The organism is Defluviimonas salinarum (genome assembly GCF_026013545.1).
GTDB lineage: Bacteria > Pseudomonadota > Alphaproteobacteria > Rhodobacterales > Rhodobacteraceae > Albidovulum > Albidovulum salinarum.
This window is the reverse complement of record NZ_JAPDOG010000002.1, coordinates 218777-276447: the sequence shown is the minus strand read 5'-3', so window position 1 is coordinate 276447 and position 57671 is coordinate 218777. Positions and strand designations below refer to the sequence as shown.

Here is a 57671-nt window from a genome sequence, read left to right as displayed (position 1 = left end):
TCGCCGTACCAGTCGATGATCTTCTTCACTTCGGCCATGACTTCGGGGCCGATCCCGTCGCCGGGCAGGATGAGGAGGGAGGGATTGGCCACGTCGGCACTCCTGAGGCTGGAAAGGGTTTCCGCTCGCCTAGCCAAAGCCCGACGCGGGGTCAAGCGCGGGGGCGTCGGAACGAGCGCCCGGATCACGCCGTGAGGCTCGGATTCGGGTTGGTTCTTCGTAGTCCGCACCTGTGCTAGGATGCCGTGTGGGCGAAACGGCCAGCGACGGCCCTAACCGGCCCAAAGATCCGGGACAACGGAGTTCGAGGCGTGCGTCCGCACCCAAGTGCCACCTGTCGAGCAGTACAGGCGAATTTGGGAGGACATGATGATCTCGATAAAAGCTGCCTTGTCTGGCGCCGCTCTGTTTTCGCTAGGGGTACTTGCCGGCAATTTGGACATTGCCGCAGGGAAGGCACAGGAGGCCGGTCCGACCGAGAATATCGGGATCGGTATCACGAAGTTGGGCGTCGTGCCGGAAGAGTCCATGATCAGGCAGATCGGTATCGACGGCTACTTTCTGCAATTGCGCATCGCCACGCTGGAACCCGGCGGCCAAGTTGCGCGGCATCAGCATGACACTCGTCCAGGCCTCGTCTATACATTGGAAGGTTCATGGATCGAAGGACGGCCGGATGGCGAACGCGAGTATCCGGCCGGAGAGGGGATCGCTCTGGTTGAGGACGCAGACGCCGATCACTGGTTTTTCAACCGCGGCGACGAGCCCGTGAAAGTCTTGATCTGCGACCTTGGGCTGGCCGGCTAGTCACTCGTGCGTCGCGCGGTGAAGGAAGAACCTCTCCGGAGGCGGGCGTCCGGACGTCTGTCGGATTGCGCGAGACCTTCCACCTGGAGCCTGCCGTGAAGGATTGGACGGAAATCCTGAGAGCTACGTCGTGGCCCGGCTTCAGGGAAGTTCGACATCGACCCAGACGAGACGGTGGCGCGAGGCGGCCTCGGCCTCGGCGGAACCGAGTTCCTCCGGCGCCGGCCACCAGACGCCGGAGCCAGCGACCGCGAGGTCGGCGGACGGCAGCACATAGTCGACGCGCAGGTTCCCCGGCCCCGGCGTGTCGCGCCAGTCGGCTGTGTCGAGCTTGGGATCGCCTCGTTGAGCGGCATTTGCGCCCCCCTGCTCTGCTCCCGCACGGACCGCACCGGCGCTCGACGGCACCGGATCCTGAAGCCGCGGATCCGTCAGCAGTGCCTCGAGTGCGCCTGCCCGACCGTCGCCGTCCACCGGGTCGAGGTTGGCGTCGCCGAGGATCACGAATGGCGCGGCCGGCGGCGCGAACGGCAACTCGCCGTCGATGAACCGCAGCCAGAACGCCGCCTCGTCATGGTTCCGGCGCCCGTTCCGGTCCTCCGGCCCGTCAAAGACCGGCGGCGTCGCGTGAAACGCAAGGAGCGTCAGCGACCGCCCATCGGCGAGCGTCACCGGCACCGCCCAATGCCCGGTGGTCGAGAGACGCTGGATCGCGGCCGCGTCAGAGGAAAGCGCCGCGCCACTGATCAGGGATTCGGGCAGGTCGCGCCAGAGGAAGGCGGAGAAATCCTGCGCGGTGGACGCTTCGATCGGCAGGCGCGACAGCACCGCCATTCCGCCCTCGCCCGCGAACCGGCCGAAACCCTGTGCGTCGCCCGGCCCGCCGAGTTTGCCGTCACCGTCGAGGTCGATGCCGCTCGCCCGCCCGGTATTCGGCCTGAGGGCGAAATGATGCGGATAAGCCATCCCATGCGCCGCGATCCGCTGCGCGAAGGCCTCAAGCGCGACCCCGTCGAGGTCATAGTCGAACCCGGCCAGCAGGATCACGTCCGGCGCCGCCGTCGCGATCACCTCGGAGGCGGCCTCGACCTGGCGGTCCGCGCCGGTCAGGATATCGCGCAGGAGAAGCCCCGGCCCCTCGCGCGTCAACTCGGCATTGAAGGTCGCGATCCGCAGCGTCTCGGACTTCGCCGGCATCGTGGTGAACGTGGCCGCGACGGCAGCGGCGATCAGACGGGAAGCAGCTCGGCCTCGGCAGCCATGTGGTTCTGCTTTCGCTTCTCGGCGATCATCCCGGCGATACGGCTCATCGCGATGCCGCGCATGAGGAGGGAAGCAGGAAGGAAAGCCCATGCGCTCATCGTCCAAATCAGGGTCTGCGGGCTTTGGAGCGTCACCGGTGAGAAGGCCAGCGACGCGAGCTTCACCGCCGCGGGAACGAGGAACGGTAGAAGGATGCCGAGCAGGATGTTGAAACGTGCGTCGCGCTGAAGCCGGCTGACGACATCGCCGCCGCGGGTCGGATCAAATGTCGGCAGGTTGATCCAGACATTGAAGGTGCCGATCCGCGCTGGCCAGCCAATCACCCGCATCGACGCGACGAAGGCGATCAGCGTCAGGAGCGAGATCATGTAGCTGATCCCCGACGCCGTGCGCACTAACTGCAGATGTTCGAGGCTTATGTCCTCGGGCAGCATCAGCACCACGAGACGCACCGGGCTGTAGGGCACATCGATCGCCTCGCCGAGGCGGCTGCCGAGCACCTCGATGAACGTCGTCAGGGTCGTCGGCTGGCTCTGGCCGCGCACGAGGGTCGAGAGGAGGAGAACCGTCGCGAAGAGCGACAGGAACCGCAGCCGGTTGAACGGCGGCGCATCGCGGAATTCCACTACTCCGGGATAGGTCGAGGCATATTCGAAGAAGGTCAGAGCCGCAGCGAAAAGGGCAACCAGGGCAACGATTTGCGTGGTGTCGCTACTCACATGGGGCAGCATGAGCGAGGGCGTCGCCACTAGCACCATTATCAACACTGCGCGCACCAGCGCACCTGTGAGCTGCGAAATCACTGCCCTACGTCCCCTGTCCGGCTGAAGCCGGTTCTTTGCCTCGCCTTGCGATCGGCGTCACTCCGCCAATCGTGGCGCTTGGCCTCAATTGTGACCGATTCTTGCCCAAATCGACCTCCACAACAACCAATGATGAGGTAGACCAAGGCTTTCGGACCTTTTCGTGGTGCAAGTGGTGCGACATTGCATCATTTCATGAGCAAGAATCCGCCGAGAATGGTTCAAAAATAAGGCCGCCCAAGAGGGCGGCCGAAATTTCATCGTGTTGACAATGGGTTCACACCCAGGGGCGAGCCTGCGCCGCACTGCTTTCGAACGCGTCGATCGCCGCAGCTTTTTCAAGCGTCAGGCCGATATCGTCGAGTCCATTCAGCAGGCAATGCTTGCGGAACGCATCCACTTCGAAGCCGAAGCTCTGCCCGTCGGAGCTCGTCACGGTCTGTACCTCAAGGTCCACGGTCATGCGCGCGTTGGCGCCCTTGCGGGCATCCCCCATGAGCACATCGACGGCGTCCTGGGGCAGCACGATCGGCAAGATGCCGTTCTTGAAGCAGTTGTTGAAGAAGATGTCGGCGAAGCTCGTGGAGATCACGCAGCGGATGCCGAAGTCGAGCAGCGCCCAGGGGGCGTGCTCGCGCGAGGAGCCGCAGCCGAAGTTGTCGCCCGCGACGAGGATCTGCGCGTCGCGGTAGGCCGGCTGGTTGAGCACGAAGCTCTCGATCTCCGACCCGTCTGCGTTGTAGCGCATCTCGTCGAAGAGGTTCTTGCCGAGCCCTGACCGCTTGATCGTCTTCAGGAACTGCTTGGGGATGATCATGTCGGTGTCGATGTTCACGAGTGGCATCGGCGCAGCGATCCCGGTCAGGGTTGTGAATTTGTCCATGCTTGTCTCCGTCGGAACCGGGCCCCGCCCGCGTTCCGGTTCAGTGTTTTACTTGAGCCTTCCGCCCATCGCGCGGAGGAAGAACGCCATCACGACGAACCCCGCCCCGTTGAAGAGCAGTTCGATACCGAGAAGGATCCCGAGGATGTTGACCGAAGCGGTGGCGAAATTCGCGAGGATGTAGCCGCCGAGCAGCACCGAAAGGGCGCCTGAAATCAGCATTGGCCAGAAGAACCGCGTGTCCCGCATACGCCAAGAAAAGGCGATCCGCACGATCCCGCTGCTGATCAGCAGGATCACGATCAGAAACGCCAGCGAGATCAAGCCTTCCAGCGGGTTGAAGAGGAAGGACACCCCCAGGAAGGCCATCAGCGCTCCGAGAAGGACGCTGAAGAACTTGCTGGCAGTGCCCTCTGCCGAGAATCCGCCGACAATCTGGAAAGCGCCGCTGACGAGGAACACGACACCTGTGAGTGTAGTGACCGCCAGGGACGCCGCGAAGGTATTGCCCAGGACGATCACGCCGAACACGACCGACAGAACACCCAGCAGCAGATATTTCAGCCATTCCTTCATCGAAAACCGCTCCTCGTACGTTGCACTTCAGGCATGGGTTAGCATGAAGTCCCGTACATCTGTCAGGTGCCCCGTAACCGCCGCCGCCGCGGCCATCGCGGGGCTCATCAGATGGGTGCGCCCACCCCGGCCCTGACGGCCCTCGAAGTTGCGGTTCGAGGTCGCCGCGCAGCGTTCACCCGGCGAAAGCTGGTCGGGGTTCATCGCAAGGCACATCGAGCAGCCCGCGAGCCGCCATTCGAACCCGGCGTCGATGAAAATCTGCGCCAGACCTTCCTCTTCCGCCTGCGCGCGCACGAGACCGGAGCCCGGCACGACCATCGCCCGGATCCCGGCGGCGATCTTCTTGCCCTTGAGGATCTCGGCGGCCGCCCTGAGATCCTCGATCCTGCCGTTGGTGCAGGAGCCGATGAAGACCGTGTCGATCTTGATGTCAGTCAGCTTCTGGCCCGGCGTCAGGCCCATGTACTCGATCGACCGCGCCGCGGCCTCGACCTTGCCCCCCTTGAAGTCTTCGGGCGAGGGCACGGCGCCGGTGATCGGCAGCACGTCCTCGGGGCTCGTGCCCCAGGTCACGACCGGGGCGATGTCCTCGCCCTTCAGCGTCACGACCTTGTCGAAATGCGCGCCCTCGTCGGTCTTGAGCGTCTTCCACCAGGTCAGTGCGGCTTCCCACTGCGCGCCCTTCGGCGCGTGGGGCCGGCCCTTCACATACTCGAAGGTCTTCTCGTCCGGCGCGATCAGGCCGGCCCGCGCGCCGCCCTCGATCGCCATGTTGCAGACAGTCATGCGGCCTTCCATCGACAGGTCGCGGATCGCCTCGCCGCAGTATTCGATGACATAACCGGTGCCGCCGGCGGTGCCGGTCGCGCCGATCACCGACAGGGTGATGTCCTTGGCGGTGACGCCCGGCCTGAGCTTGCCGGTGATCTCCACCTTCATGTTCTTCGACTTCTTCTGGATCAGCGTCTGGGTGGCGAGCACATGCTCCACTTCCGACGTGCCGATGCCATGCGCCAGCGCTCCGAAGGCGCCGTGCGTCGCGGTGTGGCTATCCCCGCAGACCACGGTCATGCCCGGCAGGGTCCAGCCCTGTTCGGGACCGACGATATGGACGATGCCCTGGCGGATGTCGGAGACGGGGTAGTAGTTGATGCCGAAATCCCTGGCGTTCTTGTCGAGCGCCTCGACCTGGATCCGGCTTTCCTCGTTCTCGATCCCCTTCTCGCGGTCGAGCGTCGTCGGCACGTTGTGGTCCGGCACCGCGATGGTCTTTTCCGGCGCCCGCACCTTGCGGCCGGTCATGCGCAGGCCCTCAAAGGCCTGCGGCGAGGTCACCTCGTGGACGAGGTGGCGGTCGATATAGAGAAGGCAGGTGCCATCGTCCTGAGTGTCGACGACATGTGCATCCCAGATCTTGTCATAGAGGGTCTTGGGGGACATCGGTCCGCTCCCGTTGAACTGTTGAGAGAAGGGCAGTGACTGTTTGCGCCGCGCGCGCGATCAGGCGCGGGCAAGCACGCTGAGCGTCGCTCCGAAGAAGCGCCAGGGCAGGCGCGCACGGTCATCCATGTCGAAAATGCGCTTCATGCGCGCAGGAGATACACTTTGGCCCCGAGTCCCGCAAGCGAAAGCGCGAGCCTTGCCACCGCCGCCGCGATGCTGGCACAAGAAGGCAGGACCAGGGAAAGGGCCAGATGGAAGGCGAATACGAAACGATCCTGTCCGGCCTCGAAGAGCTGTGGTCGATGCTCTGGCTCAACCTGCGGCTCCTGTGGTTGCCGAACCAGCTCGGCCAGCTGGCCACGATCCTCAGCTGCGTTGCCCTGGCCTGGCTTCTGGACCGCCAGATCGGTCCGAAGTTCGAGGACTGGATCCGGTCGCTGGAGGGCCGGCCGAAGTGGCAACTGCGCTGGCTTATCGTGCTGCGCAACCGGATGGCACTGGCGTATTTCGCGACGCTTTGCTGGCTCGCCTCTGGCGCGTTCTCGCTCATCTACACCTTCCCGTCGCGCCGCTACCTGCTCACGCTGGCCGCGACGATCGCCACGGCGTGGCTCTTCATCCGCATCGCGGCCCAGGTGGTGCGCAACCGCTCCCTCAGGCGGCTGACGGTCTGGGGCCTGACGATCTACGCCACGATCTACTATCTCGGCCTCGTCGACGAGGCGGCGATCCTGCTCGACGACATCTCGATCGAGTTCGGCGACTTCAAGCTCAGCGTCCTGGCGATCCTCAAGGCGGCCATCGTCACCGCATTGCTGGTGATCGCCGCGCGCACGGCGTCGCACACGGCCGCGAGACGGATCGGCGCGAACGAGGACATCAGCCCCTCGATGCGCGTGCTGACAGTGAAGTTCCTGCAGATCACGCTCTACTCGGCAGCCTTCTTCATCGGCCTGAAGGCGGTGGGGTTCGATCTGACCGGGCTCGCGGTCCTGTCGGGCGCCATCGGCCTCGGCCTTGGCTTCGGCCTGCAGAAGGTGGTGTCGAACCTCGTCTCGGGCGTGATCATCCTGCTCGACAAGTCGATCAAGCCCGGCGACGTCATCTCGCTCGGTGACACTTTCGGCTGGATCGAGGAACTCGGCGCGCGCTACGTCTCGGTCGTCACCCGCGACGGCAAGGAATACCTGATCCCGAACGAGGACCTGATCACGGGCCAGGTGGTGAACTGGTCCCATACGAACCAGTTCGTCCGGATCGACCTCTTCTTCGGCACCGCCTACGGCGATGATCCCCATCTCGTGCGCAAGATCGCGATCGAGGCGGCCCATTCGGTGAAACGCGTGCTGAGTTCCCGGCCCGCCGTCTGCCACATCACCGGCTTCGGCGACAGTTCGGTCGACTACATCCTGCGCTTCTGGATCTCCGATCCGGTCGAGGGGCTGACCAATGTGCGCGGCAATGTCTATCTGGCGCTCTGGGACGCGTTCAAGAAACACGGGATCTCGATCCCGTTCCCCCAGCGCGAGGTCACGGTGCTGAAGGGCTCGGAACTGCGGACCGAGACCATCCGGCCACGCCCCGACACCGGAAGCTGACCCCTGGGCCGGCCGTCATTGAGCTTTCCCCCCCGCGATGCTACCGTGGGATCATGACCAGCGCCGGGGTCGGGTCGGCGCACATCCCAGGAGGACGATGTCCTGTTTCATACTGCAAAGGCGGCCGCGTCTCAGGCCGCAGGGCCGGTGCCAATGACGGCAGAGCCCACCGAGATCCAGAGCGACGTTCTGCTCGCCCGGATTCTCTCCTCCCTCGATGACGACAAGGCCGAAGACGTGGTGACGATCGATCTCCGCGGGCGGTCCTCCGTCGCCGATTACATGGTGATCTGCTCGGGGCGCTCCTCGCGCCAGGTCGCGGCGATCGCCGAGAAGCTGGTAGAACGGCTGAAGCACGAGTTCGGCCGCAACTGCAAGATCGAAGGCAAGGATGCCGGCGACTGGGTGCTGATCGACAGCCAGGACGTCGTGGTTCACGTCTTCCGTCCGGAAGTGCGCGAGTTCTACCAGCTCGAGAAGATGTGGATGCCCGCCGGCGCGGGACTGGCCTCGCGCCAGAACTGATGCGCCTGCACATCTGCGCCGTGGGCCGGCTCCGGGCCGGACCGGAGCGTGCGCTGGTCGATGACTACCTGACACGGTTCGACAGGACGGGCCGGGCCTTGGGCCTCGGCCCGGTTTCCGTTCACGAGGTCGAGGACAGGAAGGGCGGCGGCATGGAGGCCGAGGCGCCGCTCCTGCGCCGCGCGGTTCCCGCGGGCGCCCTTCTCGCCATCATGGACGAACGCGGCCGCACCATGTCCTCTCCCGATTTCGCCGAGATGCTGGCGCGCTGGCGCGACGCCGGCCGGCAGGACGTCGCCTTCCTGATCGGCGGCGCCGACGGGCTCGCGCCGGGCCTTCGCGCCGAGGCGGACCAGGCGATCTCGTTCGGGGCGATGGTCTGGCCGCACATGCTGGTCCGGGTGATGCTGGCCGAACAGATCTACCGCGCCGCCTCGATCCTCGCCGGCGCGCCCTATCACCGGGTCTGAGCAGCGGTTTCTTCCCTTTCCGCCCGCGTGGTAGGCTGCGGGAAAGGAAGGAACGCGACAATGACCCCAGATCTTCGCTTGCGCCGGATCCTGCCGGCCCTCTGCCTCCTCGCCGCCTTCGCCGCACCTTTCGAGCCCGCCGCGGCACAAGACGCGAAGGAAGCCGCGCGGATGCTCGGTGCCGACGAGCGCCGGATGGACACCATCTACACGCTCGACTACGCGATGCGCGAACTGATGTGGCACCAGAGCATGTCGATCCTCGCGGCCTATGGCGGCTACAACTCCTATGAGCGCACTGATGGCAGCGCGAATTCCGGCGACCTCCGGCGGCTTACGAACCGCATCGGCCTGAATCGCGAAAGCCTGGCCGATTTCCGCCGCACCTTTGCCCGGGACCGGGACCTGCCGGAGGAGGATGCCGGGCTGGTCACCGGCGTGGCGGAGGATTACGAGGACCTCCTCGCTGCAGCCGAAACTGTCGCGGAACTTCTTGACGCGAGCGATGCAGAGGCCGCGAACATCGCCTATCGCGATGGCTCCGTGCCGGTCGCCAAGTCGATCGGCGCCGATCTCTACACGCTGCGCCGCGCCGCCCGTGACCGATTTCAGAGGACGGCACGGGCGCAGCGCTGATCACGGCCCCAATCAGAACGGGACCACCCGACCCGCCGGGAGGCGGCGGCCTTGCCCGCGCCCTGTTGCGGAGGCGCCCACGCCGTCCTAGAAGGTGCGGCACAAGAGGAAGGAGCCGTCAATGCCGAACCCCCGCCCCGTCGTCCTCTGCATCCTCGACGGCTGGGGCCTGCGCGCCGAGACCGAGGGCAACGCGGTCGCGCTCGGCCAGACCCCGGCCTTCGACCGGATCATGGCCTCCTGCCCGAACGCGCGACTGGTGACGCACGGTCCGGATGTCGGGCTGCCCTCGGGCCAGATGGGCAATTCCGAGGTCGGCCACACGAATATCGGCGCAGGCCGGGTGGTGGCGATGGATCTCGGCCAGATCGACCTCGCGATCGAGGACCGCTCGTTCTTCTCCAATGCCGCGATCGCGGCCTTCATCCAGACGCTGAAGGCCGATGGCGGCACCGCGCACCTGATGGGCGTGGTCTCGGACGGCGGCGTCCATGGCCATATCGACCATGTCCTCGCCGCCTGCGAGATGATCGCGGGCGCCGGTGTGCCCGTGGTGCTCCACGCTGTCACCGATGGCCGCGACGTCGCGCCGAAATCGGCCGACAGCTTCGTCGCCGACCTAGTCGCGCGCCTGCCCGAAGGCGCGAAGGTCGGCACCGTGACCGGGCGCTATTTCGCGATGGACCGCGACAACCGCTGGGACCGGGTGGAGCGCGCCTATGCCGCGATGATGAAGGCCGAAGGTCTAACCGCCGCCTCCGCGCCCGAGGCCGTCACCGCCGCCTATGCGCGCGGCGAGACCGACGAATTCATCCAGGCCACGGTGATCGACGGCTACCAGGGCGCGAAGGACGGCGACGGCTTCTTCTGCCTCAACTTCCGCGCCGACCGGGCCCGCGAGATCCTGCTCGCCGTGGGCGAGGACGACTTTGCAGGCTTCGCGCGCGGCATCCGCCCGCACTGGAGCGCGATCCTCGGCATGGTCGACTATTCCAAGACCCACGACGCCTTCATGGCCGCGGCCTACCCGAAGCGCCCGGTCGCGAACACGCTCGGCGCTTGGGTGGCGGTGCACGGGCTGAAACAGTTCCGCATCGCCGAGACCGAGAAGTACCCCCACGTCACCTTCTTCCTCAACGGAGGCAAGGAAGTGCCGGAGGAGGGCGAGGACCGCCACATGGCCCCCTCGCCCAAGGTCGCGACCTACGACCTTCAGCCCGAGATGTCGGCCCCCGAGGTTTCCGACACGCTCGTCGCCGCGTTCGGCAGGGGCTACGACCTCATCGTGGTGAACTACGCCAATCCCGACATGGTCGGCCACACCGGCGATCTCTCCGCCGCGATCGCCGCCGTCGAGGAGGTCGACCGCGGCCTCGCCCGCGCGATGATCGCGCTCGAGGCGGCCGGCGGGGCGATGATCGTCACCGCCGACCACGGCAATTGCGAGATGATGATCGACCCCGAGACCGGCGGGCCGCACACCGCGCACACGACGAACCCGGTGCCGGTCGTGCTGGTCGGCGGACCGGAGGGCGTGACGCTCCGTAACGGCCGCCTCGCCGACCTCGCGCCGACGCTGCTCGACCTGATGGGCCTCGACCTGCCGCCCGAGATGACCGGCCGGACACTCATCGAACGCGCATGAGGCTGCCCGCCCTCCTCCTCGCGCTTGCGTTTGCGCCCGGCCTGCCCCCCGCCGCCTCTGCGGAGGATCCCGCGGTCCCGGCAGCCGAACAGGCCGCGGAGAACCTGCGCGGCGCGATTGAGGCATTGAACTCTGCTCATGGGTCGCGCGACCGGGTGGCCGCGCTCACCCGGACGATCCAGGCCTACGAGGACGGGCTTGCCTCGTTGCGCGACACGCTCCGCCGTGCCTCGCTGCGGGAGGCGGAGATCGCCGCCGATTTCGACGCCAAGCGCGACCGGATCGGCCAGCTTCTCGGCGTGATGTCGGCGATGGAGCGCGATTCGGCACCGCTCCTGCTGCTGCATCCCGACGGTCCGGTCGGCGCCGCGCGATCCGGCATGATCCTCTCCGCCGTCGCCCCCGCGCTGGAGACCGAGGCCGACGCGCTTGCCGCCCAGCTCGCCGAACTTGCGCACCTCCGGCAGCTCCAGTCGGAGACGGCAGAGATGCTGGCCAAGGGCCTCGCGGGTGCGCAGGGCGCGCGGACCGCGCTCAGCAAGGCGATCCAGGACCGCACCGACCTTCCCCAGCGGTTCCTTGACGATCCCGAGGAGGTGACCGCGCTGGTGGCGAGCGCCGACAGCCTCGACGCCTTCGCGAACGGGCTCGCCGCGATGGAGACCGATATCGGCGCGCCGATGGACGATTTCGCCGGCGCGAAGGGCGCGCTGCCGCTGCCGGTGCGCGGCACACTCCTGCGCGGCGCCGGCGCGGCCGACGCCGCCGGCATCCGCCGCCCCGGCATCCTTGTCGAGACCAGCCCCGGCGCTCTGGTCACAGCGCCCTGGCCGGCGACGATCCGCTACCGCGGCCCGCTGCTCGACTACGGAAATGTGATGATCGTTGAGCCGGCATCGGGTTATCTTCTGGTACTTGCCGGGCTGGGCACCGTTTACGGGGATACCGGAGACGTGCTCGAAGCCGGCGCGCCGATCGGCCTCATGGGCGGCGCGGCGCCCGGTGAAGGGCTCACCGACGCCGAGTCCAAGGAAACCGGTGGCGAAGTGCGCACGGAAACGCTTTATATAGAGTTGAGACAGGGCAAGGAGCCCGTGGACCCCGGCCCTTGGTTCATTGAGACAAGGAAAGACTGAGCGATGAGGAAATTCGTGATGGCCGCGCTCGGCGGCACGCTTGCCGGCGTAGTGCTGACGACGCAGGTGGCGGGCCCCCTGGTCGCGCAGGAATCCGGCAGCGGCGGCTCGGTCTATGAACAGCTCGACCTCTTCGGCGACATCTTCGAGCGGATCCGCGCCCAATATGTCGAGCAGGTTGACGAGGGCAAGCTGATCGAGGCCGCGATCAACGGCATGCTGACCTCGCTCGACCCGCATTCGAGCTACCTCGCGCCGGACGCCTTCGACGACATGCGGGTCCAGACCCGCGGCGAGTTCGGCGGCCTCGGCATCGAGGTCACGCAGGAGGAGGGCTTCGTCAAGGTCGTCTCGCCGATCGACGGCACCCCGGCCTTCGACGCCGGAATCCAGGCCGGCGACTTCATCACCCATGTCGACGGCGAGAGTGTGCTTGGCCTCACGCTCGACCAGGCGGTCGACAAGATGCGCGGGCCGGTCGGCTCGGAAATCGTCATCACCGTCGCCCGCGAAGGCACCGACGAGCCGTTCGACGTCTCGATCATCCGCGACACGATCAAGCTCACCGCGGCACGCGGCCGGCTCGAGGGCACGACCGTCGTGCTGCGCGTGACGACGTTCAACGACCAGACCTACGACAACATGGCCGAGGGGTTGAAGACCGCGGTCGAGGAAGCCGGCGGCATCGACAAGGTCAACGGCATCGTCCTCGACCTGCGCAACAACCCGGGCGGCCTGCTGACCCAGGCGATCGAGGTCTCCGACGCCTTTCTCGACAAGGGTGAGATCGTCTCCACCCGCGGCCGCAACCCGCAGGACAGCGAACGCTTCAACGCCGAGCCCGGTGACCTGGCAGATGGTAAGCCGATGGTCGTGCTGATCAACGGCGGCTCGGCCTCAGCCTCCGAGATCGTCACCGGCGCACTGCAGGACCACCGCCGCGCCATCGTCGTCGGCACCAAGTCATTCGGCAAGGGCTCGGTCCAGACGGTGATCCCGCTCCGCGGCGAGGGCGCGATGCGGCTGACCACCGCGCGCTACTACACGCCGTCGGGCCGCTCGATCCAGGCGCTCGGCATCTCGCCCGACATCGTCGTCGAACAGCCGCAGGCGAAGCCGGAAGAAAGCGCGGAAGCCGAGAGCTCGGCCGCGAGCCGCAGCCGCTCCGAGGCCGACCTGCGCGGCGCGATCTCCAACGATTCGATGACCGAGGACGAGCGCCGGATGCTCGAGGAGGAGCAGAAGAAGGCCGAGGCCGCCGCCAAGCTGCGCGGGGAGGATTATCAGCTCGCCTATGCGATCGACATCCTCAAGGGGCTCTCGGCCATCGCGGCGGCTGAATGACGCCGGAGGCGATTGCGCGCCTGCCCTACCGGCCCTGCGTCGGCGTCGTCCTGATCGACGCGCGGGGCCGGATCTTCGCCGGCCAGCGCAAGGACAGCGAGATCCCGGCCTGGCAGATGCCGCAGGGCGGGATCGACGATGGCGAAAAGCCGCGCAAGGCGGCTTTGCGGGAGCTGCGGGAGGAAACCGGGATCCCCGAGGATCTCGTCGAGTTCGTCGCCAAGTCGCCGGACTGGGTGACCTACGACCTTCCCGGTCACCTGGTCGGGAAGGTCTGGGGCGGCAGGTTCCGTGGCCAGAAACAGCGCTGGTTCCTGTTCCGCTTCAAGGGTACCGACGACCAGATCGACATTGCGACCGAGCATCCGGAATTCTCCGAATGGCGCTGGGTGACGGCGAACGAGATGCTCGCTGCGATCGTGCCCTTCAAACGCGCGGTCTACGAGGAAGTTGTCACTGCGTTCCGGCCGCATCTCGCCTGAGTGTAGCGTCACGATTGCGTTGGGGAGAGAAAATCTTTGAAGATTTTTTCCAAGAAAATTGAATTTTCTTGGACCGGCGGGACCGACGGGACCTGGCATCACACTCTTACATACCCGCCGAACCGCTGGATGCGCGCCTCGAAGTCGCGCACGTTCTGCGCCGCCTGACCCGATCGTGCCGCCATGGCCGCGAGCAGCATCTCGACCACGATGAAGGCGGAGTTGAGAGAGGGCATGAACTGCGGCCCCGCCATCGGCAGCGGGATCACCTGCCAGGCTCCGCGAGCGATCGGGGACCGATGGCTGTCGGTCAGCGCGAGGATCCGCCCGCCGCAGTCGCGGGCGATCTGGCAGGCGCGCACCACCTCGGTTGAATAGTGCTCGAAGCTGATCGCGACGACGATGTCGTCGGGGCCGACCTGCGAGAGCTGGTCCATGATCGCGCCCGGCTGAGCGGGCACGGTGGCGAAGTTGCCGAAAGCCATGCCGCCGACGTAGGAAAAGTAGTGCGCGATCGAATAGCAGCTCCGGACCCCGATCGAATGCACCCGCCGCGCCGCCAGCATCGGCTCGATCACCCCCTCGAGAAGGCTCTGCATCTCGGCCGAGAACACGACCTCGGCATTGGCGCGGTTGGCAGCGATGAGATCGCTGAAAACGTCGGTCCCGGTGCGGTTATGGAGCGCCGCGGCCCGCGCCGAATAGTCGATCGTACGGCTCCTCAGGGCGGTCTGAATCTCCGAGCGGAACGCGTCGTAGCCGTCGAAGCCGAGCTCCTTGGCGAGCCGGATCACGGTATTGGAATTGACCCCGGCTTGTTCCGCAAGCCCCCGAATCGAGTTGAAGGCGACCTCCGCATAGTGGTCGAGCACCCAGGAGGCGAAGCTCGCCAGCGCGGGCGTCCCCTCGCTGGCGATCCGGGTCAGGTCGGCATTCAGTTTTTCGAGCGATTTCATTGCCATGGCCGACCTTACGCATTCCGCGCGGCGGCAACACCCCCGGCGTGGCATCCGTCGCGATAACTCATTTGCGTTACTTTATTGACAGACATAACACAAATGCATCATTTCTAGGAAAAGCAAATTACAATGGGAGAGGAGATTTCGTATGAAACGTGCAACATTCGCGGCCCTGGTCGCGTTGGGCCTGGCCGCCGCTCCGGGCGTCGCCCAGGAAAGCTTCATTTCGATCGGCACCGGCGGCGTGACCGGCGTGTACTACCCGACCGGCGGCGCGATCTGCCGGATGATGTCCAAGACCCGCGCCGAGCACGGCATCCGCTGCGGCGTCGAATCGACCGGCGGCTCGGTCTACAACGTCAACGCGGTCCGCGCGGGCGAGTTGCAGTTCGGCGTCGCGCAGTCCGACGTTCAGTTCAAGGCGATGAACGGCGAAGGCACCTTCGCCGAGAACGGTGCCAACCCCGACCTGCGCTCGGTCTTCTCGATCCATCCGGAGCCCTTCACGGTCGTCGCGCGCGCCGATGCAGGCGTGGCGAATTTCGAGGATCTCAAGGGCAAGCGGGTGAACGTCGGCAATCCCGGCTCCGGTCAGCGCGATACGATGGAAGTGGTGATGGCCGAGATGGGCTGGACCATGTCCGACTTCTCGCTCGTGTCCGAGCTCCAGGGCGCCGAGCAGAGCCAGGCGCTCTGCGACAACAACATCGATGCGATGGTCTATACGGTCGGCCATCCGTCAGGCTCGATCCAGGAGGCGGCCACCGCCTGCGACTCGGTACTCGTGAACGTCGCCGGCCCGGCCGTCGACGCGCTGGTCGAGAAGCACCCCTATTACCGCAAGGCCACGATTCCCGGCGGCATGTACCGCGGCACCGACGCCGACGTCCAAACCTTCGGCGTCGGCGCGACTCTCGTGACCTCGGCCTCGGTTCCCGAGGAGACGGTCTATGCGCTCGTCAAGGCGGTGTTCTCCGACATCGACCAGTTCCGCGGCCTGCATCCGGCCTTCGCAAATCTCGACCCGAAGGAAATGACGAAAGAAGGTCTCTCGGCGCCGCTTCATCCCGGTGCGGAGAAGTACTTCCGCGAGGCCGGGCTCATCGAGTGACCCACGCGATCTGAAAGCAGCCGAATACCGAGGCTGCCTCTCGCGGGGCGCCGCACCTGACCCGGCGCCCCGTCTGACTTCCCGCCACCACCGTCCTGCATGCGCGAAGGGGAACGACGATGAGCGAGAATACCGAAGCCAAGGCCACCCAGCTCAGCGATGACGAGCTTCAGGATCTGGTCGCCTCGACCGACACCGGGGGACGGGTCCCTGAAAGCCGCGCGGTGGCGCTTCTGATCTCGGGCCTCGCGCTCGGCTGGTCGCTGTTCCAGCTCTGGATCGCCCAGCCGCAGCTCTGGTTCGGCCAGTACCTGCCGGTGATGAACTCGACCCAGACCCGGCCGATGCACCTCGCCTTCGCGATCACGCTAGCGTTTCTCGCCTATCCCGCGCTGAAGACCTCGCCGCGCAACCGGGTGCCCGTTTTCGACTGGATCCTCGCGGCCGTGGGCTTCTTCTGCGCCTTCTACATCTTCGCCTTCTCGAACCACCTCGCCATGACCGCGCGCTCCGGCCTGCCGACGCAGGCCCAGATCATCATCGGCGCCGTGGGCATCGTCGTCCTCCTCGAAGCCTCGCGCCGCGCGCTCGGCCCTGCGCTCACCATCGTCGGCTCGCTCTTCCTGCTTTACGCCTACATGGGCCAGGGCTGGCTCATCCCCGACATCATCGAGCACAACGGGCTCTCGTTCACCTCGATCGTGAACGCCCAGTGGCTCGACACCGGCGGCGTCTTCGGCATTCCGCTCGGCGTCTCGACCGCCTTCGTCTTCCTCTTCGTGCTCTTCGGCGCGATCCTCGACAAGGCCGGGGCGGGCAACTACTTCATCCAGCTCGCCTTTGCCGGCCTCGGGCATCTGCGCGGCGGACCAGCCAAGGCCGCCGTCGTGGGTTCCGCCATGACCGGGCTCATCTCGGGTTCCTCGATCGCCAACGTCGTCACCACCGGCACCTTCACCATTCCGCTGATGAAACGCGTCGGCTTTTCGTCGGAAAAGGCCGGCGCGGTCGAGGTGGCCAGTTCGGTCAACGGCCAGATCATGCCGCCCGTGATGGGCGCTGCCGCCTTCCTGATGGTCGAGTTCGTCGGCATCTCTTACGTCGAGGTGATCAAGCACGCCTTCATCCCGGCGGTGATCTCCTACATCGCGCTGGTCTACATCGTGCATCTGGAGGCCTTGAAGAAGGACATGCCGGCGCTCGGCGAGGCGAAGTCGCTGGCCCAGATGTTCCTCAAGATCTTCATCGGCTTCGTCGTCGCCGGCGCGGCCTTCACCGGTCTCATCTACGGCATCCAGGGCCTGCGTACCGCCGCACCCGGCATCGCCGACTGGGTCGTGCTCGCCGCGATCGCCGTCGTCTACGTTTTGGCGATCCGCACTGCCGCCGGGCGCGAGGATCTGGCGCTGGACGACCCGAACGCGAAGGAATTCCACCTGCCGACCGTGGCGCAGGTCTTCCCGACCGGGCTTCACTTCATCCTGCCGATCCTCGTCCTCGTCTGGTTCCTCATGGTCGAGATGCAGTCACCCGCGAAATCCGCCTTCTACGCGGTGGCGGCGATGCTCGTGATCATCGTCACCCAGCGACCACTCAAGGCGATGTTCCGTGGCGAGAACGTCAGAGAGGCCACGCGCGCCGGCTTCGACGACCTGATCGAGGGCATGATCGCCGGCGCCCGCAACATGATCGGCATCGGCGTCGCCACCGCGGCGGCAGGCATCATCGTCGCCACCGTCACCAAGACGCCGATCGGCACCGAGCTCGCCGGGCTCGTCGAGGTCCTGTCGGGCGGCAACCTGATGCTGATGCTCCTCTTGATCGGGGTCTTCTCGCTGATCCTCGGCATGGGCCTGCCGACGACCGCGAACTACATCGTCGTCTCCTCGCTCATGGCCTCGGTCGTGGTGACGCTCGGCGCGCAGGAAGGGCTGATCGTGCCCCTGATCGCGGCGCATCTCTTCGTCTTCTACTTCGGCATCATGGCCGACGTGACGCCGCCGGTGGGGCTTGCATCCTTCGCCGCCGCCGCGGTCTCGGGGGGCGATCCGATCCGCACCGGCTTCACCGCCTTCTTCTACTCGATGCGGACCGTCGCGCTGCCGTTCCTGTTCATCTACAACCCGACGCTGATCCTCTATGGCATCGACCTCGGGACCTGGACCGGGATCCTCCAGGCGACCTTCGTCTTCATCGTCGCGACCTTCGCGATGCTTCTCTTCGCCGCCGCGACGCAGGGCTATTTCCTCGCCCGTTCGCGGATCTGGGAAAGTGCCGCACTCCTCCTGGTGGCGTTCACGCTCTTCGTACCGGGGTTCTGGCTCAACCGGGTCTCCGACCCGTTCCACGAAAGCCCGCCGACCGAGCTTGCCGCCGCCCTCGACGCGGCCGTTCCCGGCGAGCGCATCCGCTTCATCGTCTCGGGCCCCTCCTTCACCACCGGCGGCTCGACCCAGACGACGCTGGTCCATACCGTGGCCGAGGACGAGCCGGCGACCGGCCGCGCCGAGGCGGCGGGCCTCTTCCTCCTGCCCGAGGGCGACAAGCTCTACATGGACGAGCCGATGTTCGGCACGCCCTACCAGGAAAAGCTCTCCGGCTTCGACTTCTACACCGAGGAGCGAGTGGAGGTGGTGAGCGTCCTTTCACCGGCCAACCGGATGCCGAAGCAGGTGTTCTACATCCCGGCGCTCGCGCTTCTGGGGCTGGTGATCCTGCTCCAGCGCCGCCGGCAGACCAAACCAGCCTTCTGAGGCCCACAAACCGAGGAGTGACAGCCATGGCCAAGACGATCCTTCTCGCCGTCGACATCAACAACGAGGAGACGAGCAAGGCGCCTCTCGCCGCCGCGCTCGACCTCGCCCATGACGGCGGCGTGATCCATGTCGTCTGCGTCGTGCCCGATTTCGGCCTGCCGCAGGTCTCGGGCTTCTTTCCCGAGGGCTACGAGCAGAAGATGCTGCACAAGTTCGGCGAGGCACTCGCCGCCTGGATCCAGACCCATGTGCCAAAGGGGATCGAGACCCATCCCCATGTCGCCCACGGCACGATCTACGACGAGGTGGTCAAGGCCGCCGACAAGCTGAATGTCGACGTCATCGTCATCGGCTCGCACCGGCCGGTGCTGAAGGACTACCTCCTTGGCCCCAACGCCGCGCGCGTCGTTCGTCACGCCCGCCAATCCGTCTATGTCGCTAGGAGCTGACTCTTGCCCAACCACATCTTCGGCCGGTCCACGAAGGGGACCCTGCCAACAGCCGTCAAGGGCGACGGCTGCTACCTGATCGACTCCTCGGGGAAACGCTATCTCGATGGCTCCGGCGGCGCCGCGGTGTCCTGCCTCGGCCATTCCGACGCAAAGGTGCGCACCGCATTGCATGACCAACTCGACCGCGTGGCCTTCGCCCATACAGGCTTCTTCACCTCCGACCCGGCCGAGGCCCTGGCCGACCGGCTGATCGCCGAGGCGCCCGAGGGCATCGACCGCGTTTACCTCGTCTCCGGCGGCTCCGAGGCGGTGGAGGCGGCGTTGAAGCTCGCCCGCCAGTATTTCCTCGAGACCGGCCAGCCCTCCCGCCACCGCGTCATTGCAAGGCGGCAAAGCTATCACGGCAACACGCTCGGCGCGCTGGCGACGGGCGGCAACGAATGGCGCCGCGCCCAGTTCCGGCCGCTGCTGGTCGAGACCACCCATATCGCGCCCTGCTACGAATACCGCGACCGCGCCGAGGGCGAGACCCAGGAGGCTTACGGCCAGCGCGCCGCCGAGGAGCTGGAGGCGGAAATCCGGCGCCTCGGCCCCGAGACGGTGATGGCCTTCGTCGCCGAGCCCGTGGTCGGCGCCACCGCCGGCGCGGTTCCGGCCGTGCCAGGCTATCTCAGGCGCATCCGCGAGATCTGCGACCGCCACGGTATCCTCCTGATCCTCGACGAGGTGATGTGCGGGATGGGCCGGACCGGCCACCTCTTCGCCTGCCTCGAGGACGGAGTCGCGCCCGACATGATCACCATCGCCAAGGGGCTCGGCGCCGGCTACCAGCCGATCGGCGCCCTCCTTTGCACCGGGGCGATCTACGAGGCGATCAAGGCCGGCTCCGGCTTCTTCCAGCACGGCCATACCTACATGGGCCACGCGATGGCCGCGGCGGCGGCGAACGCCGTCCTCAGCCGCATTCTCGACGACGGGCTCCTGCCGCGCGTCCGCGAACAGGGCGCGAAGCTCGACGCCGCGCTCCGCGACCGGTTTGGCCAGCACCCCCATGTCGGCGACATCCGCGGCCGCGGCCTCTTTCGCGGGGTGGAACTGGTGGCGGATCGCGAAACCAAGACGCCGTTCGATCCCGCGCGGAAGCTCAACGCGAAGATCAAGGCCGAAGCCTTCGCCGAGGGGCTGATCTGCTACCCGATGGGGGGCACGATCGACGGCCAGCGTGGTGACCATGTCCTGCTCGCGCCGCCCTTCATCATCGAGGATGCGCAGATCGGCGAACTGACGACCAAGCTCGCGACCGCAATCGACCGGGCGCTGGCTGCATGACCCTGCCGCGGATCATGGTCGCCCCGAACGGCGCCCGCCTGACCAAGACGGACCACCCCGCGCTGCCGATGACCATCCCCGAGATCACCGCCACCGCCCGCGCCTGCCAGGCGGCCGGCGCGGGCGGCCTCCATGCCCATGTCCGCGATGCCGAGGGCGCTCATGTGCTCGACGCGGGCCTCTATGCCGAGCTTCTCGCCGAACTCGCGCGCGAAGCCCCCGGCCTCTATGTCCAGATCACCACCGAGGCGGTCGGCCGCTACAGCCCCGCCGAACAGCGGGCCCTCGTGGAAACACTCCGCCCTGCTGCCGTCTCGATCGCGCTCCGCGAGATCACCGCCGAAGAGGACGGCCGGATCACCGCGCGCTTCTTCGCCGCCTGCGCCGAGGCGGGGACCGAGGTCCAGCATATCCTTTACGATGCGGCCGACACCGAGCATCTCGCCCGGCTGGTCGCCAAAGGCACGATCCCGGCCGCGAACCTCGCTGTCCTGCATGTCCTCGGCCGCTACACGGCGGGCCAGGTTTCGAGCCCCGCCGATCTCGATCCGCCCCTTGCCGCGCAAGAGGCGGCGGGCCTCGCCCCCGACTGGGCGGTCTGCGCCTTCGGCGCGGCCGAGACCGACTGCCTCCTCGCCGCGCTCAGGAAGGGCGGCAAGGCCCGGATCGGCTTCGAGAACAACCGGCTGAACCGCGACCGCAGCATCGCCGCCGACAACGCCGAGCGCGTCCGCGACCTCGTGGCGGCCGCCCGTGCCGAGGGACTTTCGCTATAGCCGCGAGATCCCCTGCGCCTCGCGCAGGAGCGCGGCGAGAACCGGGGTGTGCGGCTCGCGATGCGGCGCGATCAATCCGATTGCATGGCGTGCCGCGACATCCTTCAGGGGAATGATCCGCACCGGCTTTCCGGCGCCGAGGAACTCGGCCATCTCCACCGGCAGGATCGTCGCCCAGCGCCCCGCCGCGACATGCGATATCAGAACCACCGTGGAGTTCGATTCCACCGCACCGGTGACCGTTCGCCCGGCCTCCTGGAAATTCTGGTTGATGATCCGCCGGTTCTGCATGTCGGGGGTGAGAAGGCAAAGCGGCTCATCCGCGATCTCGTCCCAGCCGACCTCGACCCGGTCGGCGAGCGGGGAATCCTCGGCGCAGACGAAGGTGTAGCTCTCGCGGTAGAGCGGCACGGTGACGACCCGACCGAGGGGCTCGTTGTCGAGATAGGAGATGCCCGCATCGACCTCGAGGTTCTCGATCATCGACAGGATCTCGATCGAGGTCCGGGACAGGATCGTGAAGCGCACGTTGGGATGGGCGCGCCCGAACCGCCCGGTGAGATCGGCGACGGTCGTGAGCGCGGTCGGGATCACCGCGAGCCGCAGATTGCCCGCGAGCCCCTGCCTGACCGCCCGCATCTCCTCGCGCATGGTGCGGGTGTCGGCGACGATCTGGCGCGCCCAGACCAGCACCCGGCTGCCCTCGGGCGTCAGCCCGCCATAGCGCGAGCCGCGCCAGACAAGCTGCACGCCAAGCTGCGCCTCAAGCGCCTTGATCCCCGCCGAGAGCGTCGGCTGTGTCACCCCCAGACTCTCCGCCGCGCGACCGAAATGCCCCTCGCGGGAAAGCGCGATGAACATCTCCAGCTTGTCGATCATGTGCGACCGAGCCCCTCATCTTGCCGCAAACATCCCCGCCGGAGGCATCCGACCGCGCCGGCAATGTCCGTCAATCCTCGTTGATGTCCCGGTCCCAGAGCTTCACCTGCCCCTTGCGCACGCCCACGACGCGTCTGAGCACCAGCCAGGCCACGAGAGAGGCGACCGCGAAGACCAGCACCAGCACCGCGAGCGAGCCGCCGAGCAGGCCGAGCCAGAGGCCCAGCCCGGTCACCACCGCGCCGCAGGCGAAGCCGAGGAGGATGAAGCCCGGGATCACCACCTCGAGAATCGCGAGCACCGCGCCCGCTATCATCCAGACCCACCACGCCTGCCAGAGCATCACGCGCGCCCCTTCAGCATCCGGAACGCATCCCCGAACGCTTCGAGCGCCTGCGCGGGGACGATCACCACCTGCTTGCCCTGCCCCTGGCCGACCGAGGTCAGCGCCTCGACCTGTTTCAGCGCCACCTGATACTGCGCCGCCTCGATTCCGTTGTCCTTGATCGCGCGCGCCACAACCTCGGTCGCATAGGCTTCGGCCTCGGCCGAGATGCGCCGCGCCTTGGCCTCCTGCTCGGCGGCGTATAGCTCGGCATCGGCGGCAAGCTCAACCGCGCGCTTCTTGCCCTCGGCCTCGGTCACTTGGGCCCGCCGCGCGCGTTCGGCGTTGAGCTGCTGCAGCATCGCCGCCCGCGTCGCCTCGTCGAGGTTCACGTCCAGCACCTCGGCCCGCGTCACCTCGATTCCCCAGTCATCTACCATAGCCGCGACCTGCTCGCGCACCTTCGCGATCAGGTCCGAGCGGTTCGACTGCACCTGGTCAAGTTCCATCTTGCCGATCTCGGAGCGCACGATGCCCGCGACGGTCGTGGCGATCGCCGCATCGACATCGCGGATCCGGTAGACGGTCTTCTCCGGCTCGGTGATGCGGTAGAAGACCGAGGTTTCCACCTTCACCAGCACGTTGTCGGCGGTGATCGCATCCTGCAGCGCGTTCGGAAGCTGCCGCTCGAGGATCGAGATCTTGTGCGCGACCCGGTCGAGGAACGGCACGATGAAGTTGATCCCCGGCCCGAGCACCGCGCGCAGGCGCCCGAACCTTTCAACAACGTGCTTTTCCGACTGCGGCACGATCCTGACGCCTAGGAATACGCAAAGAATGATGAAGATCGCAAAGGCCAGCAACACGCCGTTGCCGCCGATCACCTCGCCGATCACCTGTCCCAGATCCATGCGTGCCTCCTGCCGGTTTTGGAGCCGAACTATGCCCGCGGGCGGTGGCGGAGGAAACCCCCTTCGGTTGCGTCAGCCGGCGCGGTCGAGCCGCGCAGCCCCCGCGCGCAGGAGCATGCCGTAAAGATCGCGCGGCTCGTCCGGATCGGCGAGCATGTCGAGCGGCTGGAAGAGGCCGGTCGCGGCGACGCGCTCGCGCAGGTAGCGAAGCGCGCTGAAATCCTCGATCGCGAACCCGACAGAGTCGAAGATGGTGATCTGCCGGTCCGAGACCCGCCCCGCCGCGCGGCCGGTCAGCACCTGCCAGAATTCGGTCACGGCATGGTCCTCGGCAAGCTGCTGGATCTCGCCCTCGATGCGGGTCTGCGGCGGGTATTCGACGAAGATCTCCGAGCGCAGCAGGATCTCGCGCGCGAGTTCGGTCTTGCCCGGACAGTCGCCGCCCACCGCGTTGATGTGGACGCCCTCGGCGATCATGTTGTCCGAGAGGATCGTGGCGTAGCGCTTGTCGGCGGTGACCGTGGTGATGATCTGCGCCCCGAGGACGGCGTCCTCCGCCGAGGGGCAGGCGCGGCAGTCGAGCCCGTGGCCCGTGAGATTGGCGATGCAGCGCCGCGTCGCGGAGGGATCAACGTCGTAGAGCCGGAACTTGCGGATCCCCATCAACGCGTGGAACGCGAGCGCCTGGAACTCCGACTGCGCGCCGTTGCCGATGATCGCCACCGTATCGGCCCCGCGCGGCGCCAGCACCTTTGCCGTGAGCGCTGAGGTCGCGGCCGTGCGCAAGGCCGTCAGGATCGTCATCTCCGACATCAGGAGCGGGTAGCCGGTCGCCACGTCGGCGAGAACGCCGAAGGCGGTCACGGTCTGGCGCCCGTCACGGGCATTGCCGGGATGGCCGTTGACGTATTTGAAGCTGTAGGTCTCGCCATCCGAGGTCGGCATGAGCTCGATCACCCCCTCGGCCGAATGGGCGGCGACGCGTGGGGTCTTGTCGAACCGCTCCCAGCGGCGGAAATCCACCTCGATGAAGGCCGCAAGCTCGCGCAGGAAGGTCTCCACCCCGGTCTGCAGGACGATCTGCATCATGTGGTCGACACTGACGAAGGGAACGATGTTCAGGCTCATTTCAGTATTCCGTCAACGGGTTGCAGCCGGGCGCAGATGCGCCAGCCATTTGCGGCCGCCGAGCCCGAAGGCCGCGGCGATCAGGAAGGTCAGGGCGAGATAGAGGAGGGCCGCGGTCACCAGCCCCTCGTAGGCGAGGTAGTACTTGCCGTTCAGCGTCCGCCCGGCGCCGAGAATGTCCTGGATGGTGATGACGCTCGCCACGGTGGAGCCGTGCAGCATCAGGATCACCTCGTTGCCATATTGCGGCAGAGCGCGGCGGAAGGCGCCGGGAATGGTGATCCGGCGCAGCACCTGCAAGGGCGAGAGCCCGATCGCCTCGGCCGCCTCGATCTCGCCCTTCGGCGTCGCTTCGAGCGCGCCGCGCAGGATCTCGGCCGTGTAGGCCGCGGTGTTCAGCGAGAACGCGATCAGCGCGCAGTTGAAGGGGCTTTTCAGCACCGCCCAGAAGACGCTGTCGCGGACGAACTCGAACTGCGCGAGCCCGTAGTAGATCAGATAGGTCTGCACCAGCATCGGCGTGCCGCGGAAGGCGAAGATGTAGCCGCGCAGCACCTTGTCGACCACCGGCAGCCGCATCCCGCGCAGGACCGCAACCGGCAACGCGATCGCCATGCCGATGGCGAGCGACATCACCGTGAGCTTCAGCGTCATAGAGATGCCGGTCACGAAGAGGTCGGCGTTTTCCGCGATCAGGTCGATCCGCATCGGTCACACTCCCACGCGGTGGCGCCGTTCGAGCCGGTGCAGGGCATGGCCCGACACCGCCGTCAGCGCGAGAAAGAAAAGGATCACGGCCAGCATGAAGACGAAGGGCTCGCGGGTGGCCTTGCCGGCCTTGTCGGCGAGCCCGACCATGTCCTGCAGCCCGACGATCGAGACGATGGCCGTGGATTTCAAGAGCACCAGCCAGGTGTTGGTGAAGCCCGGCAGGGCGAGCCCGAGCATCTGCGGAAAGATGATCCTCGACAGGATGCGGTGGGACGGCAGGCCGATCGCCTGCGCCGCCTCGACCTGGCCCCTCGGCACCGAGAGATAAGCGCCGCGGAAGGTCTCGGCGAGGAAAGCGCCGAAGATGAAGCCGAGCGTGAGCACGCCGATGACGAAGGGGCTGACCGAGATGCGCTCCAGCCCGAAGGCGGCGCGCACCGTGTTGATCGCCCGTTCGCCGCCGAAGAAGAACAGGAGCATCAGCACGAGGTCCGGCACGCCGCGCGCGATCGTGGTGTAGCCCGTCGTCACGCTGCGCAGGACCGCGCCGCCCCTGAGCGAGAGCGTCGCGAACACGCCCCCGAGCAGCGTGGCAAGCGCCATGGACAGGAACGCGACCGCGAGGGTGACACCCATGCCGCCGATCAGGATCGGCCCATAACCGACAATCGAGTCCATGACGCCCGCCCCTTAGCCGCCGTACTGGTCGGTCGTGAAGTACTTGTTGTTGATTTCAGCGTACTTGCCGTTGGCGCGGATGGCCTGGATCGCGCCGTTCAGCCGCACGCGCAGATCGTCCTCACCGGGACGCAGGGCGATTCCGGCACCCTTGCCGAAATACTTCTCCTCGATATGCGGCGCGCCGAAATAGGCGAAACCCTCGCCCGCTGGAGTCTTGAGGAAGGCGATCTCGCCGGTTCCGGCATCGACGAAAGCCGCGTCGATCCGCCCGGCCGCGAGGTCGAGGTAGATCTCCTCCTCGGAGCCGTAGAGGCCAAGCTCAACATCCGGGAACTCGCCGGCCATGAAGTCGTTGGCGACAGTACCGCGCTGCACGCCGACGCGCTTGCCGGCAAGGCCCTCGGCGGTGTCGGTCATCCCGGCATCGGCGCGGCCGATGAACATGTTGGGCGATTGCAGGTATTTCTCGGTGAAGGCGACGATCTGGGCGCGCTCCGGCGTGATCGACATCGAGGCGATGATCGCGTCGCACTTGCCTTCCATCAGCGAGGGGATCATCGCGTCCCAGTCGGTCTTGACCAGCGCGCAGCTGGCACCGATCTCGGCGCAGAGCGCGTTCGTGAGGTCGATGTCCATGCCGACGATCTCGCCCTTCTCGTTCATCATCGACATCGGCGGGTAGGCGCCTTCGACGCAGACCTTCAGTTCCTCGGCGCCCGCAATCGCGGTCGAGCAGAGCAGCATCGCTGCCGGAAGGAATTTCCTCATCGCTTTCTCCTTGTCTGAGGTGGTTCGTCGCGCGGTCGGCGCCCTATTGGCCGAGACGCACATGGGTCAGGAATTGCTTCAGCCGCTCCGATTGCGGAGCGGAAAAGATCTGCGCGGGCGCGCCGCGCTCCTCGACGAGGCCCTTGTGCAGGAACACGACCTCGGTCGATACGTCGCGCGCGAAGGCCATCTCGTGGGTGACGAGGAGCATCGTCCGCCCCTCGGTCGCGAGGTCGCGGATCACCGCCAGCACCTCGGCCACGAGCTCGGGATCGAGCGCGCTCGTAGGTTCGTCGAAGAGCATCACCTCGGGTTCCATCGCCAGCGTGCGGGCGATCGCAACGCGCTGTTGCTGGCCGCCCGAGAGATGGCCGGGATAGCTCGACTCGCGCCCCTTCAGGCCGACCCGGTCGAGCAACCTTTGCGCCAGCGCCACCGCCTCGTCCCGGCGCAGGCCGCGCACCTGCACCGGCCCCTCGATCAGGTTCTCGAGAACGGTCATGTGGGACCAGAGGTTGAAGGACTGGAACACGAAGCCGAGCTTCGCCCGGATCCGGCGCAGCTGCCGCGCATCGCGCGCCACCCGGCGCCCCCGGCGCATCACCAGATCAAGATGCTCACCCGCGACGGAAATCTCGCCCGCGTCGCTGCTTTCGAGCTGGTTGATGCAGCGCAGGAAGGTGGACTTGCCCGACCCCGAGGCGCCGATCAGCGAGATCACGTCGCCCTGCCGCGCCTCGATCGAGACGCCGCGCAGCACCTCGACCGAGCCGAACTTCTTGTGCAGATCGCGCACCGAAAGGCGCAGATCGACGATCGGTTCCATGCTGGTCATGCCGGCGCTCCTCCATTCGGGCCCGAGGGCCTTCCCGAAGAATGGCTAACACCGCAGCGCCCGGATGCAGCATGAGAATTTAGGCCGTCACATGAGTGGCGCTCATGGTATTCCGGCGCACCACATCCTTGATCCACGCGACGAGGCGCTGGATGTCTGGTTCCTTGCGGCGTTCGTATTTGATCTGAAGGTCATAGGTCTGGCCCGTGGGCAGCGCCGCGCCCGGCAGCCGCCGCAATTCACTTCGCGCAAGCGCAGGGAAGGCCATGAAATCCGGCACCAGCGCCGCCCCCATCCCGGCCCGCGCCATCTCCAGCGCGAGCAGGTAATGCGTGCAGCAATGCCAGGCACCGTCGCGAATCGTTGGCAGATCGAGGTCGTTCAGCGCCGCGAAGGCTTCCCAATCCGCCCCCACCATCACGGGATCGGTTTCGGAGGTGATGAGCGGCACCGGCCTGTCGAACCCGTCCCGGCAGGTCGTGGACGCCGCGACCGGCACTAGGTACTCCGGGAACAAGCGCAGCGACCAGTACCCCCGGCGCGTCGGTTCCGAGGTGATGAAGACATCCGCCACCCGGTCGCTGATTTCCGGCGGATCCGAGATCATCACCAGCCGGAGGTCGATATCGGGATGCCGGGCGGTGAACTCCGGCAGGACCGGGATCATCCAGCCCGCCGCGAAGGACGAATAGAGCGCGACCCGGATCATCCGTCGGTTCAGCCCGATCGTCGAGGCCGTCGATTGCTCGATCAGGTCGAACGCCCCGTCGAGCGCCTCGGCGAGCCGCGCGCCGGCCCGCGTCAGCGCGATGCTGCGGCCCTGGCGCTCGAACAGTTCCTCGCCGAGATAATCGGTGAGATTGCGCAGCTGGTGGCTCACTGCGCTCTGGGTGATGCCGAGTTCCTCGGCCGCTTGGGTGACCGACAGATGCCGCGCCACGGCCTCGAACACCTGGAAGCCGCGCAGGTTCAGTTGGAGACGACGCTTGGCCATACATGATCCCTGTTCATCCTTCGCGAGGGGAACTCATTACCCGCCCGCGCGTCAAGATCCTAGGTTTCCCCGGCAGAACGGAGGCGCCCATGCAGACCGAACATCTCCCGCTCACCCCCGGCCCGATCAATGGCGAGCGCCGGCTCACGCTCTACCGGTTCGGAACGCCGGGCGCGCGGCCGCAGGTCTATATCCAGGGCGGCCTTCATGCCGACGAGGCGCCGGGGATCGCGGTCGGCTTCGCGCTCCGCGACCAGCTGCGGCAACTGGAGGCCGAAGGCCGCTTGCGCGGCGAGGTCCTGCTCGTGCCGGTGGCGAATCCGATCGGGCTCGACCAGGGCATGATCGGCGGCAGCTTCGGCCGGTTCGAGGTCACCTCCGGGCAGAATTTCAACCGCGCCTTCCCCGATGCGGCGGCGCTGGCGCTCGCCATCGACAACGCCGCGCCCGAAGGCGACCCTGTCGCCGCGCTGCGGGCCCGGATGGCGGCGGCGCTTGACCGGCTGGTGCCGCTCACGCCGCTCCTGGCGCTGCAACGCTGCCTGCTGCGGCTCGCGATCGAGGCCGACATCGTGCTCGACATGCACTGCGATTCCGAGGCGGTGACGCATCTCTACTGCCATTCCGAACAGGCGGATCGCGCGACCCGGCTCGGGCGCGCGATCGGCGCCGGGGCGGTGCTCCATGCGCCGCTGCAGGGGGGCTACTCCTTCGACGAGGCGTGCACCCTGCCCTGGATGCGGTTCCGCGACCGCTGGTCCAACGCCTCCCTGCCAATCGGCTGTTTCGCGGTAACGCTGGAATGGCGCGGCGTGCTCGACACCGATCCCGCGATCGCCGAGCACGATGCCGCCGCGGTCATTGCCTGGCTGGCGGATGAGGGGGTGATTCACGGGGCCGCGGGCAGGCCGCGCGAGGGGGGAGTCGCGTCCACCCCGCTCGCGGGGGTCGAGGTTGTGACTGCCCCGGCCTCGGGTCTCTTTCATGCCGCGGTCGCACCGGGCGAGCCCGTTGCCGCGGGCGCCACGCTCGGCCATCTGCGTCGCCTTCCCGACGGCGACATAATCCCGCTTCGCGCGGGCATCGGCGGGCTCGTCTATGCTCGGGAACAGGCGCGGATCGTGCGGGCCGGCGCCGAGTTGTTCTTCGTCGCCGGCACCCGGCCGATCCGTGAGGGACTGCTGCTGTCCGCATGACCACAAGAAGCCGCCGGCCCTGCGGGCGGCGGCGCTGTCGCTGATCCCTGCCGTACCGCCGCCTTCCGTGGCGCGCGTCGTCGTGATGTTGGTCAGGGGATGGCGCGGGACACCGATTACCCTCGCGATCTTCGAGAGGGAAAACGCCAGTTCCGGCTTTTCGCAATACGCGTCAGGGCCGCAGCCCAGTATCAGTCAGAATGGCAAGGTGCATCGCTCGTGCCAGATCCACATTTGCTCTGCCATTCTGATGTTTGAATCGGTGGTTTGATGGGGCGATCCGTTCTCCCCATTCTCCGGCATAAAAGGGCGCAGGTTAGAATGCCCTCGAAGCACCCGAAACGGCGCCCGCCCAAGCGTGGCGGCGGGCCTGCGCCCGCCGCCCAGGGCAGCCGTGAACTCGGGTCAGGCAACCATCCAGGCCGAAGCCGGATCCTGCGTGTCGCCTAGATCGATCTCGATCAGCCGCCCGTCATCGACGTGGCTCCAGCCGTAATCCGCGACATAGAGGTGCATCTCGCCGGATCCATCGCTCGCCGGCGCGAAAGCGAGGTCCTTTACGCTGACCCGATGGTTGGTTCCTTCGGCGCGGGCATCCGTCAAGGCATCGATCACCTCGAGAATGGTCCCGTTGAAATCGACTTTCCAGATCAGGTCGCTGAAACCGCCGCCCACATAGAAGACCCCCTCATCGGGATCGTAGGCCAGCGCCTCGGGGTCCATGATTGTTGTCGGGACCGTGAACGATCTGAAAAGCTGCGTTCCGGTTTGGTCCACCTCTATGACCGTTCTCGAGAGGCCGTTGAGAATGAAGAGGTGTCCGCTGACCGGGTCGAAGGCCACGTCCTCCGGGTCGATACCGCCAAGGGGAACGGTATCGAACTCCCACAGCACCGATGTCGGATTACTCGCGTCGACGACGAAGACCTTGTACAAATCGTCATCGGTGATGAACAGCCGCCCATTCTGGGCATCAATGGCCAGGCCGGTGGGCTCGTCAGTGAAGGGAAGCGACAGACTCGACACCAACGAACCATCCAGCGACGCTTCGAAGAAGTTGTTGGCGCGGGAGAAGGGCATCTCGTCGACCTCGGAATCGACGATTATCAGCCTGCCCGTCAAGGGATTGTATATGATACCCGACGGGTCCGTCGAACCCAAGGAGACGGTGAAGTGATCGGCCACGACCTCCGGCCGCTCGTCCTCGATTGTGGCGGTGGCGGACCTGATTCCGATCCCCAGCGCCTCGCCCGTCACCGCGTCTTCGACACGGTCGATTTTCAACGAGAACCGCTCCACACCCTCGGCGAAGTCGTCATCCGTAATCGCGACAGCGACATAGGCAAAGGTGGACCCGGCCTTGACCGTCACCGTGTGTCCGCTGAGCGTCCCATAGTCGACTCCGTCGGTAGCCGTACCCTCCCGCGTGCTCAGCCTGAACACGACGTCGTGATCAAGTGCTTGCGACAGCTGAAGAACAAACATCACCTTGCCGGCGTCCTCCTCAGTCCGGCCGGGTGTCGCAAGAGCGATCGACGCCGTCACATTGGCGGGCGCGCCGTAGGAGATGATGTCAGCCGCGGTCAAGGTCACGCCCGTGGTGAACTGCACAAGCGTTGTCGCGGACTGGGAGCCGCTTCCGTCAGGATCCCAGAGCAGCGCAGGCTTGGACCCGGCAGGCTTGAAGATGAACTGCCCGTGACTCGCGGTGGTAGGGGCGTCGATAGCGAAGTAGCTCGGGTCGAGCTGCCCCCCAATCAGACCGGAACCTTCCGAGAGCCCGAACGCGGCGGCATAGATGCCGATCCGGTCCACCGCCTCGTAATCGTAAATCCGGTCTGTCAGATTGTCCCCAGTGCCGAAAACGAACGTATCAGCGCCGACGCCGCCATACAGGTAATCCTTGCCGAGGCCGCCGATCAGGACATCGTTGCCGTCATAACCGTACAGGGTGTCGGTGCCACCGCCACCGAAGAGGATATTGTTCGCTTCATTGCCCTTGATCGTATTCGACAGATCGTTCCCGGCACCGTTCAGATTGCTGGTCCCGGTCAGGTCCAGCTTTTCCACGTAGGCGCCCAAGGCGTAGCTGATGGTGCTGACGACGTAATCCGTGCCGCCGTCGTCCACGCCCGGAACGGTCTCTTCGCTGACCACATCGTTCGGATCGTCCACGCGGTACGTGTCGTTGCCGGCGCCGCCGTACATGGTGTCCGCACCCGTGCCGCCGTCCAGAAGGTCGTTGCCGTCCCCACCGTACAGAAGGTCATCGCCCCCTTCGGCATAAAGCCGGTCCTTGCCAGCATAGCCGAACAGACGCTCGTTGAATCCGGATCCAATCAGATCGTCGTCTCCGACGGTACCAAAAATATCGCGAATTACTTTGTTTGGAATTCCCATATTCTTAACCTTCCGCTGCACAGAGTACTGTCAGGGTGCGGTCAAAGCCCCTTCCCCTCCTTAGAATACGCCTTTGCCAGCCAGAACGCCTCGACCTTTAGGATCTAATCGTTGGTACGACCAACGGCGTATATTGACTTTTCGCATTTGGGTGTCATGCCGTCGGCTCGTCGGCCGCCGGCAATTCGGCCATGGTGTCTTCCCGATCTCGCAGGATGGTATCGTAAAGTTGCGCCATCCGATCGGCCATGACCTCCAGGCTGAATTGCTCCCGTGCGACGGCATCTGCACGCCCCGCCATGGCGCGCGCGGCCTCGGGATCCTCGAGCACCTGGATGATGCCGTCGGCCAGCCGTTCGGGATCGCCCGGCGGCGCCAGGAGGCCGTTCCAACCATCCCGGATCACTTCCCGGCAACCCGGCATCGCCGAGGAAACGATGGGCAAGCCTGCGAGCGACGCCTCCAGCAGCGCGCGCGCGACTCCTTCCCGGTACTCGGTAGGGAAGGCGAACACGTCCGCCATGCGCATCAGCGCCGGCACGTCCCGCCGCGCGCCGGTGGCAATGACGTAGGGCGAATGCGCCTCGATTTCCGCAGCCGAAACCGCGAGTGGACCCTCGCTCTCGCGCGGACCGACGAGGACGAAGCGTACGCCGGGGCGCACGCGGTGGACGATGGCGGCGGCCTTCAAGAGCGTGGGAATGCCTTTCTGGCGGGTCATGCGGGACACTGTAACGACCACCTCGGCATCGCCGAGGCCCAGTTCGTCGCGCATCGCCTCGCGCGAGGGCAGTTCGGCCAGCGCGCGCTCGAATGCCTTCACGTCCACGCCGCTGCCGCCGGCCGGGATCAACACGCCGCGGCGACCGTCAATGCGGTTTCTTCGGAAGAAGTCACGGTCGTCCTCGATCTGGAACACAGTGGCTGCGGTGCGGCGCGCAGCGAGACGATGCAGCGTCTGGAGGACGGGTCGGGTTGCCACCGCCAGGGGCGCGCGCGAGGAGTAAACCCAGGATCGCCCACAGATCGTCCGGACCGCCTTTGTGCCTGTACCTGAAAGGCCGGAAGCGAGAGGCACGAGTAGGCAGGGCTTTGTGTCAAATCCCTGCGCAATATCCGGCTGAAGCTCACGCAATATCGCAACCAAACGGCGCAAAGCGCGCAAGTCCGACCCCGGGCTAATGAAGCGGTCGAACGGGAAGGACACAAAGTCGATCCCGTGGCTCAGGAAAGGCGCGGGATCGCCACTCCCCGCGGCCGTCACACGGTATCCGCGACGGCGCATGGCAAGGATGAAGGGAATGCGAAGATTATTGTCCTCGCCACCGACATAGAGAACGTGGGCAGGCATCTCAGCTACTCCTTTCGCGCTTCTGAGCCGCGTACGGTCGCCAGTGGCAACTCGGACGAGCATCGAGAAAGCGGCCCGCAATAGATCCGTTGACTTTGTTCCATTCACGGTCGTCGCAGACCGCGCCACAAAGCCACGCCAACAGGGACGAGCGCGCAAGATCGCGGGCACAAGCGCATGTGTGGCCCGCTCTTTTCATATCAGCGGGCGCCGGCGATCAGGGAAGCCGCAAGCGCCCTCGGTCTTTGTGAGCTCTCGGCGCCCGATCGCTCCGGTTATGAACGGCAGGTTCCTAATCTTACCCTCCCAGTGAAGCTTTCCGAATGATCCGACCGCGCGGTCCCGCTTCGCGAAGCGAGCCGGCCGCACCTTCTGCAGGCTCGTCAATATCGATTGCGGACGCGCATCTCATGGAACAAAGGTCTTTGACCCAAGGCCATTGCCCCCTTGGAACGCCTTCACAGCGCCGAAGGAGTTCGAAGCATCGCCCCATAGGATAGAGTCCTCAGGCACGCTGAACCGCCGTGGTCATGTTGCGCTCCTCGCCGTACCGATGACGCGCATGACGGCGCATGTCGGCCTGGGCGATCACGACCGAAACCACCGGCATGAAGCCCCCCATCGCGCGCAGGCCGTGCAACGCGGCCTGGGCTGCGCGGGCTTCGGTGGCGCCCCACTTCACCACGAACAGAACGCGATCGACCATCGAAGCAAGGAGACGCGTCTCCGTGGCGCTGGCGGCGGGCGCGCTGTCGATCACGATGTAATCGTAGGTCTTGGCGAGTCGGGTCAGGAGTTCCGGAAACTCGTCGGTGCACAGGACCGTGAGTGGATCGGCGTCACGCCGCAACGGGGAAAGATAGTCGACGCCCAGCGCCTCAACCCTGCGGATCGCATTTTCCGGGGGCTCGTCGAGCAGTTCTTCGGGTTCGGGCTCGCCCAGCGCGGCGGCGACTCCCAGCCGCCGGACATTCAGATCCATCAGCAGGACCCGGCGGTTCAAACGCGCGGCATAAAGTGCGAAGGCGACAGCGGTGGTTGTGGCACCGTCGCCTTCTGCGACCGATGTTACGAGGAAGGTTCGCGGCTCCAGGGCCGATCCGACGCGCTTTCGCGCTGCAACCGATATGGCGCGGACGGCTTCGACGTAGGGCGTGAACGGGTCCTGTGGCAGAATGTCGGACGGATCTTTCGCCAGCGTTCTCGGGCGTTTCGGCACCAACCCAATGCACGGAACCTGCAACGTGTCTTCCACGTCCTGCTCGCTCCGCAGACGCTGGTCGGCGCGCTCCAGCAACAGCGCGACCATGGCGCCGATCGCCGCCGTGCCGACGATTGCAGGGAACAGGAACAAGAGCGGATTGGGGGAACTTGGCACTTCCGGAACCTCCGCCAGCGAGACGATGCGCGCCGGAGGCCGTCCGGGGCCGCGGCTGACGAGATCGGCGCGGCGACGGATCAGGCTTTCATAGGCCTCTTCAGCTGCCGTCACTTCCCGCTCGAGCTCCCGCAACTGGATCTGCTGCTCGCCCGCGGCGGCGCCCGCCGCCCGCAACGCATTGAGGCGCTCATCGATATCGCCGACTCGCGCCACCGCCTCGGCGCGCGCCCGCTCCAGCTCGTCACGGTCCACCCGCAGCGATTGCGCTTTGACGTTGCCTCCGGCCGCATCGCCACGCGCTGGATCTCCGACGACCACCGCACCTCTGGCATCCACATTCGCCACGCGGGTTGCGTTTTCTCCCACGCTGCGCAGTTGTGCCTCGCGAGTCGCCAGTTCGGCACTCGCTATGGAGAGTTGTCGGCTCATCTGACCGATCTGGATGTCAATCTCGTCGGCCCGGCCGGCGTCGATCACACCGTTGGCGACGCGATAAACCCTCAGCTCGTCGATGGTCCGATCAAGATCGTCGCGAGCTGTTTCCAGACGGGCGGCAACGGCATGCAGCGCCTTGTCGTGCTCGACCTCCAGACGATCCGTTACTCCGTCCAGATAGACCTCGATGGTCTTGTTTGCGACCGTGGCCGCCACTTCGGGATTGCTGGAGGAGAACGTAACCGAGATCAGCCGCGATCCGTGCTCCTTAAAGACTCGCAAACGCTCTTCCAACGCCTCGTAACCGGGCAAGCCCATCGCGTCCTCTGCCACCGCATCGGCCTCCTCAAGGTTCGTGGCCAGACGCCGGAGTTGGTCAGGCGACCTCAGAAGCTCAAGGAAAGTGGCCACCGCAGCGTCGTCCATGGTCTCTACGCCGTCGCGGATTTCGGAGACCAGCAGCATCTGCGCCTTGGCCGTGTAGGTCGGTGGCAGCAGAAAGGCAGCAGCGCCGACCACGACGCCGCCAAAAAGCGTGACCAAGGCGATCAGAAGCCAACGTCTCCGCAAAAGGGTCGAAACCTGGCGGAAGTGCAGGGCGTCCGCATTATCATAAATCATTGCACAGCCTCCGAACGACGCAGGCGGAGCGCCGAGCGTGTCCGCTCCGCCTCAAGAAGGCACAGCACGATCCCGAACCAGAAGATCGGGTGCCGCACCATGAAATGGAACATGCTGAATACCGCCCACGCCATGACAAGGGCGGTCAATACCGGCAGCCGGGCTCGCCAGCCCGAGTGCAACGTGGACACGCAGATCCAGATGAATGCCGCAAACGCCACGAGCCCGCCCTGCGTGAAGAGGTCAAGCGAGGTGTTGTGGGCCTCGAACTTGTTCGGAGGCGGTCGCTTCCAGGACTTGACCGTCGTGAGGTGCGGGCCAGGCCCGTAGCCGATCATTCCGGATTCCAGACCTTTTTCCCAAGCCTCCATCCAAAGATTCAACCGCAGCTCACCTTGCCCGTTGTCGGAGTATACTTCGGCGGAGTAATCCTCGACCCGTTCCAGCGCCGCCGACGTGAACGGCACCGCTGACGCGGCGGCGAGGGGGAGCGAGAGCAGGCCAAGCACCACGGTCGATCCCCGCAGGGTGGGCGCCATCTCGAGGTTCTGTAGCCACGTGATGGATTTTAGGATCAGGAACACCGAGCCGGCGGCCATCAGCGCGACGACCAGTGCGTCGCTCCGGCTCAGGATGCCCCCCAAAGCCGCCAGCGCTCCACAAGCAAGAGCCGTCACGGCCTCACGCGGCGCACGGGCGGTTTCGGCGAGGTAGGACGCAAGAAGAAACAAGAAAAGCGCAAAGAAGGCGAACTGGTTGGCGTTGACCGACCAGCCGATCAGCCGCTCGAAATACCAGGTATTGGTGCCCAGAGACGGGAAAAGGCCATAGCCGCCAGCGAGCTGCATCGACATCGACACAGTCCCGATCCCCACCACCAGCCAGACGGCACGCCGGCGCCGCTCCGCGTCACCGAGTTCGAGCGCGAACATGCAGGCCAGCGCGCAGGACAGCGAATAGGCGAAGATGTCATGGATGATGCCGCTGTAGAAATGGAACGGCTCGCGGACAAGTCCGACGATCATCCCGGCGCTTTGCGCCAATAGAAGCGCGAACCAGAACGCGCTCAGGCGCCGCAGGGCGAGGTTGCCCGTAATCGCCGGCTGCAGGAATTGCCGAAGTGCGGCGATCCCCAGCCAGGCGACCAGCATGAGTTCCCCGGGCCCGAGCGGCAACCCGCCGAACCGCAACTGGGTCGACGGATAAAGCACCAGACCGAAAGCAAGAAGGATCGTCGTCATGGCGCGCGATACGTGGTGTCAATGAAGCGCCATGACGTCGAATGCGGCCTTGAAGTATCAAGACAAATGAAAAGACCTTTGCGCATAAATCGAAATCCCCTCGCACTCACTTTACTCGACACGCCGGGCAGGCTTGCTGCCCGGGAACCGTCGCGTCTTAAAACCAAGATCCGGCCGGCCTCTATACAATCCGGTCGGCACATATAGGCCGATCTCGTGGACGCACGCTAAATCCGGCCCCGAAATCGGAGGAGCTCCGCCGCGGCCCTAAACAGATTAATGCTCGCACAAGCCCGTTAGCGGTCGAAGTTCAACTAGGGAGTAATCCCGGCCTCATGCCAATTGAGTACCCCCCGTTCCCCACAGAGTGCTCATCCCCCCCCAATGCATATACCTTGAATGGGCGACTGAATCCGCCGGGGGGGCTGCGTTACCATAAACTAAGCCGCGAGAACGTAGAGAGCTGAACGCATTCTCGTCCAGTCACGGATCGCATGGTGCGATTGTCCTTGGGTGCGAGATTATTTGAAGCGTCTTTGAGCATGTGTCTTTGTAAGGAGCGAGTGAAATGAAGGTTGTTATCCAGTGCGGGGGTAAGGGAACGCGCCTGCGTCCATACACCATGGTTCTTCCCAAACCTCTGATGCCAGTCCAATCCCAACCTGTTCTCGAACTGCTGCTCAAATGGCTTCGTCGCAACGACGTCCGCGATGTCTATATCACGACCGGCTATCTCGGCCATCTGATCCGCAGCTTCTGCGGCGACGGCCGCCAGTGGTCGATGAACATCCGCTACACGATCGAGAGGCAACCCCTGGGCACGATCGGCCCCCTCGGGATGCTGCGCGACGAACTCGACACGACCTTCATGGTCATCAATGGCGACGTTCTGACCGATCTCAGCATCGGCGCCTTCGCCGCCTGCCACCACCGCTGCGGCGGCCTTGTCACCGTTGCAACCGCGCTGCGCGAGACGCCGCTCGAATTCGGCGTGATCGATGCGCCCGAAGGCCGGGTCAAGAGCTTCAAGGAGAAGCCCAGCCTTACCAACCTGATGAGCATGGGCGTCTATTGCATGGAGCCCGAGGCGCTGGAATACGTTCCGGACGGCGTGCCCTTCGGCTTCGATGACCTGATGTATTGCCTGCTCGCACGCGACAAGCCCGTCTACACGTACCGGCACGACGGGCTGTGGCTCGATATCGGCCGCGTCGACGATTTCCAGAGCGCCCAGATCCTGGACTGGGACGAACAGTCGCCCGCGCATGAGCGCCTGGGTGCCGTTTCCTGACGTTCTGCCAGCCAAGCCGAAAGGATTGGCAGCGGTGGGCTGAACGGTGTGCGAGTAAGGAGATTTCGATGCTGCTCGTGTCAGAACCCGTCCTGGGACCCGAGGAGAAAGCGGCCGTCGCTCAGGTGATCGAGGACGGCTGGATCACGCTCGGCCCGCGTGTGGCCGCTTTCGAGCGAGCCTTCGCGGAACGTCACGGCGCCGGTGACGCCGTCGCGGTCAATTCCTGCACCGCGGCTCTGCACCTCGCGCTCGAGGCGCTCGGCATCGGGCCCGGCGACGAGGTGCTGGCGCCGTCGCTGACCTTCGTGGCCACGGTGAACGCCATCCACTACACCGGCGCGGAGCCGGTGCTGGTGGATATCGAGAGCCTCGACGAGCCGCTGATGTCGCTTGAAAAAGCGGAGGCGCGCGTGACACCGCGCACCCGCGCCGTGATGCTGATGCACTTTGCCGGCCATCTCGCCGAGCGCGCGGCCTGGCGGGCCTTCGCCGACCGTCACGGCCTCCTGCTGATCGAGGACGCCGCCCATGCGGTCGGCGTGCCGGAGGTCGGCAGCTACGGCGACGCGGCGGCCTTCAGCTTTTACGGCAACAAGAACATGACCACCGCCGAGGGCGGCATGATCCTCATGCGCGACCCCGCGCTGCTGGACCGCGCGCGCCGGATGCGGGCTCACGGCATGACGTCCAACGCTCACCAGCGGCTTCAGGCGCGGTCCGTGCAATATGACGTGGTCTCGCCCGGCTGGAACTACCGGATGGACGAGATCCGGGCGGCGCTGGGCCTCGTGCAACTCGCGCGGCTCGACGCGTTCAATGCGCGGCGCTCGGAACTGGCGGCTCTCTACCGGGGGCGTCTGGCGCCCCTGCAGGCGCGCGGCGCGCTCGGCGTGCCACGGCCCCGCAGCGGCGCATCGGCCGACCACATCTTCCCCGTCGTCCTGCCGGCCGGCGCCGACCGCAACGCCGTCGCGGCGGCGATGGCCGACGCGGGCGTGCAGACGTCGGTCCATTACCCGCCGGTGCATGAACTCTCCTATTACCGCGACCGCTGGCCCGAACTGCACCTTCCGGTGACGGAGGAGTTCGCACGCAGGGAGCTGACCCTGCCGCTTCATCCGAAGATGACCGAAGCGGACGTCGAGCGTGCCGCGCGCGTGCTCGAGGCCGCAATGCAGCCGATCAAGGGAGCCGCCGCATGACGACACTCCGCGCCTCACAACAGCCGACGCCATCCGAAGCCCTGAGCCGGGCGCTCGACCTCGTGCTGGCGACCGTGGGCGTGATCGTCCTCGCGCCGCTGATGCTCCTGATCACGATCGCGATCCTTTTGGAGACCGGCCGGCCGATCCTGTTCGCGCAGGTGCGTCTCGGCAAGGGCGGGAAGCGCTTCTGGATGTACAAGTTCCGCAAGTTCGGCCCCAACCCCGCGACGCAGGGGTGCCCGCTCACGGTCAAGGGCGATCCGCGGATGACGCGGGTCGGGCGGGTCCTCGAGGCGACCAAGCTCGACGAACTGCCGCAACTGTTCAACATCCTGCGCGGCGAGATGGCCTTCGTCGGCCCGCGCCCCGAAAGCCTGGATTTCGCGGACTGCTTCGAAGGCGCCTTCCTCGGGGTGCTGGAGCACCGGCCCGGCATCTTCGGTCCGAGCCAGGTCGCATTCCGCAGCGAAGCCGATCTCTATCCGGCAGAAAAGGATCCGACGGTCTTCTACCGGCGCGTGCTCTTTCCTACCAAGGCGACGCTCGACCTCCAGTACTACCCCAATCGGACCACGATCCGGGACATCGGCTGGCTGTTGCGCGGCGTGCTGGCGGTTCTGGGCGCGACGCCCGCGCCAGCATCCAACGTTCCGCTCGCCGGGAAGTCCGTCACGAAAGCGGCGCGGCGCCGCGCTCCCGGCCGTGGCACGGGGCGCCGCTCGCTCGGAAGCCTGAATCCAGAGTATGACCCGGCCGCCAAAAGAATTCCCGGAGAATGAGGAATATGCATACCAAGTCTGCCTACGAAGGCCGCAATGTCCTGGTCACCGGCGCGGACGGCTTCATCGGCTCGCACCTGACCGAGGCGCTGATCGCGGCCGGCGCCAATGTCACGGCGCTATGCCTCTACAACTCCTTCGACTCGCTCGGCTGGATCGACGACCTGCCCGCCGCGGTGCGGTCCTCCGTCAACGCCGTGCGCGGCGACGTGCGGGACGCAGCGCTGATCCACAGGCTGACGGCACGGCAGGACGTGGTCTTCCATCTCGCCGCGCTGATCGCGATCCCGCATTCCTACGTGGCGGCGCAATCCTACGTGGACACCAACGTGAGCGGAACCCTCAACGTGCTCGAGGCCGCGCGAGCGCATGACGTGCCGCGCGTGGTCCACACCTCCACGAGCGAAGTCTACGGAACCGCCCTCACGGTGCCGATCAGCGAGGACCATCCGCTGCAGGGTCAGTCGCCCTATTCAGCCACGAAGATCGGCGCCGACATGCTGGCGGAATCCTTCGCCCGCTCGCACGACATGCCGGTCGCGATCCTGCGGCCCTTCAACACCTTCGGCCCGCGCCAGAGCGAGCGCGCGGTGATCCCGACCGTGCTGCGCCAGGCGCTCGATCCCGAGATTCGCTCCATCCGCGTCGGCGATGTGACGCCGTTGCGCGACTTCACCTACGTCCAGGACACCGCCTCGGCCTTCCTGGCGCTCGGCGGCACGCCCGAGATCCTGTACGGTGTTCCGTACAATGCGGGCACCGGGCATGCCGTTTCGGTCGGCGACCTCATCGAGATGATCCGCGCCATCGTCGGCTGCGCCAAACCCGTGGAGACCGAGGCCGCCCGAATGCGACCACCACGCTCCGAGGTTCGCGAGCTACTCGCCGACAACAGCCGTCTGCGCCAGGCAACGGGGTGGCGGCCGCGTATCGACCTTCCGGAAGGGCTTGCTCGCACTGTCGAGTGGTGGCGCACCCGCCTGAAGAACGGGAAGGTCCGTGAGGAAAAGGGGTACGCGACATGACGATCGGTCATCGGCACTTCACGCTTGCATCGGCTGCCGGGATCACCCTCGCTTCGATACTCTGGAGCACCGGGGTCCGGGCGGACGAGGCATACCGCCTCCTTGCCGGCGACGTCGTCGCCATGAGCATTGCCGGTGTGCCCGACCTCTCGCAGGAGGCGCAGGTGCAACTCGACGGATACCTCAGTTTGCCGCTGATTGGCGAGGTTCGTGCCGCTGGACGCACGATGCCCGATCTGCGCGAGAGCATCCGCGCCGTGGTCACAAGCCGCCTCGTCACTGTCTACACGCCGAACGGGCAGGAGCATCTGCGCTCTTTCGCACGCGACCAGGTCAGCGCCTGGATATCCGAGTATCGGCCGGTGTTCGTCAGCGGTGACGTTGCACGGGCGGGCGAATTCAGATTCCGCCCCGGCATGACGGTTCGACAGATCATCGCCGCCGCCGGCGGCGTTGCGTTGACGCCGGCGGTGGGGCCGGTCGTCAACACGGCGGGGCTCGAAGCCGACTACGTCGGTGCATGGCACGCGCTTGCCGCGATGGAAGCTCGTGTCTGGCGGTTGCGCACGGAACTCGGGGAAGACATCGGCTTCGAGCCCGCCGAGCTGCCACCGCGACCGCAGCGCAACACTGCACTTGAGGATATCCTGCGCGTAGAGAAGGATCTACGCGAAGCGCGCGCCCTCGATCACGAGCGCGAACGCAGCTTCCTGGAACGCTCCCTTACCCAGATTGACCAGCAGACGGCCGTGCTGGTGCGCCAGCTCGAAGTGGAGAAGGAGACCGAGGTCGCCGACGCCGCGGATCTCGAACAGGCGCGCGAATTAAGCGGCAAGGGCCTCTACACCCAGTCCCGCCTGTCCGACCTCCGCAGCGCGGCACTCATCTCCGCGACCCGCCGGTTGCAGACGGAAACCAACCTGATGCAACTGGAGCGGCGCAAGATAGAGGTCGCACGCGAGTTGGAGCGGCTGGACGACCACCGACACCTGTCACTACTGGACGAGATCCAGCAGGCGCGGGTCAAGCGCGCGGCCGAAGCCGCCAAGCTGAATGAGCTCGTCGCCCGGCTGGAAGCGGCGGGCTTGGCCCCGCCAGCCGCCGGCACGCATGGCAAGATCGTCGTGACCGTCGTGCGCGCCAGCGCCGAGGAGTCGATCGAGGCCGCGCTCGACCTCGAGCTGGAACCGGGCGACGTCGTCCAGGTTGCCCGGCAGTCCATTGTCGAGGCGCAACAATTCGGCGCGGTTTCGGCGCCGGGGACAGCGCTCCTCCGCACGGCTGCGGATCTGCCTTGAAGGCCGGGAGCGAAGCATAATGTACACCGCATCGCCCGCCACTTTTCAAAAGGACGCCGACCTGCCGGGCTTGGTCGTCGAACTCGTGGGCCCTTCCGCCTCAGGCAAAACGACGCTCGCGAAAGCTGTCGTCAAAGAATTCCCCGAAGTACGTCTGGTGGCAAGCGCCCGCCCTGCCGAAATGGAGACCGCGGCCCGGTCCCGCCTTCTCCCGGTCGCGGCGCGCGGCGCAAAAATCGTGCAGGCGATCCCGCATCTAGGTAACCGCACGCGCTCCTGTGACACGACCGAACGGCTTATTGCGCTGCTTCCACCCGCGAGCCCGCTCAAACGGCTAAGGTATCGGCGGTATCTGTCGGAGCTCTCTCAGCGCCTGCGCCGCGAGCGCGCCGCCGGAGGAGTTGCTCTTCTCGATCAGGGTTTCGTCACCGCGGTGGGTTCGCTTGCGGCGATCTCAGGAACCTCCGAACTGAACATCCTGGCGCGGGCACTGAGCATCGTGCCGCAGCCGGATCTTGTCGTCTGGATCGAGACGCCACGCGAGGCAATCGCAGGACGGCTGCACGACCGCCGTGCTGCTCAGTCGGCGGCGGAACGTCTGTTCGAGCTCGGCATTCCCGAGACGCTCCGACAGATCGGGATCTTTGAAACGCTGGCGCCCCTGGTCGAAGCCAGCGGAATCCCCGTTATACGGGTCGCCTGCCCGGACCGCGAAGCTCTCGGTCCGGCCGCGGGAGCCATGCGGGGTCGTATCGCTGAACTCATGCGGGAGAAAGAAGCGTGACACGCGTCATCGACCGGGAACCGCCCGCAGCGCAGCGTCGGTGGTCGTTGGCCTTCATCGAGCGGTTACGCGCCCGAGGCCTCGCCTCAAAAGGATTCTCCACGAGCAGCGCCGGAGCATTCGCCGTGCTCGTCGGTGGTGCGGGGGTCAGCTATCTGGCACAGGTTGCCACGGCCCGCCTGGTTGGCGTCGACAGCTTCGGCATCTACATGTACGCCGTTTCCTGGTTGCTTGTCGCCTCCACGCTCTCCACGCTTGGCTTCCATGTCTCGCTCCTTCGGCTCCTCTCTGCCTACCGCGCAGAGGGAAACTGGGCCGCAATGCGGGGTGTGATCCGGTTCACGGCGTTGATCGTGGCCGTCGCGAGTGTGCTGGTCGCGTTGCTCGGGATGGCGCTGACACTGTCGACGGGGGCGGAACCAGAACTGCGAGTTACCCTGCTGATTGCGCTGGTCGCGACGCCGCTGTTCGCTCTTCAACTTGTCGGTGCATCAATCGTGCGGGCCTTCGGCAGTGTCGTCGCCGCGCTCGCGCCACTGCGGCTGGGCCGCGATTCCTTCGCCATTGTCCTGCTGGCGGGCCTCGTGGGTTTTGGTTTCGCACCCGCCACGGCACCGACGGCAATGGCGGCCATGTCGGCAAGCGGCGGCCTGATCCTCGCGATCGCCATCGTCCAAGTCCGGCGCAAGCGCCCGGCGGAACTGGATGGAGTGAGCCCGCACTCCGCGTTGCGCGACTGGATGCGCCCGGCGCTGCCGCTGACCGTCATCATGGGCGCGGACGTGGTCATGGCCCGGTCCGGCATCATCGTCCTCGGACTTCTGGGCGATGCGCGCGGCGCCGGGATTTTCGCCGTCGCGTTCAGCCTGTCCATCCTGATCGCCCTGCCCCGCATGGCGGTGGCGGCCGCCTTCGCGCCGACCGTGGCTTCGCTACATGCCCAGGGCGACCACGATGGCCTGCAGGCGTTGACCAGGCGCGCCGCGCGGCTCACGCTTGCGGGTGCGGCCTGCATTGCCGTGCCGATGCTCATCGCGATGCCGATGCTCCTTGGCTTTTTCGGCCCCGGCTTCGCCGAGGGAGCGCCCGCCGCGGCAGTCCTGGTGGCCGGACAGCTGGTCGCCGCCGCGGCAGGCCCGCAGCAGCACCTGATGACCATGACCGGCCGCGAGACCGCCGGCGCCGCCATGCACTCGGGCGGGGCGCTGATCGGCCTCGTGCTGTGCTTCCTGCTCGCAGGGCCGTTCGGCATTCTCGGCGCGGCCGTTGCGATCTCGACGGGTGTCGTCGCCTGGAACGTAGCAATGGCGTGGTTCGCCTTCACACGGCTTGGCCTGCGGCCGGGTCTTTTTGTGGCAAGAGCCGCACCGTCGCAGATTTGAGGGAAAGCTGACGCATGCACCAGGATCTGAGCTTCACGCCGTCGTCTCGGGAGAACATCGCGCCCGATAACCGTGCGGATCCCATTCACGCCCTGATCGAGGAACTGAATACGGCGGGCCTTCGGTACTGCCACTGGAAGAGCAACATCCGCCTGCCCGAGAGCCTGCGAGGTGAAGATGATCTGGATCTTCTCGTCCACCGCGAGGACGCCGACGCCTTCGATGTCATCCTCGCGCAATGCGGCTTCAAGCCGGCCGTGTCGCGCGGTGGCCTGACCCATCCCGGTGTGTTCCACGCCTATGCGCTGGACGCCTCCGCCTCCCGCCTGTTGCATGTGCATGCCTATTTCCGTGTCGTGACCGGCGACAGCCTCGTCAAGTGTTACCGGCTGCCGATCGAGCGGGATCTGCTCGGTGTCGGAGCGGTTTCGGACACGGTTCCTTTGCCAACGCCCGAAGCAGAGCTCGCGCTCTTCACGCTGCGCATCCTGCTCAAGCACCTCCATCCGGTGGAGATCTGGATGGTCCGGCGCGGCTATGAGGAAGTGGTGCGCGAGCTCGACTGGTTGCGGAACCGAGCCGATTTGCAGGGCGCGGCCGAACTGTGGCGCGCCTGGATGCCGGCGAGCGAGCCTCCGGCACTGGAAACCGCGCTTGCCGCCATAGCCGAGCCCCGCGCCTGGCTGCGCCGCGTCGGCCTCGGCCTACGCCTGGCATCGGGCCTGCTGAACCGCCGGCGGATCGGCACGATCGCCGCCGAGGTCGAGCGGCTGCGCCGGGTCGGGCGGATGGCCATCGGTCGTTTCCGCCGCCGTCGCGATCTGGTTCCCCGGACCGGCGGGCTCATCGTTTCAATGGTCGGGCCGAAGGCGGTGGGCAAGTCAACGCTGAGCGGCGAACTCGCGCGCCGTCTCGGGCGGGAGCTGGACGTGCGGCGCGTCCACGTGGGTAAACCGCCTCCGACGCTCCTGAGCTTCGCGCCGCGGCTTATTCTGCCGCTCGCCCGCCGGCTGTTCAAGGGCGAGCGCTCCGGCGAGTATCAAAAGCCCGAACGCCGTCGCGAGGGGCGTTATTCGCTGCTCTATGTGTTGCGCATGACGCTTGCCGCCTACGACCGGCGGGCGCTGATCCGGAAGTGCTGGAAGGCCGCCGCGAGCGGGACGATTATCGTCACCGACCGCTACCCTTCCGAGACGCCCGGCGCCATCGACAGCAGCTGCTTCAACGATGCCGCGATCGCCGCCTGCGACTCGGGCCTTAAGCGTTGGCTGATGCGGCGGGAGCGCGCACTCTACCTGGGTCTGCCACGCCCCGATCTGGTGATCCGCCTGACGGCTTCGCGCGAGACCGCGGTTCGCCGCGACGCGACCCGGATGAAGGAGGGCGGTCCCGATGCGGACGCCGTGCTGCGGCGCTGGCGGATGGAGACGTCGACCGGTTTCGGACCGGTGCCGGTGATCACCGTCGACACCGACCGCACCATCGAGGAGTCTGCGGCCGACGTGACCCGCGCCGTGTGGCGGGCCATCTGAACCAGTTGGAGAGCATCGGCGGCATCAATGCTCGCCGACGCCAACCTCTCGCGCCCAGAGCGCAACTTCAGTTCGATTGGTAGCGCCGGTCTTTCTCAGGATCGACTTCACATGCACCTTCACGGTGGCGTCGGATATGTCGAGATGGCGCGCGATCACCTTGTTGGGCGCGCCCCTGGCGAGCCCGTCCAGCACCTGCCTCTCGCGCACCGACAGTTTTTCGAGAAGTTCGGGGCCGGAGGTCTCCGCCTCGTCGGCCGCTTGCGCGCTGACGTCATCCCAGCCGACCGGCATCGGGAAGAAATGCTCGCCGAGCGCGATCAGCTCCAGGGATTTCACGAGATTTGCCGGGGTGCTCGTGCTCAGGAGCACCCCATCGACGCGCGCCGCGGCCGCCATGGGGGCCACGGTCTCGCAATTCTGTTCAACCATCAGGGCGATGTGCGCGGACGGGTACCTCTGGCGCAGCAGCTCGGCTTCGTCCGGCTCCAGCCTGCCCTGCCGGACAAGGCTCACGAGGATCACGTCGAGTGCGTCCGACGGATGCGCGGCGGCCGAAGCTTCTTCCACGCTGGACCACGCATCGACCATCTTGAGAGGGCGCCGGCTGAGCACGCGCATCAACCCTTCGCGCATGATGCAATCGGTTTCTATGATTGCAATTGAGAAGGCCGCAGTCATTGTGGAGCCCTCCCGAAATCGCCGAAAATGTTTCGTCGGAAAGCGGGCATCATCAACATATGCACTTGGTACCCCTACAAATTATGTGACAAATATAACACTTATTTGACACTACTTTTCGATTCACCACAAGAGGATATGCCTAATCCCAAAGTGGCAAGCCGACAGGCCTCGCCGGTCAATCATAAGGTTTGTTCAAGAAACTCATAGTTCCGGGCACCGGAGGCTGGCCGGCATCCTCCTCACCGTCCACGCCAAGAGGGCAATCCTTTGAAATAGCGGCGATTGTGCCACATATCCACCCCTTGCACGGGCCGCCCCACCGCAAGGGGGCGAATCGGGCGACTGCCGTCGCAGCCCTTTCCGGCGCGCTCATGGCTTCACGAAGTCGGCCCCCACGAGTTGCCGGGGCATCACCGGTCGCGGAAACCGGCGGGCGGATGCGAGCGGAACTGGTCCGCCATCACCCGCGTCGACCGGGGCCGGGCGGCGACAAGTCTCGTTGTCGGCTCACACCCCGAGCGACGTCGAGCAAGGCCGCGCCGGACGTGGAGCGATCCCGAGATCCGTTGCGGGCTTCCCGTCGCGTCGGGTGCCCGCAGGGCTAGTGCCCGCCGCCTTCAGCTTTCGCGAAATGCCCGGTTGAAGTAATTGACCATGGGGCGGGTCAGGTAGGATAGCGGCGTTCGATCGCCAGTCCGCAAGAAACTCTCGACCGGCATCCCGGGGAGAAGCGTCAGGTCGGGCCGGTCCTCGAACGCGTTCGGATCGGGCGTCAGGATCGCCTCGTAGTATTGTGCGCCGGTCTTCTCGTCGGTCACAGCGTCGGCCGAAACGCGGCTCACGGTTCCGTGCACTTCCGGGGTCGTGCGGCTGTCGAAGGTCGTGAAGCGGAGGATCACGTCCTGGCCGGGTTGAACCTGATCGATATGGACCGGGTTGATGCGCGCTTTCACCTGCAGCGGTTGGTCGCCCTGTACGATGTACATCATCGGCTCGGCCGCGCGGATCACGGACTGGAGCGCGAAGACCCGCGAGTCGAAGACCACGCCGTCGACAGGCGCCCGGACATCGAGACGGGTGAGACGTACCTGCAGACTCAGGCGCCGCTCCTGGAGCTCGATCTCGGCGTATTGGAGATCGCGTATCTGGGTGATCGCGTCTTCGCGCTGGCGGTCGGAGAGCTTCAGGATCTCGATCTCGGTGGCCGAAATCCTCGCGCGCGCCTCGGCTGTCGACGAGGTGAGGCGGCCGATCTCGCCCTGAAGCCGCGCTTCCTCACGGCGCAGTTCAAGCACGCGTGACGCCGAAACGAGCCCCTTGTCGAAAAGCGCGCTCTGGTTGCGCAGTTCCTCCGCGATCAGGACGAGCTGCCGCTTCAGCGCCACAAGCTGCGCCGCGACGCCTTCGATCTGGTTCTCGATCTGCCGTACCTGCTCCCGTAGCCCGTCGGTTTCCTTGGCGATCGAGTCGCGGCGCGCCAGGAAGAGCGATTTCTGACCCCTGATCTGGCCTTCGACCCAAACCGGATCGAGTGCAGCGAAACTGTCGTCGATGGTGAAGACCGGCGCTTCCAGGTTGTCGCGTTCCGCTTCCAGTCGCGCCCGTCGCACGAATATCTCCAGCAGTTGGCGCTCGACCGTCGACAGTTCGGAGCGCAGGAACGTGCCATCGAAGCGAACGACTATGTCGCCCTGCCGGACCATGTCTCCATCGCGCGCGAGGATGTTGCCGACCACGCCGCCATCGGGATGCTGGATCACCTGCTGGTTCGACTGCACCACGAGGACTCCGGGCGCGACCACCGCGCCCGCGATACTCGTCCCGACACTCCAGGCGCCGATCCCCCCGGTCAGCATCGCCAATGCGGCGAATCCGATGACGAGCGGCAGACGCGCGCTCCACCGGGCGCGGTTCGGATCTTGCGTCATCACGGCGCCCTCCGGGTGACCACACGTTGCACGTCACTCGCATTGCGGATCATCGACTTGATGATCTCGTCGCGTGGGCCGTAGGCGGCCACCCTGCCTCCATCGAGGATCAGGAGCCGGTCGCAGGCCGAAATGGCCGTCGGCCGGTGCGTCATGATGACAACCGCGCGCTGGTCGGCTTTCATGGCCTCGATCACGGCGTTCAGCGCCTCGGAGCCTTCGGCGTCGAGCGCTGAATTCGGCTCGTCGAGAACCAGGAGAACCGGGTCGGCGTAAAGGGCGCGGGCAAGCGCGACACGCTGCTTCTGACCGCCCGAAAGCTGTGCATCGGATTCGCCGGTCCGGGTATCGTAGCCGTTGGGAAGCCCGAGAATGATCTCGTGTGCGCGGGCCTTCATGGCGGCGGCCAGCACCCGGTCGGTGTCCGGATCGGGCGCCATATGCGCGATGTTCTCCGCCACCGTCCCGTCGAAGAGCCGGATTTCCTGTGGCAGATAGCCGATGAACTGGCCGAGCCGCTCGGGCCCGTACTGATCGAGCGTCGCGCCGTCGAGCCTGACGACCCCCGATTGCGGCGCCACGAGGCCGAGGATCACCCGCGCCAGCGAGGTTTTCCCCGACCCGCTCTTGCCGATGACGCCGATCGCTTCGCCGGGCGCGACGTCGAGGCTGACCCCCTGCAGGACCGGCCGGTCCGACCCGCGGACCGCGACGTTGATGCCCCGGACCTCAAGCCGCGCGGCCGGCGCAGGAAGCTGGGTCGGTTCGTCGCGCGCGGGAACCGCGGACAGAAATCCGCCGAGGGCGGTCCATCCGGCGCGCGCCCGCTGCACAACCGGCCATTGCGAAACCGCCAGTTCGATCGGCGCCAGCGCCCGGCCGAGCAGGATCGACCCCGCGATCATCGCGCCGGCCGTCAGTTCGCCCTGCAGCACCAGCCAGGCGCCGAGCGCCAGGATCGCCGATTGCAGGAACAGGCGGAACGCCTTGGTGAAGGCGCTGAAACTGCCGGTCCAGTCATTCGCCCGGATCGTCCCGTCGAGCGCCGCATCCTGAAGGCTGGTCCACCGCCGGACCATGTTGCCGACCATTCCCTGCGCCCAGATGAGCTCGCCCGCCCCTTCGGATTGCTTGGAGAAGTTCAGCGCCACGATGGACTGCTTCTGGGCCTCGGCGACCTTCTTCGCGGTAATGAGCTGGTTCAGAAGCGTCGCCAGAATGAGACAGGTGCCGCCCGCGACCGCGAGCCAGCCGAGATAGGGATGGAAGATGAAAATTGCCGTCAGGAAGACAGGCGTCCACGGCAGATCGAACAGCGCGAGCAGGACCGGCGCGGTGAAGAAGGTCCGGATGGAATCGAGATCCTGCGTCGCCCTGATCCCTCCCTTGCCACGGTGATGGAGTGCTACATCCTCGAGAACCGCGCGGAAGACGCGGTCGTCGAGCGAGGCCTGGAAGCGGGCCCCGACGCGAGACATCACCCGGCCGCGCGCGAATTCCAGAAGCCCGTAGAGGGCGAAGAGGCCGGCAACGAGGATGGACAGCGCGACCAGCGTCTCTTCCGATCGCGATCCCAGCACCCGGTCATAGATCTGAAGCATGAAGAGCGGACCCGTCAGCATCAGGAGGTTGGTGAAAACGCTGAAGATGAGGGTCGCAAGAAAGAGCCCCCGGCTGCCGGCCCGCGCCAGCGAGGGTTCGCGATGTGAAATCCTTCCGGCCATACAGAACACCCGTTAATCGCGTCGTGCCGGTTGCCGGCCACGACATTGGTACTTGGTCACGCGTATCGTTCGTGTTTTCGCGTCCAGCGACGTTCGTTCCGAATAGAACCCGCCCCCTCCCGCATATGCAGCAATCAAATTAATAAATGGGCCATCAGAACATCACTAACCGGACAATTACGTAGGCTGTCCCAAAGGCGCTCGTGAGTCAAATGCTCACCGATTCGCGCTCCGATCCGATCCGGCCATTCCCGCGGGCGTGGCGACCCGCGATCCTAACCGCCATCGCCGGTCAAATCGCGGGACGTGGCGCAACAACCATAGGCATCCGCCGCAAATGCTGTTAGGGGGACTGGTCTCGCGCGGCCATGACCGCGCCCAATGGCGGCATCCGCCACAGCTCCACGGACCCTTCCTGCATGATTGCCCCCCTTTCCGACGCGCTCGCCGAACGAGGCTATGACACACTCACCCCGGTGCAGCAGGCGGTCGCCGACCCCGACCTTGCCACATCGGATCTGCTGGTCTCCGCGCAGACGGGTTCGGGCAAGACCGTGGGCTTCGGCCTTGCGATTGCCCCGACGATCCTCGGCGAGGCCGTGCATTTCGGCCCGGCGGCCGCTCCGCTGGCACTTGTCATCGCACCGACGCGCGAACTTGCCTTCCAGGTGATGCGCGAGCTCGGGTGGCTCTACGCGAAGACCGGGGCGCGGGTCACCTCCTGCGTCGGCGGGATGGACGCGCGCGAGGAACGGCGGGCGCTGGACCGGGGGGCGCATATCGTCGTCGGCACGCCGGGGCGGCTGCGCGACCACATCGAGCGCGGCTCTCTCGACATGAGCGGGCTTCGCGCGGTCGTGCTCGACGAGGCCGACGAGATGCTCGACCTCGGCTTCCGCGAGGATCTCGAATTCATGCTCGGCCAGGCACCGGAGGACCGGCGCACGCTGCTGTTCTCGGCCACCGTTTCACCGGGGATCGCGAAGCTCGCCGGCCAGTACCAGCGCGACGCGCGCCGGATCAGCACCATCGGCAGCGCCGAGCAGCACGCCGACATCACCTACCAGGCGGTGCGGGTCGCCGCCTCGGACAGCGAGCACGCGATCTTCAACCTGCTGAGGTTCCGCGACGACGAAAGCGCCATCGTCTTCGCCAACACGCGGGCCGCCGTGAGCCACCTCACCGCGCGGCTCGCCAATCGCGGCTTCGCCGTCGTGAGCCTTTCGGGCGAGCTGAGCCAGAGCGAGCGCACCCATGCGCTTCAGGCGATGCGCGACGGCCGGGCGCGGATCTGCGTCGCCACCGACGTCGCGGCGCGCGGCATCGACCTGCCCAACCTCAACCTCGTGATCCATGCCGACCTGCCGACCAATACCGAGAGCCTGCTGCACCGCTCCGGCCGGACCGGCCGCGCCGGGCGCAAGGGCATCTCGGCGCTCATCGTGCCGCCCAAGGCGGCGAAGAAGACCGAGCGCCTCCTGCAATGGGCCAAGATCAAGGCGGAGTGGTGCGTCGCCCCCTCCGCCGAGGACATCTTCCGCCGCGATGAGGAACGGCTTCTGGCCGATCCCGCATGGGACCAGCCCGCGACCGAGGCCCAGGCCGCCTTCGCCGCGCGGCTTCTCGCGCGTCACAGCGCCGAGGCGATCGCCGCGGCCTACCTGCGGCTTTACCATTCCCGCCAGTCGGCGCCGGAAGAACTGCTGCCGCCCGACACGAAATCCGCGCCGCGAGACCACGCCGATTTCGGCCCGCGCCGCTGGTTCGCGCTTTCGGTCGGCCGGGACGACCAGGCGGAGGCGCGCTGGATCCTGCCGCTCCTGTGCCGGGCGGGCAACCTCGACCGGTCGGCCATCGGCGCCATCAGGGTGCAGGCGTCGGAGACATTGGTCGAGATTGCCGAGCGCAGCGTCGGTGTGTTCTTGGCGGCCCTCGGCCCGGATCGGGTACTGGAACGGGGAATCACCGTCCGGCAGTTCGATGAGGCGCCCGATCAGCCCCCGGCGGGCCATGCTCCGAAAAGGGAGCGCGCCCCGTTCCGCGAGGAACGCAAGGAGCGCAAACCCAAGTTCGGCGAGAGCAAACCCTGGCCGGGCAAGAATGTCGCGCCGCGCAGGGAGGAGCCGACCGCCGTCGGCGGCGCGGAGCGGGAGCACGCCTCGACGACGGTACGCAAGCCCAACGAAAGCGACGGCAAGCCGGTGCGGGAAGGCAAGGCCGCACCGGCGAAGGGCAAGATGTACAAGACGCAAGGGGGCAAGGACTGGGCCAAGCCCGCCAGCAAGGCGAAGGGCAAAACGGCCAAGACGCCTCCGGCGGAACGCGACGCATCCGAACGGTCGGCGCCTGTGCGGCATGCCAAGGCAGGCCCGCGAAAGCCGGGCAAGAAGGGACCGAACCGCGACGGCGGCCACAAGCCGCCCCACCGGGGCAAGCGTTAGGATCGCGAGGCGGGCGTCCCGCGCGCCTAGCCCTTGCTGACCGCCCTCAGCTGCGACGATGCCGCCGCCAGCTTGGCGACGCTGAGAGCACCGCTCGCGCGCAGTTCGGCCATCATCCGGTCGGCGCGCGCGGCGGCCTCCGCGTTTGCCTCGATCCATTTGGTGACGCTCGACGCGCCGGGCTTCGTCCCCTCGACGGCCAGAGCGGCCGCGCCGATCGCCGACTGCTGGGTGCGCAGTTCGGCCATCAGGCGGCCGAGCGCGATGCGCTCCCAATGGTCGGTGGGCTCGATCTGGCGCGAGACGGACCGCAGCCAGTCGAGGCCGAAACGCGCGCCGGCGGCAAAGTAGTTCGCGGCCACGTCCGCAACGTCGCGTCCGAGCGTCGCGGCCACCTCGACGATGTCCAGGGCACCGCCGAGAAGCTCCAGCCGCGCGATCTTTTCGGCCAGCGCCTTCGGTGCCTCCGCCTTTGTCAGCTCCTTGGTGCGCTGCGTAAGGCGTGTCTTGGAGAACTCGGCGATCATCTCATGCGCCGTCGCGGCGACTTCGGCGACGCCCGGGCCGTAGAGCTTGATCGCGTCCTGAACCGGCCCGTCGCCGCCTTGCAGCAACCGCAGGCTCTGGGCGGCAACCATATCCGACAGCGCCAGATGCATCTGGACCTGGGTCAAAGCCGGCGCCTTGTTGTCCAGCGCATTGACCTCGGCGGCGATGGCCGGAAGGCCGAACACCTCGCGCGCGATGATGAAGGCGCGCACGATCTGCCCGACCGACGCCCCGGTTTCCTCGTTCAGACGATGAAAGAGCGACGGCCCCGCTTCATTGACGAAGGCGTTCGCGGCAACCGTCGCGATGATCTCGCGCCGGAGCCGGTGGGTTTCGAGCGCCGCCTTGTACTTGACCCGGATCGGGCCCGGCATGTAGTTGGTCAGCAGCCGTTCCATGAAAGGATCGTCCGGCAGATCCGAGCCGAGCAGTTCCGAAAAGACGTTGATCTTGGCGTAGGCGACCAGAACCGCGATTTCCGGGCGTGTCAGCCCCCGGCCGTCCTTGCGGCGTTCGGCAAGCTCCTCGTCGGTCGGCAGAAGCTCCACCACCCGGTCGAGCAGGCCGCGCCCCTCCAGCGCCCGCATGAACCGCGCGTGATCTTCCAGAAGCGCCGGCGCCCGCGCCTCGACGAGCGAGATTGCCAGCGTCTGGTTGTAGTTCGTCTGCAGGACCAGCTCGGCCACCTCGTCGGTCATCTTGGCGAGGAGCGCGTTGCGCTGCTTGTCGGTCATGTCGCCGGCGCCGACGACCGCGCCCAGCGCGATCTTGATGTTGACCTCGTGGTCCGAACAATCGACGCCGGCGGAATTGTCGACGGCATCAGTGTTGATCTTGACGCCACGGCCCGAAAGCTCGATACGGCCGCGCTGCGTGACACCGAGATTGGCGCCCTCGCCGACGACGCGGGCACGCACTTCGTCCGCGTCGACCCGTGTCGCATCGTTCGCGCGGTCGCCGGCATCGGAATGGGTTTCCTCGGACGCCTTGATGTAGGTGCCGATCCCGCCGAACCACAAGAGGTCCGCCGGCGCCTTCAGAAGCGCATGGATCAATTGGAAAGGCGTGACGCGGTCGGACTTGAGGCCGGTCAGCTCCCGGATCTCGGGCGTGAGCGTGATCGACTTCGAAGACCGCGAGAAGACCCCGCCGCCCTTCGAGATCAGCTTGGCATCGTAGTCCTGCCAACTTGACCGCGGCAGTGCGAACATGCGGGTCCGTTCGGCAAAGCTCTTGGCCGGGTCGGGGCTCGGGTCGATGAAAATGTCGCGGTGGTCGAAGGCCGCGACCAGCTTGATCTGGTCGCTGAGCAGCATGCCGTTGCCGAACACGTCACCGGACATGTCGCCGCAGCCGATCACGGTGAAGGGTTGCTTCTGGACGTCGTGGCCGAGCTCGCGGAAATGGCGCTTCACGGCTTCCCAAGCCCCCTTCGCGGTGATGCCCATGCCCTTGTGGTCGTAGCCGTTCGAGCCGCCCGAGGCGAAGGCGTCGCCCAGCCAGAACCCGTATTCCGCCGCCATCCCGTTGGCGATGTCCGAGAACGTCGCCGTGCCCTTGTCGGCCGCGACCACCAGATAGGGATCGTCGCCGTCCCGGCGCACGACCGCCTCCGGGGGCACGACATCCTGGCCGTCGAGATTGTCGGTGATGTCCAGAAGCCCCGACAGGAAGGTCTTGTAGCTGCGGATCGCCTCGGCGAGCACCTCGTCGCGACTGCCGCCCGCCGGCAGGGCCTTCGGCAGGAAGCCGCCCTTGGAGCCGAAGGGCACGATGACCGCGTTCTTGACCTGCTGCGCCTTCACGAGACCGAGCACCTCGGTGCGGTAGTCTTCCTTGCGGTCCGACCAGCGCAGCCCGCCGCGCGCCACCGGGCCGCCGCGCAGATGCACACCTTCGATCCATGTGGAATAGACGAAGATCTCGCGCCACGGACGCGGCTGCGGAAGCTCGTCCAGCGCCGCGCTGTCGAACTTGAACGAAACGTAGCCCTTCGGCTGCCCGTCCGCGCCAAGCTGGTAGTAGTTTGTGCGCAGCGTCGCCTGGATGGCATTGCGGAACCGGCGCAGGATGCTGTCCACGTCGAGGCTCGCGACGGCCTCGAGGGCCGTCTCGATCTCGTCCGCGATGCCGGCCGCCTTGGCCTCGCGCGAAGCGGGATCGCCGCCCTCGGCCGGGTCGAACATCGCATGGAACAAGGCAACCAGCGATCTCGCGATAGCCGGATTGTCGGCAAGTGCGTCTTCCATGTAGTCGATGGAATAGGGAATGCGCGCCTGGCGCAGAAAGCGGCTGTAGGCGCGCAGCGCCATCGTTTCGCGAACGCTTGTCCCGGCCAGAAGCACGAGCCGGTTGAGGGGATCGTCGTCGGCCTCGCGCGACCACACCGCCGTGAAGGTCCGTTCCAGCTTATCGCGCAGTTCGGACAGGACGAATGTGCTGCCATCGGCCGACTGCATGAAGAAATCGTGCACCCAGATATCCTGCTCGGCGCGGGTGACCTTGAACGGGTGCTCCTCGAGAACCCGGAACCCCATGTTCTCAAGCACGGGAAGGCAATCCGAAAGGGGCACCGCCGGCCCGAGGTGATAGAGCTTGAACCGCACCGACGTGTCCGGGTCCTCGAGGCGGCGGTAGAACTTCAGCGCCAGCGGCCTGTCCCCGGTCAGCTCTTCCATCTTCGCGATGTCGGCGATCGCGGTCACGGTGCTGTTGGCATCGCGATAGCCGTGGGCAAAGCCCTGGTGGTAGAGCGCATGGAGCCGGTTGCCCTCATGCTCGCCCAGCTTCTCGATCAGGCCGTCGCGCAGGACATCGCCCCAGCTTCGCACCGCGCCGACGATCTGTTGTTCGATCGCCGCGATGTCGTAGTCAGGCGCGCCGCCGGGCTTCAGCGCGACGACAAAATGCACGCGCGCCAGGGCCTCGTTGCTGAAAGACGGCGTCCAGGTGGCCACGCGGCCATTGAGCGTCTCGGCCAGGATATCGCCGATCTTGATCCTGAGCTCGGTGTTGTAGCGTTCGCGCGGCACATAGACGAGGCACGACACGAACCGGCCGAAACGGTCGGGCCGCACGAACAGCCGGGTCCGCGGCCGGGTCGCCAGGTGCAGCACGCCGACGACGTTGTCCTGGAACCTCTGGTCATCGGCGCTCTGGAACAACTCGTCGCGCGGATAGGTTTCCAGCACGTTGGTCAGCGCCTTCGCGTCATGGCTGTTCGGGGCAAAGCCGGCGCGGGCGACGATCCTTTCCACCTTCTGACGCAGCAGGGGAATCGCGCGGGGGCTTCGGTTGTAGGCCGCCGAGGTGAAATGGCCGACGAAAAGATGCTCGCCGATCACGCGCCCCTTGGCGTCGTAATGCTTGACCCCGATCAGGTCGAAATGCGCCGTCCGATGCACCGTCGAGCGCCGATTCGCCTTCAGGATGAGAAGCGGCGAGTCGTCGGTAACGAAGGCGTCCATGTCGGGCGACCAGTGCGCGTAATTGCCACTGGCATCGCGCAGGACCGAATAGTCCGGATCGCGCATCAACCCGAGGCCGGAGCCATCGACTGTATCGGACCCGAGCTCGCGCCCCTCGCCTATCCTGTATTCCCGGTATCCAAGGAAGGTGAAATGGTCCTGAGCGAGCCATTCCAGGAACTCGATCACCTCGGCGGTCACGCTGGCGATGCCCTTCGGAGCATCCTTGCGCAGAGCGCCCACCACGTCGGACAGTTTGCCCAGGATCGGCTTCCAGTCGGTGACCGCGACGCGCACGTCGGCCAGGACCTGGAGCAACTCCGCTTCCAGCGTCTTCAGGATCTTGTCATCCGCGATCTGATCGACCTGCACCTGGATCACCGACTCGCGCATCGCGCCCTTGGCGTCCGGGCCGGTCAGCCCGGTCAGCGCGCCCTTGGCGTCGCGGGTAACCGTCAAAACCGGGTGCAGCAGCGCGTGGATGCCGATGCTCCGCTCGGTCAGGAAGGCCGTCAGCGAGTCGACAAGGAACGGCATGTCGTCATTCACGACCTCGAGCACGCTATGCGGCGAAGCCCAGCCGTGTTCGGTCATGCCCGGATTGTAGAACCGGACATGCGGTGCGCCGGGTTTGCGGACGGCGCAGAATTTCCAGAGCGCCAGAGATGCCGCGTAGAGCTGCTCGGACCCGGCGCCGAGCACCTCGTCGAGCGAGACATTGGCAT

Annotated in this window: 48 protein-coding genes (2 of these 48 running past the window's edge); 24 read left to right on the top strand and 24 right to left on the bottom strand. The window is 66.2% G+C overall.

Annotated features, from left to right (window positions below; all coding sequences use genetic code 11):
• On the bottom strand, positions 1-92 hold the 5' end (the start) of the coding sequence (gene leuB / locus OM960_RS03660; protein ID WP_264771092.1) for a 3-isopropylmalate dehydrogenase. 1015 nt of this gene lie to the left of the window's left edge; only the first 92 of its 1107 coding nucleotides appear in the window; its start codon is at positions 90-92; its stop codon lies off the left edge, out of view.
• A gap of 274 nt (positions 93-366) precedes the next feature.
• On the opposite strand from leuB, the gene OM960_RS03655 reads away from it, so the two are divergent.
• Entirely contained in the window at positions 367-807 is a 441-nt protein-coding gene (locus OM960_RS03655) for a cupin domain-containing protein (protein ID WP_263335540.1), read from the top strand.
• A 141-nt stretch (positions 808-948) separates the two neighbouring features.
• Here OM960_RS03655 and OM960_RS03650 read toward each other — a convergent pair whose 3' ends face one another.
• From OM960_RS03650 to leuC, 5 genes are all read right to left on the bottom strand, one after another.
• Positions 949-2004 carry an endonuclease/exonuclease/phosphatase family protein gene (locus OM960_RS03650; RefSeq protein WP_264771091.1) on the bottom strand — a complete coding sequence of 352 codons (1056 nt, stop codon included), beginning with the start codon at positions 2002-2004 and terminating at the stop codon, positions 949-951.
• A gap of 32 nt (positions 2005-2036) precedes the next feature.
• The gene (locus OM960_RS03645) at positions 2037-2873 is read right to left on the bottom strand and encodes a hypothetical protein (RefSeq protein ID WP_263335542.1); all 837 of its coding nucleotides are present in this window, start codon (positions 2871-2873) and stop codon (positions 2037-2039) included.
• 277 nt (positions 2874-3150) lie between these two features.
• Entirely contained in the window at positions 3151-3756 is a 606-nt protein-coding gene (gene leuD, locus OM960_RS03640) for a 3-isopropylmalate dehydratase small subunit (protein WP_263335544.1), read from the bottom strand.
• A gap of 48 nt (positions 3757-3804) precedes the next feature.
• Positions 3805-4332 (bottom strand): HdeD family acid-resistance protein, encoded by a 528-nt coding sequence (locus OM960_RS03635; RefSeq protein WP_263335546.1) that lies wholly within the window; start codon positions 4330-4332, stop codon positions 3805-3807.
• A 27-nt stretch (positions 4333-4359) separates the two neighbouring features.
• Positions 4360-5775: a 3-isopropylmalate dehydratase large subunit gene (leuC, locus tag OM960_RS03630; RefSeq protein WP_264771090.1), complete on the bottom strand. Its 1416-nt coding sequence runs from the start codon at positions 5773-5775 to the stop codon at positions 4360-4362.
• 254 nt (positions 5776-6029) lie between these two features.
• Here leuC and OM960_RS03625 point away from each other — a divergent pair, with 254 nt between their 5' ends.
• From OM960_RS03625 to OM960_RS03590, 8 genes are all read left to right on the top strand, one after another.
• Positions 6030-7376, top strand: coding sequence for a mechanosensitive ion channel family protein (locus tag OM960_RS03625; protein ID WP_263335549.1), 1347 nt, complete (start codon positions 6030-6032; stop codon positions 7374-7376).
• Positions 7377-7529: 153 nt separating this feature from the next.
• Positions 7530-7901: a ribosome silencing factor gene (rsfS, locus tag OM960_RS03620; RefSeq protein ID WP_263335551.1), complete on the top strand. Its 372-nt coding sequence runs from the start codon at positions 7530-7532 to the stop codon at positions 7899-7901.
• Entirely contained in the window at positions 7901-8371 is a 471-nt protein-coding gene (rlmH, locus tag OM960_RS03615) for a 23S rRNA (pseudouridine(1915)-N(3))-methyltransferase RlmH (protein WP_264771089.1), read from the top strand. Before rsfS ends, rlmH begins: the two co-directional genes overlap by 1 nt.
• A gap of 60 nt (positions 8372-8431) precedes the next feature.
• Positions 8432-9007 carry a hypothetical protein gene (locus OM960_RS03610; protein WP_264771088.1) on the top strand — a complete coding sequence of 192 codons (576 nt, stop codon included), beginning with the start codon at positions 8432-8434 and terminating at the stop codon, positions 9005-9007.
• Positions 9008-9128: 121 nt separating this feature from the next.
• Complete coding sequence (gpmI, locus tag OM960_RS03605) at positions 9129-10652, top strand: 2,3-bisphosphoglycerate-independent phosphoglycerate mutase (protein WP_264771087.1); 1524 nt, start codon at positions 9129-9131, stop codon at positions 10650-10652.
• Entirely contained in the window at positions 10649-11788 is a 1140-nt protein-coding gene (locus tag OM960_RS03600; protein WP_263335557.1) for a murein hydrolase activator EnvC family protein, read from the top strand. Before gpmI ends, OM960_RS03600 begins: the two co-directional genes overlap by 4 nt.
• A gap of 3 nt (positions 11789-11791) precedes the next feature.
• The gene (locus OM960_RS03595) at positions 11792-13132 is read left to right on the top strand and encodes a S41 family peptidase (RefSeq protein WP_263335560.1); all 1341 of its coding nucleotides are present in this window, start codon (positions 11792-11794) and stop codon (positions 13130-13132) included.
• The gene (locus OM960_RS03590) at positions 13129-13614 is read left to right on the top strand and encodes an RNA pyrophosphohydrolase (RefSeq protein WP_263335561.1); all 486 of its coding nucleotides are present in this window, start codon (positions 13129-13131) and stop codon (positions 13612-13614) included. The genes OM960_RS03595 and OM960_RS03590 overlap by 4 nt, the downstream gene beginning before the upstream one ends.
• 98 nt (positions 13615-13712) lie before the next feature.
• Here OM960_RS03590 and OM960_RS03585 read toward each other — a convergent pair whose 3' ends face one another.
• Positions 13713-14576 carry a MurR/RpiR family transcriptional regulator gene (locus tag OM960_RS03585; RefSeq protein ID WP_264771086.1) on the bottom strand — a complete coding sequence of 288 codons (864 nt, stop codon included), beginning with the start codon at positions 14574-14576 and terminating at the stop codon, positions 13713-13715.
• Between the two features lie 145 nt (positions 14577-14721).
• On the opposite strand from OM960_RS03585, the gene OM960_RS03580 reads away from it, so the two are divergent.
• From OM960_RS03580 to OM960_RS03560, 5 genes are all read left to right on the top strand, one after another.
• Entirely contained in the window at positions 14722-15684 is a 963-nt protein-coding gene (locus OM960_RS03580) for a TAXI family TRAP transporter solute-binding subunit (protein ID WP_264771085.1), read from the top strand.
• A 119-nt stretch (positions 15685-15803) separates the two neighbouring features.
• A complete protein-coding gene (locus OM960_RS03575; protein WP_264771084.1) occupies positions 15804-18437 on the top strand; it encodes a TRAP transporter permease in 2634 nt (877 codons plus the stop codon).
• Positions 18438-18463: 26 nt separating this feature from the next.
• A complete protein-coding gene (locus tag OM960_RS03570; protein WP_263335569.1) occupies positions 18464-18889 on the top strand; it encodes a universal stress protein in 426 nt (141 codons plus the stop codon).
• 3 nt (positions 18890-18892) lie between these two features.
• Positions 18893-20221 carry an aspartate aminotransferase family protein gene (locus tag OM960_RS03565; protein WP_263335570.1) on the top strand — a complete coding sequence of 443 codons (1329 nt, stop codon included), beginning with the start codon at positions 18893-18895 and terminating at the stop codon, positions 20219-20221.
• The gene (locus OM960_RS03560) at positions 20218-20997 is read left to right on the top strand and encodes a beta-keto acid cleavage family enzyme (RefSeq protein WP_264771083.1); all 780 of its coding nucleotides are present in this window, start codon (positions 20218-20220) and stop codon (positions 20995-20997) included. The genes OM960_RS03565 and OM960_RS03560 overlap by 4 nt, the downstream gene beginning before the upstream one ends.
• On the opposite strand, the gene OM960_RS03555 is transcribed toward OM960_RS03560, so the two are convergent.
• The 9 genes from OM960_RS03555 to OM960_RS03515 all read right to left on the bottom strand — a co-directional run bounded on the left by OM960_RS03555 (position 20992) and on the right by OM960_RS03515 (position 28229).
• Complete coding sequence (locus tag OM960_RS03555; RefSeq protein WP_263335574.1) at positions 20992-21876, bottom strand: LysR family transcriptional regulator; 885 nt, start codon at positions 21874-21876, stop codon at positions 20992-20994. The two genes, OM960_RS03560 and OM960_RS03555, sit on opposite strands and share 6 nt — an antisense overlap.
• A gap of 70 nt (positions 21877-21946) precedes the next feature.
• A complete protein-coding gene (locus OM960_RS03550) occupies positions 21947-22219 on the bottom strand; it encodes an NfeD family protein (RefSeq protein WP_264771082.1) in 273 nt (90 codons plus the stop codon).
• Complete coding sequence (locus tag OM960_RS03545) at positions 22219-23112, bottom strand: SPFH domain-containing protein (protein WP_263335576.1); 894 nt, start codon at positions 23110-23112, stop codon at positions 22219-22221. The genes OM960_RS03550 and OM960_RS03545 overlap by 1 nt, the downstream gene beginning before the upstream one ends.
• A gap of 72 nt (positions 23113-23184) precedes the next feature.
• The gene (gene ocd / locus OM960_RS03540; protein ID WP_264771081.1) at positions 23185-24240 is read right to left on the bottom strand and encodes an ornithine cyclodeaminase; all 1056 of its coding nucleotides are present in this window, start codon (positions 24238-24240) and stop codon (positions 23185-23187) included.
• Between the two features lie 12 nt (positions 24241-24252).
• The gene (locus tag OM960_RS03535) at positions 24253-24948 is read right to left on the bottom strand and encodes an ABC transporter permease (RefSeq protein ID WP_264771080.1); all 696 of its coding nucleotides are present in this window, start codon (positions 24946-24948) and stop codon (positions 24253-24255) included.
• A gap of 3 nt (positions 24949-24951) precedes the next feature.
• On the bottom strand, positions 24952-25629 hold the full coding sequence (locus tag OM960_RS03530; protein ID WP_264771079.1) for an ABC transporter permease: 678 nt from the start codon (positions 25627-25629) through the stop codon (positions 24952-24954).
• A 12-nt stretch (positions 25630-25641) separates the two neighbouring features.
• Entirely contained in the window at positions 25642-26400 is a 759-nt protein-coding gene (locus OM960_RS03525) for a transporter substrate-binding domain-containing protein (protein ID WP_263335582.1), read from the bottom strand.
• Positions 26401-26443: 43 nt separating this feature from the next.
• A complete protein-coding gene (locus OM960_RS03520) occupies positions 26444-27235 on the bottom strand; it encodes an ABC transporter ATP-binding protein (RefSeq protein WP_290428526.1) in 792 nt (263 codons plus the stop codon).
• A gap of 79 nt (positions 27236-27314) precedes the next feature.
• Complete coding sequence (locus OM960_RS03515) at positions 27315-28229, bottom strand: LysR family transcriptional regulator (RefSeq protein WP_263335585.1); 915 nt, start codon at positions 28227-28229, stop codon at positions 27315-27317.
• A gap of 89 nt (positions 28230-28318) precedes the next feature.
• On the opposite strand from OM960_RS03515, the gene OM960_RS03510 reads away from it, so the two are divergent.
• Positions 28319-29425: a M14 family metallopeptidase gene (locus OM960_RS03510; RefSeq protein ID WP_264771078.1), complete on the top strand. Its 1107-nt coding sequence runs from the start codon at positions 28319-28321 to the stop codon at positions 29423-29425.
• Between the two features lie 405 nt (positions 29426-29830).
• On the opposite strand, the gene OM960_RS03505 is transcribed toward OM960_RS03510, so the two are convergent.
• The 4 genes from OM960_RS03505 to OM960_RS03490 all read right to left on the bottom strand — a co-directional run bounded on the left by OM960_RS03505 (position 29831) and on the right by OM960_RS03490 (position 36854).
• The gene (locus tag OM960_RS03505) at positions 29831-31825 is read right to left on the bottom strand and encodes a Calx-beta domain-containing protein (protein WP_263335590.1); all 1995 of its coding nucleotides are present in this window, start codon (positions 31823-31825) and stop codon (positions 29831-29833) included.
• 154 nt (positions 31826-31979) lie between these two features.
• On the bottom strand, positions 31980-33176 hold the full coding sequence (locus OM960_RS03500) for a glycosyltransferase family 4 protein (RefSeq protein ID WP_263335591.1): 1197 nt from the start codon (positions 33174-33176) through the stop codon (positions 31980-31982).
• Between the two features lie 505 nt (positions 33177-33681).
• Positions 33682-35613 (bottom strand): GumC family protein, encoded by a 1932-nt coding sequence (locus OM960_RS03495; RefSeq protein ID WP_263335593.1) that lies wholly within the window; start codon positions 35611-35613, stop codon positions 33682-33684.
• Positions 35610-36854 (bottom strand): O-antigen ligase family protein, encoded by a 1245-nt coding sequence (locus OM960_RS03490; protein WP_264771077.1) that lies wholly within the window; start codon positions 36852-36854, stop codon positions 35610-35612. Before OM960_RS03490 ends, OM960_RS03495 begins: the two co-directional genes overlap by 4 nt.
• Before the next feature lie 568 nt (positions 36855-37422).
• Between OM960_RS03490 and OM960_RS03485 the strand changes: the two genes are divergently transcribed.
• From OM960_RS03485 to OM960_RS03450, 8 genes are all read left to right on the top strand, one after another.
• Entirely contained in the window at positions 37423-38145 is a 723-nt protein-coding gene (locus OM960_RS03485) for a nucleotidyltransferase family protein (protein ID WP_263335596.1), read from the top strand.
• Between the two features lie 68 nt (positions 38146-38213).
• Positions 38214-39350 carry a DegT/DnrJ/EryC1/StrS family aminotransferase gene (locus OM960_RS03480; RefSeq protein WP_264771076.1) on the top strand — a complete coding sequence of 379 codons (1137 nt, stop codon included), beginning with the start codon at positions 38214-38216 and terminating at the stop codon, positions 39348-39350.
• Positions 39347-40132, top strand: coding sequence for a sugar transferase (locus OM960_RS03475; RefSeq protein WP_264771075.1), 786 nt, complete (start codon positions 39347-39349; stop codon positions 40130-40132). The genes OM960_RS03480 and OM960_RS03475 overlap by 4 nt, the downstream gene beginning before the upstream one ends.
• A 5-nt stretch (positions 40133-40137) precedes the next feature.
• Complete coding sequence (locus OM960_RS03470) at positions 40138-41157, top strand: SDR family NAD(P)-dependent oxidoreductase (RefSeq protein WP_263335603.1); 1020 nt, start codon at positions 40138-40140, stop codon at positions 41155-41157.
• Complete coding sequence (locus tag OM960_RS03465) at positions 41154-42455, top strand: polysaccharide biosynthesis/export family protein (protein ID WP_264771074.1); 1302 nt, start codon at positions 41154-41156, stop codon at positions 42453-42455. The genes OM960_RS03470 and OM960_RS03465 overlap by 4 nt, the downstream gene beginning before the upstream one ends.
• Before the next feature lie 19 nt (positions 42456-42474).
• On the top strand, positions 42475-43239 hold the full coding sequence (locus tag OM960_RS03460; RefSeq protein ID WP_264771073.1) for an AAA family ATPase: 765 nt from the start codon (positions 42475-42477) through the stop codon (positions 43237-43239).
• Positions 43236-44621 carry an oligosaccharide flippase family protein gene (locus OM960_RS03455; protein ID WP_263335610.1) on the top strand — a complete coding sequence of 462 codons (1386 nt, stop codon included), beginning with the start codon at positions 43236-43238 and terminating at the stop codon, positions 44619-44621. Before OM960_RS03460 ends, OM960_RS03455 begins: the two co-directional genes overlap by 4 nt.
• A 14-nt stretch (positions 44622-44635) precedes the next feature.
• On the top strand, positions 44636-46153 hold the full coding sequence (locus tag OM960_RS03450; protein WP_264771072.1) for an AAA family ATPase: 1518 nt from the start codon (positions 44636-44638) through the stop codon (positions 46151-46153).
• A gap of 24 nt (positions 46154-46177) precedes the next feature.
• Here the strand turns inward: OM960_RS03450 and OM960_RS03445 are convergent, their stop codons facing one another.
• The 3 genes from OM960_RS03445 to OM960_RS03435 all read right to left on the bottom strand — a co-directional run bounded on the left by OM960_RS03445 (position 46178) and on the right by OM960_RS03435 (position 50489).
• The gene (locus OM960_RS03445) at positions 46178-46774 is read right to left on the bottom strand and encodes a LuxR C-terminal-related transcriptional regulator (protein ID WP_264771071.1); all 597 of its coding nucleotides are present in this window, start codon (positions 46772-46774) and stop codon (positions 46178-46180) included.
• A gap of 680 nt (positions 46775-47454) precedes the next feature.
• Positions 47455-48765, bottom strand: a complete 1311-nt coding sequence (locus OM960_RS03440; RefSeq protein ID WP_263335616.1) for an HlyD family type I secretion periplasmic adaptor subunit — start codon at positions 48763-48765, stop codon at positions 47455-47457.
• The gene (locus tag OM960_RS03435; RefSeq protein ID WP_263335618.1) at positions 48765-50489 is read right to left on the bottom strand and encodes a type I secretion system permease/ATPase; all 1725 of its coding nucleotides are present in this window, start codon (positions 50487-50489) and stop codon (positions 48765-48767) included. Before OM960_RS03435 ends, OM960_RS03440 begins: the two co-directional genes overlap by 1 nt.
• 419 nt (positions 50490-50908) lie before the next feature.
• Here OM960_RS03435 and OM960_RS03430 point away from each other — a divergent pair, with 419 nt between their 5' ends.
• The gene (locus OM960_RS03430; RefSeq protein WP_264771070.1) at positions 50909-52930 is read left to right on the top strand and encodes a DEAD/DEAH box helicase; all 2022 of its coding nucleotides are present in this window, start codon (positions 50909-50911) and stop codon (positions 52928-52930) included.
• 26 nt (positions 52931-52956) lie between these two features.
• Here OM960_RS03430 and OM960_RS03425 read toward each other — a convergent pair whose 3' ends face one another.
• Positions 52957-57671 carry the 3' portion of an NAD-glutamate dehydrogenase gene (locus tag OM960_RS03425; RefSeq protein ID WP_264771069.1) on the bottom strand. 118 nt of this gene lie beyond the right edge of the window, so 4715 of the gene's 4833 nt are visible here — the last part of the coding sequence; its start codon lies off the right edge, out of view; it ends in the stop codon at positions 52957-52959.

Coding starts and splice junctions, on each gene's coding strand:
- OM960_RS03570 (WP_263335569.1), top strand. CDS start 18,464: ATGGCCAAGACGATCCTTCTCGCCGTCGACATCAACAACGAGGAGACG.
- OM960_RS03430 (WP_264771070.1), top strand. CDS start 50,909: ATGATTGCCCCCCTTTCCGACGCGCTCGCCGAACGAGGCTATGACACA.
- leuD (WP_263335544.1), bottom strand. CDS start 3,756: ATGGACAAATTCACAACCCTGACCGGGATCGCTGCGCCGATGCCACTC.
- leuC (WP_264771090.1), bottom strand. CDS start 5,775: ATGTCCCCCAAGACCCTCTATGACAAGATCTGGGATGCACATGTCGTC.
- OM960_RS03580 (WP_264771085.1), top strand. CDS start 14,722: ATGAAACGTGCAACATTCGCGGCCCTGGTCGCGTTGGGCCTGGCCGCC.
- OM960_RS03520 (WP_290428526.1), bottom strand. CDS start 27,235: ATGACCAGCATGGAACCGATCGTCGATCTGCGCCTTTCGGTGCGCGAT.
- OM960_RS03545 (WP_263335576.1), bottom strand. CDS start 23,112: ATGGATCTGGGACAGGTGATCGGCGAGGTGATCGGCGGCAACGGCGTG.
- OM960_RS03500 (WP_263335591.1), bottom strand. CDS start 33,176: ATGCCTGCCCACGTTCTCTATGTCGGTGGCGAGGACAATAATCTTCGC.
- OM960_RS03600 (WP_263335557.1), top strand. CDS start 10,649: ATGAGGCTGCCCGCCCTCCTCCTCGCGCTTGCGTTTGCGCCCGGCCTG.
- OM960_RS03440 (WP_263335616.1), bottom strand. CDS start 48,765: ATGACGCAAGATCCGAACCGCGCCCGGTGGAGCGCGCGTCTGCCGCTC.
- rlmH (WP_264771089.1), top strand. CDS start 7,901: ATGCGCCTGCACATCTGCGCCGTGGGCCGGCTCCGGGCCGGACCGGAG.
- OM960_RS03585 (WP_264771086.1), bottom strand. CDS start 14,576: ATGGCAATGAAATCGCTCGAAAAACTGAATGCCGACCTGACCCGGATC.
- OM960_RS03470 (WP_263335603.1), top strand. CDS start 40,138: ATGCATACCAAGTCTGCCTACGAAGGCCGCAATGTCCTGGTCACCGGC.
- OM960_RS03595 (WP_263335560.1), top strand. CDS start 11,792: ATGAGGAAATTCGTGATGGCCGCGCTCGGCGGCACGCTTGCCGGCGTA.
- OM960_RS03575 (WP_264771084.1), top strand. CDS start 15,804: ATGAGCGAGAATACCGAAGCCAAGGCCACCCAGCTCAGCGATGACGAG.
- OM960_RS03435 (WP_263335618.1), bottom strand. CDS start 50,489: ATGGCCGGAAGGATTTCACATCGCGAACCCTCGCTGGCGCGGGCCGGC.
- OM960_RS03475 (WP_264771075.1), top strand. CDS start 39,347: ATGACGACACTCCGCGCCTCACAACAGCCGACGCCATCCGAAGCCCTG.
- OM960_RS03655 (WP_263335540.1), top strand. CDS start 367: ATGATGATCTCGATAAAAGCTGCCTTGTCTGGCGCCGCTCTGTTTTCG.
- OM960_RS03530 (WP_264771079.1), bottom strand. CDS start 25,629: ATGGACTCGATTGTCGGTTATGGGCCGATCCTGATCGGCGGCATGGGT.
- OM960_RS03505 (WP_263335590.1), bottom strand. CDS start 31,825: ATGGGAATTCCAAACAAAGTAATTCGCGATATTTTTGGTACCGTCGGA.
- OM960_RS03560 (WP_264771083.1), top strand. CDS start 20,218: ATGACCCTGCCGCGGATCATGGTCGCCCCGAACGGCGCCCGCCTGACC.
- OM960_RS03635 (WP_263335546.1), bottom strand. CDS start 4,332: ATGAAGGAATGGCTGAAATATCTGCTGCTGGGTGTTCTGTCGGTCGTG.
- OM960_RS03525 (WP_263335582.1), bottom strand. CDS start 26,400: ATGAGGAAATTCCTTCCGGCAGCGATGCTGCTCTGCTCGACCGCGATT.
- OM960_RS03485 (WP_263335596.1), top strand. CDS start 37,423: ATGAAGGTTGTTATCCAGTGCGGGGGTAAGGGAACGCGCCTGCGTCCA.
- OM960_RS03480 (WP_264771076.1), top strand. CDS start 38,214: ATGCTGCTCGTGTCAGAACCCGTCCTGGGACCCGAGGAGAAAGCGGCC.
- OM960_RS03535 (WP_264771080.1), bottom strand. CDS start 24,948: ATGCGGATCGACCTGATCGCGGAAAACGCCGACCTCTTCGTGACCGGC.
- ocd (WP_264771081.1), bottom strand. CDS start 24,240: ATGAGCCTGAACATCGTTCCCTTCGTCAGTGTCGACCACATGATGCAG.
- OM960_RS03555 (WP_263335574.1), bottom strand. CDS start 21,876: ATGATCGACAAGCTGGAGATGTTCATCGCGCTTTCCCGCGAGGGGCAT.
- OM960_RS03515 (WP_263335585.1), bottom strand. CDS start 28,229: ATGGCCAAGCGTCGTCTCCAACTGAACCTGCGCGGCTTCCAGGTGTTC.
- OM960_RS03550 (WP_264771082.1), bottom strand. CDS start 22,219: ATGCTCTGGCAGGCGTGGTGGGTCTGGATGATAGCGGGCGCGGTGCTC.
- gpmI (WP_264771087.1), top strand. CDS start 9,129: ATGCCGAACCCCCGCCCCGTCGTCCTCTGCATCCTCGACGGCTGGGGC.
- OM960_RS03510 (WP_264771078.1), top strand. CDS start 28,319: ATGCAGACCGAACATCTCCCGCTCACCCCCGGCCCGATCAATGGCGAG.
- OM960_RS03590 (WP_263335561.1), top strand. CDS start 13,129: ATGACGCCGGAGGCGATTGCGCGCCTGCCCTACCGGCCCTGCGTCGGC.
- OM960_RS03465 (WP_264771074.1), top strand. CDS start 41,154: ATGACGATCGGTCATCGGCACTTCACGCTTGCATCGGCTGCCGGGATC.
- OM960_RS03445 (WP_264771071.1), bottom strand. CDS start 46,774: ATGCGCGTGCTCAGCCGGCGCCCTCTCAAGATGGTCGATGCGTGGTCC.
- OM960_RS03450 (WP_264771072.1), top strand. CDS start 44,636: ATGCACCAGGATCTGAGCTTCACGCCGTCGTCTCGGGAGAACATCGCG.
- OM960_RS03650 (WP_264771091.1), bottom strand. CDS start 2,004: ATGCCGGCGAAGTCCGAGACGCTGCGGATCGCGACCTTCAATGCCGAG.
- OM960_RS03490 (WP_264771077.1), bottom strand. CDS start 36,854: ATGACGACGATCCTTCTTGCTTTCGGTCTGGTGCTTTATCCGTCGACC.
- OM960_RS03495 (WP_263335593.1), bottom strand. CDS start 35,613: ATGATTTATGATAATGCGGACGCCCTGCACTTCCGCCAGGTTTCGACC.
- rsfS (WP_263335551.1), top strand. CDS start 7,530: ATGACGGCAGAGCCCACCGAGATCCAGAGCGACGTTCTGCTCGCCCGG.
- OM960_RS03460 (WP_264771073.1), top strand. CDS start 42,475: ATGTACACCGCATCGCCCGCCACTTTTCAAAAGGACGCCGACCTGCCG.
- OM960_RS03610 (WP_264771088.1), top strand. CDS start 8,432: ATGACCCCAGATCTTCGCTTGCGCCGGATCCTGCCGGCCCTCTGCCTC.
- OM960_RS03625 (WP_263335549.1), top strand. CDS start 6,030: ATGGAAGGCGAATACGAAACGATCCTGTCCGGCCTCGAAGAGCTGTGG.